Below are 56,598 nucleotides of genomic sequence, written 5' to 3'. Positions count from 1 at the left end.
CACCTCGACGTGATCACGCTGCGCGGTGCCGACGTCGCCTGCGCCACGTGCGGCGCGCGCGGTTCGCTGCGACCCGACCTCTCCGTCGAGTGGACCGACCTCGACGCGTCGGTGCTGTCGATGGCCGAGAAACGCGCCCACGCCAGGGAGATCCAGGAGACCGCGGCCGCGCACGCCGCCCGGCGCGCCGAGATCGAGGTCCGCGTGGCCGCCCTCGGCGGTTTCGACCGGATCGTCCGCCCGTGATCGGTCTGCGGGTCGAGCATCGTGGGCTTGTGCGGGCACTTTTTGCAGTCCTGGCTACAAAAAGTGTCCGCTCAAAGCGGACGCCGCCTCCGGCACCCGTGCGGAGGACAAGATGACGCATCAGAGGGGAAGTCCGTCCACGTCGTGGCACACACGAATCTCCCCGTTCATTGAATCCGACCAAAGCAGGCACGCACACGCACACGTGGTGGTTGTCGTGCCCGTCCCAACGAGTCGATCTTGCAGTTGTGGTGGCCGCAAAAAGGGTCAAATGTCGGCGAACAAGGCACCACAACTGCAAGATCAACGCCGGAGAACAGTCCTCGGCCCTCGATCTTGCAGTTGTGCCCACCCTTTCGCCGGAATTCGCCCGTTTTTCGGCGAGCACAACTGCAAAATCAGCCACGCGGGGTCCGCTGTGGACCCACTACATGAACAGTTACCTCTTCCAGAAAAGTTGATCACTCGCACCAGTGGGGACCCGTCGTGATCGGTCTGCGGGTCGAGCATCTGGACCACCCGTTGGGCATCCACACGCGTGCGCCCCGGTTCTCGTGGCGGCTGCCCGCCGGCGGCGCGCGGCAGGTGGCGTACCGGATCCGCACGAGCAACGGTTGGGACACCGGGCGGGTCGACAGCGACCGCAGCGTCCTGGTGCCGTACGAGGGGCCGCCGCTGGGCTCGGCGCAGCGGGTCACGTGGCGGGTTCGGGTGTGGGCGGACACGGGCGACCTCGGCTGGTCGTCGGAAGACTGGTTCGAGATGGGGCTGCTGCGCGCCGACGACTGGACGGCGCGCTGGATCCAGCCGCGCGAGGACGAGGTGCCGCCGCCGGGTGAACGTCCGGCGCACCTGCTGCGCACACTGTTCACAGTGGACGGTGGCGGGCCGGCACGCCTGTACATCACGGCGCACGGGCTGTACGAGGCGTTCCTCAACGGCGTCCGGGTCGGCGACGCCGAACTCACGCCCGGCTACACCCAGTACGCCAGCCGCCTCCAGGTGCAGACGTACGACGTCACCGACCTGCTGCGGCCCGGCGCCAACGCGCTCGGCGTCGTGCTCGCCGACGGGTGGTTCCGCGGGCAGACCGGCGCGCTGCGCTCGGCCGACCAGTGGGGACACCACGTCGCGCTGCTCGCCCAGCTGACCGTCGACGGCGTACCGGTCTCGATCACCGGTGCGCACTGGCGTACGGCGCCCGCCCCGATCGTCGCCGACCTGATCGCCGGTGAACAGACGGATCTGCGCTCGATGCCGACGCGGTGGGCGTCTCCTGTCTTCGACGACGCGGCCTGGACCGGCGCGATCGGGGCCGACCACCGATTCGATATTCTCACCGATTCCCCGGCACCGCCGGTGCGCCGCGTCGAGGAGCTCGCACCGGTGGCGGTGACGCGGCCCGCGCCCGGGCGGCAGGTGGTCGATCTCGGGCGCGCCATCAACGGATGGGTGCGGTTGCGGGGCCTCGGACCGGCCGGCACCCGCGTCGTGCTGACCCACGGCGAACACCTCGACGCCGACGGAAACGTGACCACCGACCACTTGCGGCCCGCGTTCCCGTTCCTGCCCGCGCCGCTGCCGGCCGGGATGGTCGACGCGGTGGTGTCGACCGGCCGTCCACATGAGACATTCGAACCGCGGCGGACCACGCACGGGTTCCGGTACGTGCAGCTCGACGGCCACGCCGCCGACGTGACCGGCGTGGTGGTGCACACCGACATGCGCCGCACCGGCTGGTTCTCGTGCTCCGACGAACGCCTGAACGCCTTGCACGAGGCGGCATTGTGGAGCTTCCGCGGCAACGCGTGCGACATCCCGACCGACTGTCCACAGCGCGAACGCGCCGGCTGGACCGGTGACTGGCAGGTCTTCGTGCCGACCGCCGCGTTCCTCTACGACGTGGCGGGGTTCGCCACCAAGTGGCTGCGCGACGTCGCCGCGGACCAGTGGGACGACGGCACGGTCGCGAACATGAGCCCGTGCCCGCCCGCCGAGGGTCGCGGCTCGACAGTGGCCGGGCTGAACGGATCGGCGGGGTGGGGCGACGCGGCGGTGATCGTGCCGTGGGAGCTGTACCGGGCGTACGGCGACGAACGGATCCTCGCCGACATGTGGCCGGTGATGACCGCCTGGCTCGCACGGGCCGCACGGATGGCGCGCACCGGAAGGCATCCCGACCGCGCCGCCGCCCGGCCAACGCCCGCCCCGCACGAGAAACACTTGTGGGACACCGGTTTCCACTGGGGCGAGTGGCTGGAGCCCGGCGGCTCGAATCCCTTTTCCGGCGCCGACATGGGTGACGTCGCCACGGCGTATCTGTGCTATTCGGCGGGGCTGACGGCGCGGATCGCCGATATTCTCGGATCTGACGCGTCCGGGTATCGCGAGCTGGCGCGGCAAGCGCGCGATGCGTGGCGGTGTGAATTCATGGGGACGGACGGGAGGCTCGCCCCGGACACCCAGGCGAACCACGTGCGGGCGCTCGCGTTCGACCTTGTGCCAGCCGGCTCGCGGTCCGCGGTGGCGGCGCGGCTTGTCGATCTGGTGCGCGCGACAGGAACGCACGTGGGCACCGGCTTCCTCGCGACGCCGTACCTGTTGCCGGTGCTGGCCGACGCCGGCCACCTCGACGTCGCCTACGACCTGCTCCGCCAGGACACCGAGCCGTCGTGGCTGACGATGATCGACCGCGGCGCCACGACGATGTGGGAGCGCTGGGACGGCGTCGACGCGTCCGGTGTGGCGCACGAGTCGCTGAACCACTACGCGAAGGGTGCGGTGGTCTCGTTCCTGCACCGGTACGTCGCGGGCCTGTCACCGGTGGAACCGGCGTACCGGCGGTTCCGCGTGCGGCCACGGCCCGGCGGCGGGGTGACGTGGGCTTCGGCCGAGCACGAGTCCCCGTACGGGCGGATCTCGGTGCGCTGGACGCTGGCCGACGACGTCCTGGCGGTGGACATCACCGTGCCGCCGGGCACCACCGCCGAGTTCGCCGGGCGTGAACTGGCGCCCGGCGAGCACCGTTGTGCCGTACCTCACAACGGTGGCAAAGGCCGCAGACCGTAACGCTCCACCGGGGCCTGCTGCCGGCGTCTGCGAGGATCGCCGTGATGCGTGATCAGCAAACCGTCGTGGCGCCCCGGCCCCGGACCCGGAAGTGGGTGCGGGCCGTCGTCGTGGTCGTCGCCGTGGTCGGCCTGGCGGTCGTCGGGCTGCGCGGCCGCCTGCCGGCGCCCGCCGACGTGCTCGACGCGACCGCCGGGATCGCGTACCCGTGGGCGTTGTTCGCCGCGTTGCTGCAGGTCGCGTCGATCGCGGCGTTCGCGTTGCAGCAGCGACGGCTGTTCGACGGCCTCGGCGTGCGGATCGGGCTGCCCCGGACGGTGGCCGTGGTCCTGGCCGGCACCGCCCTGGCCAACACCATGCCGGCCGGCGCGGCGGTCGCCACCGCGTACACCGTACGGGAGTACGGACGGGCCGGCGCCACCCACGAGGTCGCGGTCGCGTCGGCCGTGGTGTCGGGTCTCGCCTCCATCGGCGGGCTGGCCGCGCTGTACGCCGGTGGCGGTCTCGCGCTCGCCGGCGTCGCCACCGGCGGCCCCCAGTGGCAGCCGCTGCTCGTGGTTCTCGTGCTGGCACTCGTGACGGCGGCGGTGGTGGCGGCCGGACGCCGGTTCCCCTCCTCGGCTACCGACAGCTCCCCGGCCGACGGTCGACTCGTCCGTTACCTCCGGATGGCGGCCCGGTCGGGCCGGGACGCGTGGCGGGCCGGTGCCGGCCTGCGGACCCGCGACTGGGCGATCGTGCTCGCCTACGCCACCACCAAATGGCTCGCGGACCTGGCGTGCCTGGTCGCCGTCGCCCGCGCCCTCGACCTGCCGGTCTCCGTGACCGCGATGGCCGGGATCTACCTCAGCGTCCAGATCGTCCGGCAGGTCCCGCTCACGCCGGGTGGCATCGGCGTCATCGAGACCGCGTTCGTCACCGGCCTGACCGCCGCGGGAGCGGCCGCCGCACCGGCCGCGGCGGCCGTCCTGATCTACCGGCTGCTGTCCTGCTGGCTGCTGATCCCGGCCGGCGGTGCGGCTGCGGTGCTGCTCCGCCGTCTCGGTAGGTGAACGTCCGCGGGAGATTGGCTTTGCGTGGCCGGTGGGAAACATCGACGTGTGGACGTACAGGATTATCTGATCGCCATCGTGTTCGGCGCGGTCCTCGGGGTGGTGGCCCGCATCCTCATCCCCGGCAAGCAGCGCATCGGTCTCATCCTCACCGTGCTCATCGGCATGGGCGCGGCCGTCGCCGGCAGCTGGATCGCCGACCGCTGGGACCTGCACAGCGGCGCGACGTTCGACATGATCGGCCGCACCCTCGACTGGCTGGTCATCAGCATGCAGGTCGGCATCGCGGTGGTCGGTGTCGCGGTCGCCGCCGTGCTCATGCGCGTCTTCGACACCGACCGGCGCGAGGGCTAGGGATTCAGGCCCTGGGCTGCGCGGCCCGGCGGGCGCGGTAGGCGTTGACCGCGGCCCGGTTGCCGCAGCCGGAGTCGCAGAAGCGGCGGGACCGGTTCTTCGACAGGTCGACCAGGACCGCCCCGCAGTCGGGGAACTCGCAGATCCGTAGCCGCCGCAACTCCCCCTCGCGCACGACGTCGACCATCGCCATCGCCGCCTCGACGGCCATGCGGTCGGCGAGCGGTGCGTCGAGCGGAGTCGCGTGCAGGTGGTAGGGCCAGTCGTCGTGCCGCACGAGTTGCGGGAGCGCGGCGCCCTGGCGCAGCAACGCGTTCACGATCTCGACGACCTCGTCCTCGTCGACCTCCCAGATCCGGCGCAGGCGCGGCCGCAGCGCGCGCACCGCCCGCAGTTCGGCCTCCGTGCGCTCGTGGCGACCGGAGAAGCGGTGCCGGGCGACGAACGCGGCGAGGACGTCGGGATCGGTGAGCCGCTCCTCGCCCTGGTCGTCGGTGTTGATCAGGTCGACGACGGCGGCCAGGGACAACTCTGTGTCATGAGCAAAGACCATGTTGACTCCTGTCACCTAGTCCGGCTACTGTCATGAGTGTAGCTAGCTTTTGCTCATTACTCGCTGTTCACGGAGGTACCGATGCGTCCCGAACGTACCGCCGCCACCGGCCTGGGGCTGGCCCTGCTGTCCGCCGCCACGTTCGGCACCTCCGGCATCTTCGCCCGGTCGCTCATCGACGCCGGCTGGTCGGCCGACGCGGCGGTGGCCGCACGCATCGGCATCGCGGCGCTGGCGCTGGCGGTTCCGGCCCTCGTCGCGGCGAAAGGGCGATGGGACGTGGTGAAGCGCACCGCCGGCACCATCGGCCTGTTCGGGCTGCTGGCCGTGGCGGGTGCGCAGGTGGCGTTCTTCAACGCCGTCCGGTACCTGCCGGTCGGGGTGGCGTTGCTGATCGAGTACTCCGGGATCGTGCTCGTGGTGCTGTGGATGTGGGCGGCGCACGGCCAGCGTCCCCGCCGCCTGACCGTGGCGGGCGCCGTCACGGCGCTGCTCGGGCTCGTGCTGGTGCTCGACCTGACCGGCACCGGGCGCATCGACCCGGTCGGCGTGCTGTGGGGCCTCGGCGCCGCCGTCGGGCTGGCCGCGTACTTCGTGCTCTCCGCGCGGATCGACCCGGAACTGCCGTCGACGACGCTCGCCGCGGGCGGGATGGCCGTGGGCGCCGTGGTGCTGCTCGCGCTCGGCGCCGCCGGCGCGCTGCCGATGCGGGCCACGTTCGGCACCGTCGAGTTCGGCGGCACCCGCATGAGCTGGGTGGTACCGGTCGTCGGGCTCTCCCTCGTCGCGGCCGTGGTGTCGTACGTCGCCGGGATCGGCGCCGCCCGCATTCTCGGCGCGGCCCTGTCCTCGTTCGTCGGGCTCACCGAGGTGATGTTCGCGGTGCTGTTCGCGTGGATCGTGCTGAGCGAGCTTCCGTCGGTGGTGCAGGGCGCCGGCGGCGCGCTGATCGTCGCCGGGATCGTGCTCGTGCGGGTCGACGCGCTGCGCGCCGACAAGCCTCAGCCGAACGCCTCGACCCCGAGAACGTTGAGCAGGGCCAGCTTGTCGTAGCTGGCGGTGCCGGGGGTGGCGGTGAAGACGAGCAGGGACTGCGCCTGGTCGGGGTCGTGGAGGCCCTGGCAGAACAGTTCGAGCTCGCCGACCTCGGGGTGGACGAACCGCTTGGTGCCGCCCCAGCCGAGGCCGACCTCCTGGCGTTCCCACAGCGCGGCGAACTCCGCGCTCGCGCGGAGCAGGCCGGCGACCAGGAACGAGGCGCGCGACCGGGGCCCGTCCCGGCCGGCCGCCGCCCGCAGGAGCGCGACGTTGAGACGGCTGTTGTGCTGGTGCTCCGCGGGGTGGTAGCGATCGCGGGCCGCCGGATCGGTGAACCAGCGGTACGGGGCGCTGCGGGCCGGGCCGGTGTAGCGGGTCTGGTCGCCGAGCAGGGCGACGGCGGGCGGGGTCTGCACCAGCGTCTCGCCGAGCGGGCCCATCACCTGGGCCGGGGTGTCGCGCAGCCGGTCGAGGACCCGCATGATTCCCGGGCTCACGTGCTCGCCCCGTAATCGCTCGTGGGAGCGGTAGCCGCACAGCAGGAACAGGTGGTCGCGTTCGGCGGGCGTCAGGCGCAGCCCGCGGGCGAGGGCGGCGGCCATCGGCTGTGACGGCTGCGGCCCGTGCCCGCGTTCGAGGCGGGCGAGGTAGTCGACGGACATGCCGCACAGGTCGGCGACCTCCTCGCGGCGCAGCCCACGGGTGCGCCGGCGCGGCCCGCGGCCCAGCCCGACGTCCTCGGGTTGCAGCGCCTCGCGCCGGGCACGCAGGAATGCGCCCAACGCCGCGCGGTCGATCGTCTGCATGGTGCGATCGTCGCAGCCGTCGCCGGCCGCAACCAGTGACCGCCGATCAGTGGATAAGCGGTCCCTTCATCCGGTCCGCGCGCGGGCGTCCACCTGGACCGCATGACGAAATGGACAGCGGCCGACCTGCCCGACCTGACCGGCCGCACGGTGCTCATCACCGGTGCGGGCAGCGGCATCGGCCTCATCACCGCCCGCGAACTGGGCCGCGTCGGCGCGCGGGTCGTGCTGGGCGTGCGCGACCCGGAGAAGGGTCACCGGGCCGTCGCCGGCCTCCGCGGCCGGTTCGAGGTGCGCCGCCTCGACGTCGCCGACCTCGGCTCGGTGCGGGGGTTCGCGCGGGACTGGACCGAGCCGCTCGACGTCCTCATCAACAACGCCGGCGTCATGGACGTCCCGGCGGCCCGCACCGCCGACGGCCTCGACGTGCAGACCGCCACGAACTACACCGGTCCGTTCGCGCTCACCAACCTGTTGCTGGAGCACGTCACCGACCGGGTCGTCAGCGTCACCAGCCAACTGCACCGCCAGTCCCGGCTCGACGTCGGCGACCTCGACTGGCGGGCCCGCGAGTACCGCCCGATGCACGCCTACCGCGACTCCAAGCTCGCGCTCGTGCTGTTCTCCCTCGAACTGCAGCGGCGGCTGGCCGCGTCGGGCAGCCCGGTCCGGTCGGTCCTCGCCCACCCCGGCATCGCGACGACGACGCTCGCGGCCCACTCGCGCTCCAACGTCATCAACCGCCTCCCGTTCCTGCTCAACGACTCCGAGCACGGCGCGCTGCCGGTGCTGTACGCGGCGACGCAGGACGTGCCGGGCAACGCCTACGTCGGGCCCGACGGTTTCGGCGCAATCAAGGGCCATCCCGCGCTCGGCAGACCCGCGCGGGCGGGGCTCGACCCGGCCACAGCCGGCCGGCTGTGGCAGGCGACCGCCGCGCTCACCGGGGTCGGCTCGTGAGCGCGCTAGTCGCGCGGGGCGGGCGCGTGGTAGCCCTCGAACAGCGGGCCACCGGCGCCGCCGAGCACCCGTTCGGCCAGCGGCCGGGGGTCGTCCCGGGCGGCGAGCCACTCGGCGGCCAGGTCCGGGGCGAGCTCGCGGAGGTCGCGCAGGAGCCACTTGCCGGTGCCGATCCAGCGGCCGGCGAACGCCAGCGCCGCCCGCGCGGTCTCGGTCCACAGGGCGGCCGCGATCACGGCGCGCTCCCCCGCGTCGACGGCGTGGATGAGGTCGTCGAGCAGGTCCGTCATTACGTACCGGAGGCGGTCGTGCTCGGCGCCGGTCAACGGCGGCGGTCCCGCGGCGAGAACGCGGGCGCACCGGGCCGGCAGGTCACCGGGGTCACCGAGCAGCGGAACGCCCTGTGCCAGCATCCGGTGCGTCGACGCCTTGCGGGCGGCCAGCTCCAGGTCCAGGTAGCGGGCCAGTTGCTCCGGGGTGTGGACGAACAGCTCGACCGGCCAGCCGCGGAAGCGCAGGGACTCCCGGTAGCCCGGCCCGTCCTCCCGCAGCACCACGATGTCCAGGTCGGAGCCCGGGGTGCGGTGCGGGCCGAGCACGCTGCCGGTCAGCATCGCCCAGGTCGCGTGCGGAAACCGGGCGGCGACGAGGTCGGCCGCGTCGGCCATCGGATCCATGCCGTCATGCTTCCGTACCGGTCTGGGAATCCGCTCGCCCAAGGCCCGCCGGTCCTCTAGACATAGGCTGCGATCAGGGGACGCAGACCGGGAGGAGCAGGCGCATGGACGTCGGACAACGGGTGGGTATCGACTCGGCCGAGGAGCTTCGGGCTCTGCTCGGCGAGGTGATGGGACGGGCGGCCACCAAGGAGCGGGTGGTGCTGCATCCGCGCGACCGCGACTGGCTGGCGGCGTCGCCGTTCTGCGTCATCTCGACCTCGGCCGCCGACGGCACCTGCGACGCCTCGCCGAAGGGCGACCCGCCCGGCTTCACGCTGGTACTCGACGACACCACGATCGCGATCCCGGAACGGCCCGGCAACCGCCGCGCCGACGGGTACCTGAACATCCTGAGCAACCCGCACATCGGCCTGCTGTACCTGATCCCCGGCCGCACCGAGACGCTGCGGATCAACGGCCGGGCCCGCCTGGTCCGCGACGCGCCGTACTTCGACCGGATGGTCGTCAAGGGGCACCGGCCGATCCTCGCGGTCGAGGTCGAGATCGAGCAGATCTTCTTCCACTGCGCGAAGGCGTTCCTGCGCTCGGAGATCTGGAAGCCGGAGACCTGGAACCCCGACGTCCTGCCCAGCCACCCGAAGCTGATCAAAGAGGTCCAGTCGACGCCAGAGTCGCTGGAGGAGTTGGAGACGTACTACGGCGAGCAGTATCTCAAGGGGTTGTACCGGCAGAAGTAGGCCGAGGCGGCAGGAGGGCGAGGTGCTCCTCGCGGACCAGGTCGTAGCGCAGCGCCATCGACACCAGCGCCTCGCGTTTCCACTCCATGCGGCGGCTCTCCGGGAGGTTGGCGCGCTCCCGGATGCGCAGCTTCTCCTGGCACAGGTACCCGACGTGGTAGCCGGCGGCCGCCCGCGTCATCACGGTGCCGCCGCGGGTCAGGCGGTCGCTGATCTCGGCCAGGGTCGGCAGGGCGACGGCCGACTCGCCCCGTAGGCGCGGCTCGCACAGCGCGACCAGCACCTCGAAGTACCGCGCGGACTCGTCCAGCGAGAACGGCGACAGGGTGGTGGCGCCGGTGCCGCCCGACCGCGGATCGGCGAACGTGTGCTGCGGGGCGTACACGACGAGGTCGATCGTGCGGCCGGCGGCCGGGATGGCGAGGCGGCTGATCTCGAACGGGATCGGTGCGGCGAGGCGGCGGGGCCGCACCTTGACGTACTCGCCGCCGCCCTCCAGGTTCTCCACGACGTAGCTCGACTCGTCGCCGAAGTTGCTGAGCAGCCAGAAGTCCTCGGCCGCCACGATCTCGCCGGCCAGGCGCGACACCTCGGGCACGGCGAGGGCGACGTCGACCGGGGTGCCGTCGGCGCCGCGGCCGAACGTGAGCCGGTCGCCGGGGGCCAGGCGGCGCACGTCGGCCGGGGTGCCGCCGGGAGTCTGGACCAGGATCGTCTCCACGTTGCCGAGACCCTACGGGACCCGGCACGGGCGCGTTACCGTCGTGCCGACGATCACGACTGTGAGCCCGAACCTGAGGCGGACCGATGGCTGACACCGCGCTGCTCGACGTGCCGATCGGATACCGGGTCGCCGGATTCGAGGTGACCGGCCCGCTCGCCAGCGGAGGCTGGGGAGCCGTGTACGCCGGCCGGGCGTGCGACGACCACCGGCGCGAGGTCGCGCTGAAGTTCATTCCCGGCGCCACGATGTCGTCGGGGCTGCGCGCCGACATCGTCGGCCGGGAGGTGCGGTACGCGCTGACGGCGGACCACCCGAACCTGGTCCGCGGCTTCGGCGCCCACCTCGTCACCGACAGCGGCCACCCCGCCCTCGACGGCAGCGTCGTGTTGATCATGGAGCGGGCGCGGGGCAGCCTCGCCGACGCCCTCGACGCGACACCCGGCGCACCGCTGGCCGACGCGACGGACATCCTCGCCGGCGTCTGCCGGGGGCTGGTCCACCTGCACCGGCGGAACGTGGTCCACGGCGACCTCAAGCCGTCCAACGTGCTGTTCGTCGATGGACGGGTGGCGCTGGGCGACTTCGGGCTGAGCACCGAGATCGAGGGGACGCACGGCTACGGGCCGCATCTCGGGTCCGTCGACTACATGCCGCCGGAGTGGTGGTCGGAGCCGCTCGACGAGCACGGTGCCCGGGTGCGTCCCACGCAGGACATGTGGGCGTTCGGCGTGCTCGCCTACCGGGTGCTGGGCGGCGTCGGCTGGCCCTTTCCCGGTCAGACGCCGCGGGCCCGGGCCCTCAACGCGGCGGCGGCCGCGGCGCCCGCGCTGGACTCCGTGCCGGCCGCCTGGCGCGCCATCGTCCGCGACTGCCTGGCGCCCGACCACGCGGAGCGCGCCCGCCATTCCAGTGCGAGCATCCTCGCGCGCATCGAGGCGCTCCGGGCCACGGAACGGCAGACGGATCAGCTCGAGGTGCCGACGGTGGAACCGGCCGACCGCGTGCCGATCAGGAAACCGAGGCGGCGGCTCGCCGTCATCGGTGCGGCAATGCTGGTCGCGGTGGGTCTGGCGGCCACCGCCGTCTCGACAGGCGCGAACCGGGGCGCGGACAGCGGAGCCGACCGCGCCCCGACGACGGCACGGCCCACCGACGGTGCCACCTTCGTCCCCGCGGCGCGGCCCGACGACGGCCGGCTCAGTTCCGACGGGCTCCTCGTGGACTCCGGTGTGCCCACCGAGTACTGGGGCACCGTGCGGCCGGACGAGCACGTCGCGGTCACCGATGTGACCGGGGACGGCCGTCCCGACGTGCTCCTCGCACGGACCACGGCCGGCGGCACCGAGGTCCGGATGTGGTCCGGCGACGCCCTCACCGGCCCCGGCCGCCAGGTGCTGCGCACCACCGAACGGATGGACGCGCTCGGCGTGGCCGCCGGCGACGTCACCGGGGACGGGCACGGCGATCTCGTCGCGTACCACCGCGGCCCGGCCGGAACCGCCGAACTCGCGGTGTGGACGGGCGGCCCGAACGGCATCGACCCGGAGAAGACGGTCGTGTTCACCAACTCGGTCACGATGGCGAACGCCAAACTGGCCGTCGGCGACGTCACCGGCGACGGCACCGCGGACATCGTGCTCGCCCGGGCCGAAGGAGCCGCGACGACGCTGCACCTCGTCGTCGGTGGACCCCGGCCGAGCGGCGCCGGCAACCGGGTGGCGCGCATCGACCGGCCGCTCGCGGTGAGCGGGATCGCCGTCGCCGACGTCACCGGCGACGGGTACGCCGACGCGCTGGTGCGCAGCCGCGACGCGGCCGGACGCGGCGAGCTGCACGTCGCCGAGGGCAACCGGGCCGGCTTCGCGGAGGAGATCCTGACGCCCATGCGGGTCAGCCCGGAGCACGCCGGCTCGATGATCGTCGCCACCGACGTGACCGGCGACGGCGCGCCCGACGCCGTCCTCGGCCGGCCGCTGCCCGCCGACACCGGCGCCGTCCAGGTGAGCCGGTTGGCCGGCGGCGGCCGCACGCTCGGCCCGGACGAGATGGTGCTCGTCGTGGGGCTCAGCCGGCTCGTGATCTGACCGGCACCCTCGTCGCGACGAGGACCGCGCGGCACCCCCGCCGGTGCATGCTGTAGACCGCCACCGGCCGGCGGGAAATGCGAGGAGACGCTGTGCGTTCGCCGTTGCTCAAGGCCGCCGCCACCGGCTGGGTCCGCCAGGGTGCCTGGGCGGTCCTCGTGCTCGCGGCGTTCGCGGTGGCGTCGCTCGCGGCGGCGTCGGCACCGGTCCACAACGAGGCCTCGGGCAACGCGGTGTTCGCCGAGCGGCTCGCGGCGGTGCCGCCGACCGCCGCGCAGAGCGAGGCCGCCGTCGTGCGGCTGAGCACCTCGTCGTCCCCCCGCAGCGCCGACCAGCAGCAGGCCGTCCGCGACCTGCGGGCGATCCCGAACCTCACCGGGCCGCGGCTGGGCGGCGGCTCGGTCGGTGCCGAGCTCGCCGGCCAGGCACCGTGGAATTCGGTGGTGTCGATTCGGGGACGCGCGGAGCCCGCCCGGCTGTTCGCCGTCGAGGACCCGGCGAGGGCCGTCGTGCCCGTGGCCGCCGCCGGCGGCGACGGGGTGTGGCTCCCGCAGCCGCTGGCCGACGACCTCGGCGCGACGGCGGGCGACCGGGTCACGTTCACGGTGACGTTCGCCGGCGCGCAACGCGGCGCGGAGGTCCGCGTCGCGGGCGTCTACGCGACGACCGGCCGCCTGCCCGCCGACCCCGATGGTGGACGCTCGTGGGCGTCCCAGCGTTCGAGCCTGCCCGCCGACCCGACCGCGAAGACGCTGTCGGCGTTCCTCGTGCTCGCCGACGTGGCGACCGTCGAACGCCTGGCCGCCGACACCGGTGACCGCATCCTGTGGTGGGCCGACGCCGACCTCGCGCCCGGCACCACCCTGGCCGGCGCCCGGCGGACGGCACGGGAGATCGAGCGGCTGCGGATCCGCACCGCCCAGCAGGTCACCGCCGGCGCGCCCTCGGTCGTCACCCCGCACGTGATCAGCGGGATCGGCCGCGTCGCCGACGAGGCCACAAGCGTGGCCGACGGCGTGGAGGCCCGCATGCGGACGGTGGAGTGGGCCGCGATCGCCGTCGGGCTCGTCTCGGTGCTGGCGGTCGGGCTGCTGTCCGTGCGCCGTCGGGCGGTGGAACTGCGGCACGTGGTGGGTACGGGCGTCCCGCCGCTGTCCGTCGGCGGGCTGTGGTTCGTGGAGCACCTCGGTCCCGCCGTCGTCGCCGGTGCGGCGGGGTGGGCCGCGGCGTGGGGGCTGCTCGTCCGGTGGGGTCCGCCCGGCGCGGTCACCGGCGCGTCGCTGGTCCCCGCCGCCGCGGCGGCCGCGCTGATCGGCGTCACCGGATCGTTGGCCGCGGCCGGAGTCGCCGCCGTGACGGCGGCGCGGCGGGTGCGCCCGGCGCCGCCCGCCGCGCCCTCCCGACCGCGGCCGTGGGGGCTGCTCGTGGTGGTCGCGGCCGCGGTCTCCACGGTGGGACTGTGGGGGTCGGCCCAGGCCCGTGGCATCGACCGGGCGGTGCCCCTGCTGGTGCTCGCGGCCACGGGCGTGCTGACCGGCATGCTGCTGGTGCGGCTCGCGGCGCTGCGCCGCCGGCCACGCGGAGGGAGCCCGCCGCGGATCGTGCCCTGGCTGGTCCGGCGGCGGTTGGCCGCCGGCGGGGAGCGGGCGCTCACGGTGATGGTGCTGACCGCGGGCTTCGGCATGCTCGCGTTCGCCCTCTGCGCGATGGACGCCGTGGCGGTCGCCACCGACGACCGCGTCGCCGTGCGGGCGGGGGCCGAGGCGGTGGCGCAGCTTCCCGGCTCGTGGCCGCTCGACCCCGACCCGCCACCGCCGCCGGACGGCCCGCCGGCGGGCGAGGGTCTAGTGCCCGGCCTGCGCACCCCGCCGCTGCCCCCGCACGCCACGTTCGTCTGGCGCATCGACGCCGACACGACGCTCGACCACGGCACGCGCGACGTGGTCGCGATCGATCCGGGCCGGTTCCCCGGCGTGGCGTCCTGGGGGCGCGGCACCGACCTGGCCGCCGCGCGTCGGGCGGTGCGGCGGCTGGCGGCGGTCGATCCGGCGACGGCGGTGCCGGGCCGGCCGGTACCGGCGATTGTCGTCGGTGACCCGGCGCTCGCCGGCGTCGACGACGTGCCGGTCGACCTCGGCCCGTGGCAGGGGCGGCTGGACGTCGTGGCGCACCTGCCCGCGTTTCCGGGCCTCGGCGACCGGCCGATGATCGTCGTTCCCGATCTGGTCCTGTTCACGCATCTCGGCCGGTACGACCCCCGGCTGCGGGAGAGCGTGACCATGACCGGCGGGCTCCTGGTGCGCACGTACCTGTGGTCGTCGGCCGGCACCGCGGGGATCGACGAGGTGCTCGCCGGTCGGGGCGTCCAGCCCGAGCGGGTGACCACCGCCGCGCAGGCGCGGCAGAACCCCGGCATCATCGCCGCCGACCGGACCCGCGGGTACCAGTTGTCGGTCGCCGCGTACCTGGCGTTGCTGGCCGTCGTCGCGCTGTGCGTGTTCAGCGAACGGACGGCGTCGGCGGCCCGGCCGGCCGATCTCATGCTGGCCCGCGTCGGGGTCGGCCGCCGGCGGGTGGTCGCCGCGCGGGCGGCCGAGCTGGCGGTGCTCGTCGCGGCCGCGCTGGCCGGTGCGGTCGCCGGCCTGGCGGTACTGGCGCCGCTGGCCGCCCGGCTGCTCGACGAGGACCGCACGCTGGTGCCGGCGATGCGGTTCACCGTTCCGCCGGAGGCGGTTCTGGGACCGCTGGCGGTCGCCGTCGTGGCCACGGCGGCCGCGACCGGGCTGGCGCTGCTGCGGGCCCGGACCCGCGAGGAGGAGGCGTACCGTGCCGGCGACTGAGGAGGTCCTGCTGATCGGGGCCGAACTGCTGCAGCTGTACCCGGCGCCGACCGGCGCGACCCAGGCGCTGCGCGGCGTCGACGTGTCGATCCGGGCCGGCCGGATGGTGGCGATCACCGGGCCGTCGGGCAGCGGCAAGTCGAGCCTGCTGGCGATCCTCGCGCTGCGGGAGCGGCCGGCCGGCGGCGAGTTGCGCTGGCGCGGCCGGCCGGTGGCGACGCTGCGCCGGCGCGACCTGCACCGGATCCGGCAACGCGAGATCGGCTGGATCGCCCAGCGCCCCACGCACAGCCTCCACCCGCAGCTCGTCGCGAGCGACCAGATCGTCCAGGCGGCCCGGATGCGCGGCGTGCCGGCCGACCCGGCGGGCGTGCTCGGCTCCGTGGACCTCGTCGCGCGGGCCGCGGCCCGGGTGCCGGCGCTCTCCGGCGGTGAGCAGCAGCGACTCGCGGTCGCCGCCGCGAGCGTCGGGCCGCCGCTGCTGATCGTCGCCGACGAACCGACCGCGGAACTCGACGACGAGACCGCCGACCTCGTGCTGTCGCGGCTGCGGCAGTGCGCCGACGCGGGCACCGGCGTCGTGCTGGCCACCCACGACGCCCGGGCGGTCGCCCGCGCCGACACGGTGCTGCACCTGCGTCGCGGCGTGCTCAGCGGGACCCGCGACGCCGGCCGCGCGCAGGAGACGGCCATCGACCCGCTCGGCCGCGTCCAGATCCCCGACGAGGCGCTGCCGATGTTCCCGGACGGCCGCGCCGTGTTCCGGATTCGCGACGGGCACCTGGAACTGCACCCGCCCGGAGACCCGTCATGAGCCTGCTGCGGGTGAGAGCGGTGACGCACACGACGATCCTGCGGGACGTGGACCTGCGGCTCGACGGCTCCCGCGTCGCGGTGCTGGCCGGGCGGTCCGGGTCGGGCAAGTCGACCCTGTGCCACCTCGTGGCCGGCGTCATGCGCCCGAGCACCGGGGAGGTGCTGGTCGCCGGCGAGCCGGCGCACCGCGTCGACGACTGGGCTGTGACGTCGCTGCTGCCGCAGCGGCTGGCCCTGTCGGCCGAGATGACCGTCGCCGAGAACGCCAGCCTCCCGGCCCGGCTCCGCGGCCGCCCCGACGACCCGGACCTGCTCGCCCGTCTCGGACTCGACGGCATCGCCGACCGCCCGGCGGGCGCGACGTCGCTGGGCGAGCAGCAGCGCACCGCGCTGGCCCGGGCACTCGTGCTGCGCCCGGCGGTCGCGGTGCTCGACGAGCCGACCGGCCACCAGGACGACGAGCACGTGGGCCTGATCCTGGACGCGCTGGTCACGGCCGCCCGGGCGGGCACGCTGGTGCTGGTGGCGACCCACGACCAACGCGTCATCGACATCGCCGACGACCGCATCCACCTGAATTCCGGCCGCGTGTCCGATCAAGCAGGCTAGGCCCGACGTTCGACCTGCAGGTGGAACTCGTCGACCTGCCGGACCACCTCGACCAGGCGCTCGAAGTCGACCGGTTTGAGCAGGTAGCAGTGTGCGGGTACGCCGCGCCGGCGCAGGATCGACTCGTCGACCGGAGCGGTCGTCAGCACGGCGACCCGCAGGTCGCGGAGCGCGTCGTCGGCGCGGATGAGATCGAGGAGGGTCAGGCCGTCGATGCCCGGCAGGTTGAGGTCGAGCAACAGCAGGTCGGGCCGGGCCGCCTCCGCGTACGGCGGGTCACGCCGCAGGTAGTGCCACGCGCTGTTGCCGTCGGTGAGGACCGTCATGCGGTTCGCGATCCGGTGGTCGGCCAGCACGTCGCGGGTGAACTCGATGTCACCGATGTCGTCGTCGACCATCAGAATCTCGACGCGATGGGTTTCCACAAGCGCCACCCTAATCCATGCAGTGTGCAACGGTCCGGTTCGGTCTCAGGCGACCTCGTCCGAGACGACCTCTTCGGGCGCGGCCGGCCAGCCGAGCCACCAGTCCTGCTCAGGCACGTCGCCGGCCGCGGCGGCGAACGCCCGCAGCGCCGGCGCGACCGCGGGATGCCACACCTCCGCCGTCGCCGCGACGACGGCCGCCAGCTCCCGCCGCCGGTAGCGCATCACCCGGTCCACCAGGTGCCGCCCGGCGGCGGTCAGCGTCAACCGGACCACCCGGCGGTCGGCCGACGACCGCTCCCGGCCGACGAGACCCTTGCGGATCAACCGGTCGCACATCCGGGTACCCGTCGACGGCGCGACGCCGAGTTCGACGGCGATGTCGGCGACCTTCTGCGGCCCCCGCGAGGCGAGCACGACGAGCGCCCGGTACTGCGGCAGCGTCACGTCGGAATCGACGTCGGCGACCGACCGTGCCGCGATGCCGACCAGCGCCCGGCTCGCCGCCAGCAACGCCTCGACCGCCTCCGACGACACGTCACCGTCACGGCTGAACATCCCGGCAGTCTCCCACAGCCGATATGTACGGTGTCCTCCGTGAACATGTCGCAACCGCTGCGGGTGCTGCTGGTGGAGGACGACGTCGCCGACGTCGCGTTGGTCACCGACGCCTTCGCGAGCCAGGACCTCGCGAGCGACCTTCACCACGTCGCCGACGGGGTCGAGGCGTTGGCGTTCCTGCGCCGGGAGGACCCCTACCCGGACGCGCCGCGCCCGGACCTGATCCTGCTCGACCTCAACATGCCCCGCGTCGACGGCCGGCAGGTCCTCGCCGAGATCAAGGCCGACGACAGCCTCAAGGCCATCCCGGTGGTCGTGTTCACCACCTCGGCCGCCGCCGACGACGTGGTGACCAGCTACGGCGCGCACGCCAACGCCTACGTCACGAAGCCGATCGACCTCGACGACTTCGAACGCGCGCTGGCCGAGATCCGCGGCTTCTGGGGACGCACGGTGACACTTCCCCACGATCCCCCGACGGGCACGTAAGGTAGGGGACGGTGTGCCGGGAAGTCTGGTCGGCGATGTCGTCGCCGTGCCGTCCCGAGGAGCCGTATGCCGCCCCGTCCGTTCCGTCACCTCCTCTCCCGGGGGAGCTGGCCGGAGGTCAGCCGCGTCGGTGACATCCTGCGCACCGAGTCCGTCGGCGGTGTCCTCCTGCTCGTCGCGGCCATGGTGGCTCTGGCCTGGGCGAACTCGCCGTGGCGCGCGGCCTACCACACGCTGAGCGGCACCCGCGTCGGTCCGGCCGCCTGGCACCTCGACCTGACGCTGGCCGAGTGGTCCGCCGACGGTCTCCTCGCGATCTTCTTCTTCGTCGCCGGCCTGGAACTCAAGCGCGAGTTCGTCGCCGGCGACCTGCGCGACCCGCGTCGCGCGGCCCTGCCGGTGGCCGCCGCCGTCGGCGGGATGATCGCACCGGCGCTGATCTACGTCGCCGTCGTCACCGCCCGCGGCGCCGGCGACTCCCTGGCCGGCTGGGCCATCCCGGTCGCCACCGACATCGCGTTCGCGCTGGCCGTCCTCGCCGTGATCAGCACCCACCTGCCGGCCGCCCTGCGGACCTTCCTGCTGACCCTGGCCGTCGTCGACGACCTGCTCGGCATCATCGTGATCGGCGTCGTCTACACCGACGACCTGAACCTGCTGCCGCTGGCGCTCGCCATGGTGCCGCTGGCGCTGTTCTCGCTCGGCCTGCGCACCCGGTTCCGGTGGCGGTGGCTGCTGCTCGTCCCGGCGCTCGCGACCTGGGTGCTCGTGCACGAATCGGGCGTACACGCCACGGTCGCCGGCGTCCTCCTCGGCTTCGTCGTGCCGGTGCGCGGCGACGGCACGACGGCCGCCCGGCTGGAGCACCGGTGGCGCCCGGTGTCGGCCGGCGTCGCGGTGCCGGTCTTCGCGTTCTTCGCCGCCGGCGTCACGGTCCTCGGCACCGGGCCGCTGGTGGAGACGCTGGCCACGCCGGTCACCGTGGCGGTGGTCGTCGCGCTGGTGGTCGGCAAGACCGTCGGCGTGCTCGGCGCGACGTGGGCGACGCAGCGGTTCACCCGGGCCCAGTTGTCGAGCGACCTGGGCTGGTGGGACGTCTTCGGCCTGTCCCTGCTGGCCGGGATGGGCTTCACCGTGTCGCTGCTCATCGGCGAGCTCGCGTTCGGCACCGGCGACGTCCGCAACGACCAGGCCAAACTCGGCATCCTGCTGGGCTCGCTGCTGGCCGCCCTGCTCGCCGGCGTCGTCCTGCGGATCCGCAACCGGCGCTACCGCGACATCCGCACCACCGAGGAACTCGACCTCGACGCCGACGGCATTCCCGATATCTTCCAGACCGAGAAACCCGACCCCTGACCGCCGAACAGAGGGAACACCATGGAACCACCGGTCTTCGCCAGCACCGTCGGACAGATCGTGGAGCGCAGCGCGCGACGGACGCCGGACCGGGTCGCGTTGACGTTCGGCGACCGGTCCTGGACGTACCGCGAGCTGGACAGGGCCACCGGGCGGGTCGCGGCGGGGCTGCTCGCGCTGGGGCTCTCGCACGGTGACCGGGTGGCGGCGTACGGGAAGAACTCCGACGCGTACCTGCTGCTGTTCCTCGGGTGCGCGCGGGCCGGGCTGGTGCACGTCCCCGTGAATTTCAATACGTTCGGCGCGGAACTCGCGTACCTGTTGACGCAGTCCGAGCCGGCGGCGGTCTTCAGCGACCAGGCCCTGCGGACGCACGTCGACGCGCTGAACCTCGGCGGGTCGCGAACGTTCGACGAGGTGCTCGCCTGGGCGACCGGCGACGGCGTGGTGCACCGCGAGACCGGCGTGGCCGACGACGATCTCGTGCAGTTGCTCTACACCAGCGGCACGACGTCGCAGCCGAAGGGCGCGATGCTCACCCACCGGGCCCTCGTCCACGAGTACGCCTCCTGCATCGCCGCGCTCGACCTGCGCCCCGACGACGTGCCGCTGCACGCGCTGCCGCTGTACCACTCCGCGCAGATGCACGTGTTCCTCATGCCCGGGCTGGCTGTCGGGACGACCAACCACCTGCTGGAGGCGCCGGTCGCCGACGAGATCCTGCGCCGGGTGCCGCGCGACGGCATCACCTCGTTGTTCTTCCCGCCCACGGTCTGGGTCGGGCTGGGCAACCATCCCGGTGTCGCCGACGCCGACCTCAGCAGCCTGCGCCGCGCCTACTACGGCGCGTCGATCATGCCGGTGCCGGTGCTGGAGAAGTGGCAGAAGCTGCTGCCGCAGGTGGGTTTCTACAACTGCTTCGGCCAGTCCGAGATCGGGCCGCTGGCCACCGTGCTGCGGCCGGAGGAGCACGCCGCCCGGCCCGACTCGATCGGCCGGCCGGTGCTGTTCGTCGAGGCCCGGGTCGTCGACTCCGACATGAACGACGTGTCCCTCGGCGAGGTCGTCTACCGGTCGCCGCAGCTGTGCCGCGGCTACTGGGGCAAGCCCGAGGAGACCGCGGAGGCGTTCGCCGGCGGCTGGTTCCACTCCGGTGACCTGGTGCGCGTCGACTCCGACGGGTACCTGTTCGTCGTCGACCGGATCAAGGACGTCGTCAACACGGGCGGGGTGCTGGTGGCCTCGCGCGAGGTCGAGGACGCCCTGTACGCGCATCCGGCGGTCGCGGAGGTCGCCGTGGTCGGGCTGCCCGACCCGCGCTGGATCGAGGCGATCGCGGCCGTCGTGGTTCCGCGCGGCGAGGTGACGCCGGACGAGCTCATCGCGTTCGCCAGGGAACGCCTCGCGGCGCACAAGGTGCCGAAGACCGTCCACCTGATCGAGGCGCTGCCGAAGAACCCGTCGGGCAAGCTGCTCAAGCGCGAACTCCGCCAGCGGTTCGGCGGTTCCGGCTCCGCCCTCGGATAGGTCGTCTACGGGACGACGATCACCGGCCAGTGCCCGGACCGGACCAGCCGCACGGCGACCGACCCGGTGAGCCGGTGCAGCGCGCTCACCGACCGGCCGACGACCACCGCGTCGGCCCGCAGCTCGACCGCCGCCCGGGACAGCTCGGTGAACGGGTCGCCGTAGCGGACGAGGAGTTCCAGGTCGAGGTCGTTGAGCGCGCGTTCGCGCTGGATCGCGGCCCGGAACTCCGTCTCGACGTCGTTCTGCGCCGCCATCGCCGCCGCGACCGTGACCCCGAACGGGTCGGCGATCGACAGCATGCCGCTCGCCGACGGCCGCACGTAGACCGCCACCACGCGCGAGTCCTGACGCCGGGCCAGACCCACGGCGTACGCGGCCGCCCGCAGTGAGGTGGCCGAGCCGTCGATCCCGACGACGATCACCCCGTGCGCCATAGACGCTCAGCGTAGTGACCGGCCCCGTAATCTGGGCACCGTGGAATTGAAACCTGTCGCACCCACCGCCAAGATGCCGGCGGAGAGATTCACCGGCGACGTCTACATGACCCCGATCTTCGCCGGCACCGGCCCGTCGCGGTTGACCGTCGCGCTGGTGCGGTTCACCCCGGGCGCCCGCACCAACTGGCACTCCCACGCCGTCGGGCAGACGCTGCACGTCACCGAGGGCGTCGGGCTGGTCGGCACCCGCGACGGCACCGTGTTCCGCATCCACGCCGGCGAAACCGTCGTCTGCCCGCCCGACGAGGACCACTGGCACGGCGCGGCCGCCGGCACGTTCATGAGCCACCTCGCCATGCTGGAGGCCAGGCCCGACGGCGGCGACCCGACCACCTGGCTCGAACCCGTGCCCGAGGAGTACTACCGGAACGCCGACGGTCACCCGAACGGGTGACGGCATGCCACCGTCCTCAATGGACAGTCCAATTCGGACGGTCGCGCCCGCGCAACTGTCGGCACGTGCGCGGGGTGTTCGATCCGCCGACGGCGGGTATCCGGAGTGCGTGGCGCACCGACGGGTTCGGCCGACCCCCACGTTCGACGTGCGGGTGGAGCCCGACGGCGATCGGGCCGTCCGGGCGGTCGTCGTCGGTGACCTGGTCGCCGTCACCGCCGACGCGGTGTTCCACGCACTCACGGAGGCGTTGACGGCCGGCAAGCCGGAACGGATCGACGTCCATCTCGGCGAGGTACGGTTGCTCGACACCGTCGGCATCGGGGTCCTGCTCGCCGCCCGTAACCGCGCGACATCGCACGGCATCACTTTCCGGGCGTACGGCGCGGTCGGCACGGCCCGCCAGGCACTGGAGACCGCCGGGGTGTTCGGGCTGCTCGGAGGCTAGGAAATGAAATGTACCTTCGACGCCACCTCACCCGTCGCCGTCATCACCGTCGGGGGTGAACTCGACCTGGCCGGCACCGCGATCCTGCGGGCGGCGGTGCTGAAGTGCCTGGCCGCGCAGCCGCGGGCCGTCCTGATCGACGCCGAGCGGCTCACCGTCGCCGCTGAAATCCACCTGACCGCGCTGGCCGCCGCCGCCCGGCACGCGGCCGGCTGGCCGTCGATCCCGGTGCTGCTCTGCGCGCCGTCCGCGGCGATCGCGGCGGCGGCGCACCGGTCCGGCATCGACCGACTGGTGATCATCTGCGCCAGCCTGGCGGACGGCCACCGGCGCGTCGCGCAGCGGACCCTGCCGTCGCGGGTGTCGAAGACCTACCCACCGGTGCCGGGGTCCGTCGTCCTGGCCCGGGTCCTCGTCACCGACGCCTGCCGCACCTGGCGGCTGCCGGACACCTCGACGCCCGCCGAGATCATCGTCGCGGAGCTGATGGCGAACGTCGTCCGGCACGCCCGCACGCCGGGCCACCTGGTGGTCTCCCACTTCGCGCGCGTTCTGCGTCTCGCCGTCAGCGACCGGTCCCCCGAGCCGGCGCGCCTCGTCGGCCGGGTCGGCCCGGAGATCCTCTCCGGACGCGGCCTCCTGCTGGTCGACACGCTCGCCACCCGCTGGGGCTGCACACCCACCGCCGACGGCAAGGTCACCTGGGCCACGCTGCCGGCCCGCTGACGGCACTCACGCGCGGCCGGCGAGCGCGGCCAGGTCGAGGCCGGGGTCCAGGGTGCCGTACTCGAACGTGCGGTCCGCGCCCAGCCGGCCGGCGACGAACGCGTCCGCCACGGGCGCCGGGGCCTCGCGGATCAGCACGGCGGCCTGCAGCGCGAGGGCAAGCGCCTCGACGACGCGGCGCGCCGTCCCGGCAGCCGCCGACGGGTCCGCCGCGACCCGGCCGAGGAGCGCGCGGGTCATCGTGACGTGGGCATCGAAGGCGCGGTGCACGCCCAGCGCCGAGGCGATCTCCCGCTCGACGGCCTGTACCGATTCGGGTTCGCGGGCCATGGCGCGCAGGACGTCCAGCGCGATCACGTTGCCGGACCCCTCCCAGATCGCCATCAGCGGCTGCTCGCGGTACCGGCGGGCGAGCGGGAAGCCCTCGGTGTAGCCGTTGCCGCCCAGGCATTCGAGCGCCTCGTAGGCGTGGTTCGGCCCGCGCTTGCAGATCCAGTACTTGGCGACCGCGGTGGCCAACCGGCGGAACGCGACCGACTCGCGGTCGTCGTTCTCGTAGGCGGCCGCGAGCCGCATCGCCGTCCACGTGGCGGCCTCGGCCTCGAGCTGGAGATCGGCGATCACCGCGGTCATCGCGGGCTGGTCGATCAGGAGCCGGCCGAACGCGTGACGGTGCCGGACGTGCCAGGCCGCCTCGGCGACCGCCTGCCGCATGCCCGCGGTGCTGCCGAGGATGCAGTCGAGCCGGGTCTGGGTGACCATCTCGATGATGGTGCGCACCCCGCGGCCCTCCTCGCCGAGCAGCCGGCCGGTGGTTCCGTCGAGCTCGATCTCCGACGAGGCGTTGGACCGGTTGCCCAGCTTGTCCTTCAGGCGCTGGATCCGGAAGACGTTGCGCCCGCCGCCGGGCAGCACCCGCGGGACGAGGAAGCACGACAGGCCGGCCGGTGTCTGGGCGAGCACCAGGAACGCGTCGGACTGCGGGGCGGAACAGAACCATTTGTGACCGGTGAGCAGCCACGTGCCGTCACCCGCGTCGACCGCGCGCGTGGTATTGGCGCGCACGTCGGAGCCGCCCTGCTTCTCGGTCATCGCCATGCCGAAGATGGCCGACTCCTTGGTCTGCGGATCGCGCAACTGCGGATCGTAGTTCCGCGAGTAGACCCGCGGCAGCCAGAAGTCGGCCAGGCCGGCGTCGTACCGCAGCGACGGCACCACCGCGTGGGTCATGCTGACCGGGCAGCCGTGGCCCGGCTCCACCTGGCCGAACAGCATGAACGTCGCGGCCCGGGCGACGTGGCCGCCGGCGCGCGGCTCGGCCCAGCAACTGGTGTGCGCGCCGTGCTCGATCGCCGCGGCGATCACCCGGTGGTAGGCCGGGTGGAAGTCGACCGCGTCGACCCGGTTCCCCCACCGGTCGTGGCTGGCGAAGACCGGCGGATGCGTGTTGGCCAGCTCCGCGTCCCGTTGGAAGTCCTCCCGGCCGACGAGCGCGCCGACCTCGCCGAGATGGCCGGTGGCCCACTGCGCGTCGTACCGCTTGACGGCCTCGACCAGCGCGGTGTTGGTCAGGTACTCGTTCAGCCCGGTTCGCGCCGGTGCCTGGTTGCCGACCTCGTGCGTCATGCTCACGGCGTCTCCTCACGGTCGTGGACCGGAACGCCCAGCGCCCGGAAGCAGAACCGCTCGATCTCGTCGAGCGTGCCGGGCGCCGGTTCGGGGCTGTCGGGGCGGAGCCATCCGATGAGCGCCTCGGAGACGGCACCCATCACGGCCGACGCGGCGAGCCGCGCGTCCTGCGGCACGAAATCGCCGTCAGCCAGGCCGGCGCGGATGATCTCCTCGCCCAGGTCGGTGTAGAAGCGGCGGTACGTGAGCCGTTCGACCTCCACGGCCGGGTTCACCGGTTCGAACAGCAGCGCCCAGGCCATCCGCCGGCCCTGCAGCGCCCGGCCGCCGAACGTCCGGATCAGGGCGGCGAGGCGGTCGGTGGCCGGCCGGTCGGTGCCGGTCACGGCCGCCCGCACGACGTCGATCTCGTGACCCGCCGCGCTGCGGAACACCTCGGCCAGCAGCCCGTCGCGGCTGTCGAAGTACGAGTAGACGGAGCCGACGCTGACCTGCCCCCGCGTGGCGACCGCGGCGACGGTGGCCGCCGCGAACCCGCCGGAGGCGACCAGCGAACGGGCGGCGCGGAGCAGGCCGTCGCGCTTGTTCTCGGCGTTCTTCCTGGTGGACGCGGTCTGCCGGTACGGCACTAAAGAAGTGAATCACGCTTCATTTCATGGCGCAATCAGTTCGCCTGGGCGACGACCCGCAGGGTGATCGTCGTGCCGTTCGACGAGCTGTTGATCGTGAGGTCGTCGCACATCCGGGTGGCGAGCCACAGCCCGCGGCCGTGGGTCCGGTCCGGCGGCGGCAGATCGTGCGGAATGTCCCTGTTCCAGCCGGGGCCCCGGTCGACGACGGTGACCGTCACCGAGCCGGCGGCCGCGGAGATCGCCACCTCGGCGGTGCCGCCGCCGTGCTGGATGGCGTTGATGACGATCTCGTTGACGGCGAACGTGTACCGGTCGGCCCGGTCGGCGTCGAGGCCGGCCCGGCGGGCGGCGTCGTTGACGTGGTGCCGCAGTTCCGCGAGCTCCGGAGCGGTCACCCGCCAGGACCCCTCGGGTTGCCCGGGAACGGTGAGACCACCCTCGTCACCGGGGATCTCGTTCACTGCGGCGTTCACCGTGCGCAGCTTAACTCGATCCCCTGGCCGGCGCGCGCGCACAGGGCCCGGCCGGGACTAGAGTCTGTGCCATCGCGATGCGGCGGGGAGAGGGGGGCGGTGTGGAGTTGACGTTGTCCAGCCACCGGGTGCTGGAGACCGTGACCACTGCGGTGAGCGGCGACATCGACCTGTCCAACGCCGACGAGCTGGAGCGTCACCTGGCCGAGCAGCTCGCCGGCGACGCGGGCACCGTCGACCTCGACCTCACCGACGTGCTGTTCATCGACTCCGCCGGAATCAACATCCTCGTCACGGCCCGCCGGCGGGCCGACGAGATGGGGAAGACACTTCGGGTGACCGGTGCGAGCGGCCTGGTGCGGGAGCTGCTCGAAATGACCGGTGTCTGGCAGTACCTGTCCGATACCGCGCGGTGAACACAGACCTGTCGATGAGCGAGGAGAAGCTGCGCCGGTTGCAGACGGTCACCGACGCGGCGCTTTCCCAGCTCGGCCTCGAGGACCTGCTCGACGAGCTGCTCGAACGCACCCGTGACCTGTTGTCGGCCGACACCGCGGCCGTCCTCCTGCTCGACTCCTCCGGCACCGAACTTGTCGCCACCGCCGCCAGCGGCCTGGAGCGGGAGGTCCGGCAGGGTGCGCGGTTCCCGATCGGTCAGGGTTTCGTCGGCACCGTCGCGGCCCGCGGCGAGCCGGTGATCGTCGAGCACGCCGACCGTGTCGACGTCTCGTCGATCCTCGGTGTGCCGATGTTCAGCGCCGGCCGGGTCATCGGCGTGCTGCACGTCGGCACCCAGCACCGGCGACACTTCACCCCCGACGACGTCGAGCTGCTGCAACTGGTCGCCGACCGGGCCAGCCTGGCCACCCAGGCCCGCCTGTCCCGCCTCGACCGGGCCACCACGCTGGCGCTGCAGCGCAGCCTGCTGCCGTCGCGGCCGCCCGCGGTCGCCGGGCTCGACGTGGCGGCCCGGTACGTGCCCGGTGCCGAGGTCGGCGTCGGCGGTGACTGGTACGACCTCTTCGCGCTGCCGTCGGGTCACGTCGGCATCGTCATCGGCGACGTCGCCGGCAACGGCCTGCACGCGGCCATCGTGATGGGCCGCATCCGCAGCGCGCTGCGCGCCTACGCGCTGGAGACGCCCGACCCGGCCGAGGTGCTCACCCGCCTCGACCGCAAGGTGCAGCTGTTCGAACCCGGCGCCATGGCCACGGTCTGCTACGCCGTGCTCGACCCGCGCGACGACTCGCTGGTCATCTCCAGCGCCGGGCACCTCCCGCCGCTGACCACCGCACCGGACGGGTCCATCGGACGGCTCGACGTGAAGCCCGACCCGCCGCTGGGCGCGTATCCGGGAGTGGCCCGACGGACCACGACCGCGACCCTTCCGCCCGACGCCTGCCTGTTCCTCTACACCGACGGGCTCGTCGAGCGGCGCCGCGAGTCGATCACCGTGGGGATCAACCGGTTGGCCGACGTGCTGCCCCGCACGTCGGCCGACGAGATGTGCGCCACCGCCATGGCGGTCCTGCTCGGTGACCGGCCGGCCAGCGACGACGTCGCGGTTCTGGCGGTGCGGCGGACGGCTACCGCTGATCGTCCCATTGGCGTAGCTGGGCGTTGATCTCCCGCTCGTAGGCGGCGTCGTCGCGGGCGTCGGCCGCCTTGTCGCGGTCGTCGGCGGCCTTCTCCCGCCCGTTGGCCAGCTGTTCCCGCTCGTCGGCGCGCTGCTCGCGTTCGTCGGCGCGGCGCTCGCGGTCGTCGGCGGCCGCCTCGCGCCGGTCGGCCCGCCGGTCGCGCAGCTCGGCCTCCCGCCACCACCGGCGAAGGTCGCGCTCGCGCTCGTTGGCCTCGGTCGACCGTTGTTCGAAGTCGATGTCGCGCTGATCGGCCTCGACGTCGCGCACGTCGGCGCGACGCTCCCGGTCGGAAAGTTCGGATTGGCGATCGTCGTCGCGACCCACAGCGTGATGATACGGACGATCGCGTCCCGGTCGCACTCGCCCACGGTAACTTGACGTCCATGGTGAGGGTATGGCCGGGTTCCGCGTATCCGTTGGGTGCGACATACGACGGGGGTGGCACGAACTTCGCACTCTTCTCGGAGGTCGCCGATCGGGTGGAACTGTGCCTGTTCGACGACTCGGGCCGGGAGACCCGCATCGACCTGCCCGAGCGCGAGGCCCTGGTGTGGCACGGCTACCTGCCCCGCGTCGGGCCGGGGCAGCGGTACGGCTACCGGGTGCACGGGCCGTACGATCCGGCCGCGGGGCTACGGTGCAACCCCAACAAGCTTCTCCTGGACCCGTACGCGAAGGCGATCGACGGGGCCGTCGAGTGGAACGAGGCGCTGTTCTCGTACCGGTTCGGCGACCCCGACTCGGTCAACGACGACGACTCCGCGCCGTACACGCCGCGCTCGGTCGTCATCAGCCCGTTCTTCGACTGGGAGAATGACACGCCGCTGCGGATCCCGTTCCACCAGACCGTCATCTACGAGGCGCACGTCAAGGGTCTCACCATCAACCACCCGCGGATACCGGAGGACGTGCGGGGCACGTACTCGGGCCTGGCGCATCCGGTGATGATCGACCATCTCAAGCGGCTCGGGGTGACCGCCGTCGAGCTGATGCCCGTGCACCAGTTCGTCCACGATGGAGGGTTGCTCGACCGGGGCCTGTCGAACTACTGGGGCTACAACACGATCGGGTTCTTCGCACCGCACAACGGGTACTCGTCATTCGGCGGCGACGACGGCCACGGCGGGCAGGTGCAGGAGTTCAAGGCGATGGTGAAGGCCCTGCACCGGGCCGGCATCGAGGTCATCCTCGACGTCGTCTACAACCACACCGCCGAGGGCAACCACCTCGGGCCCACGCTGTCGTTCCGCGGCATCGACAACCCGGCGTACTACCGGCTCGTCGACGACGACAAGCGCTTCTACTACGACACCACCGGCACCGGCAACAGCCTCAACGTGCGCCACCACGAATCGTTGCGGCTGCTCATGGACTCGCTGCGGTACTGGGTCAACGAGATGCACGTCGACGGGTTCCGCTTCGACCTCGCCGCCACGCTTGCGCGCGAGTTCCACGAGGTCGACCGCCTCGCGGCGTTCTTCGACCTGGTGAACCAGGACCCGGTGGTGTCGCAGGTGAAACTGATCGCCGAGCCGTGGGACGTCGGCGACGGCGGCTACCAGGTGGGCGGCTTCCCTCCACTGTGGACGGAGTGGAACGGCAAGTACCGCGACACCGTCAGGGACCTGTGGCGCGGCGAACCCGGTGTGCTCGGCGAGTTCGCGTCGCGCTTCACGGGGTCACCCGATCTGTACGAGATCGACGGCCGGCGCCCCATCGCGTCCATCAATTTCATCACCGCGCACGACGGCTTCACCCTGCACGATCTGGTGTCGTACAACGAGAAGCACAACGACGCCAACGGCGAGGGCGACCGCGACGGCGAGAGCCACAACCGGTCCTGGAACACCGGTGCGGAAGGGCCGACCGACGACGCCGACATCGTCGCGCTGCGCGGCCGGCGGGTCCGTAGCTTCCTCGCGACGCTCCTGCTGTCGCAGGGCGTCCCCATGATCTGCCACGGCGACGAGCTCGGCCGCACCCAGCGCGGCAACAACAACGTCTACTGCCAGGACAACGACCTCAGCTGGATCGACTGGACGGCGGCCCGCGACGAGGAACCGTTGACCCGCTTCACCGCCGGCCTGATCCGGCTCCGCGCCGAGCACCCGCTGTTCCGCCGGCGCCGCTTCTTCGACGGGCGCCCGGTCGGCGACTCCGGCGCCACCGACATCGCCTGGTTCCGCGGCGACGGCGAGCCCATGACCGACGGGGACTGGACCGCCGACGACGCCCGGACGCTGACCGTGTTCCTCAACGGCGAGGGAATCCCCGAGCCCGACGCGCTCGGCGACCAGATCGTCGACGACTCGTTCCTGCTGCTGTTCAACCCCCTGCTGGACGCGGCGGCGGTCACCCTGCCCGACGAGCGGTACGGCCGCTCGTGGCAGGTCGTGGTCGACACCGCCGACCCGCTGCTGGCCGGCCCCGAGCGCACCGCCAGCATCAAGGCCGGCGCCGCTGTCGAGGCCCCCGGCCAGACGGTGATCGTCCTGCGTCGCGTCTACTGAGATGCATGACCGAGGAGACCGGCCGGGCCGGGACGCACGGCCCGCCTGAGGAGCCGTCCGATCTCGGCGCGCGCTCGTGGTGGCGGGTGCTGGTGCGGACGATCCTGGAGTTCGACCGCGACCACCTGTTCGACTGGGCGGCCGCGTTGACGTACTACACGCTCCTGTCGATCTTCCCCGGGCTGCTGGTGCTGATCGCCGTGCTCGGGCTGCTGGGCCAGCAGGCCATCGATCCGTTGCTCGACAACGTGCGGGCGCTGACCCCCGCCCCCGCGCGGGAGATCCTGGACGCCGGCGCGCGGAGCCTCACCGAGGCGCAGGGCATGGCCGGGATCTTCGCCGTGGTCGGCGCCCTCGGCGCGTTCTGGTCGGCGTCGGGCTACGTGGCGGCGTTCATGAGCGCGTCCAACATCATCTACGACGTGCCGGAGGGCCGGCCGCTCTGGAAGACGGTGCCGATCCGCCTCGGCGTCACCGCGGTCATCGGCGTGATGCTCGTGCTGAGCATCGTCATCGTCGTCTTCACCGGCCGGCTCGCCGAGGTCGTCGGGCGCGCGCTCGGCGCGGGCGACGCGCTGTTGACGGCGTGGAGCATCGCCAAGTGGCCGGTGCTGCTGGTGCTGGTCGGCCTGATGCTCGCGCTGCTGTACTGGGCCTCCCCCAATGCCCGGCAGGGCGGTTTCCGTTGGATCAGCCCGGGCGGGATCCTCGCGGTGGTGGTGTGGATGGCGGCGTCGTTCGGGTTCGCGCAGTACGCCAGCAACTTCGGCTCCTACAACAAGGCGTACGGCACGCTCGGCGGGATCATCCTGTTCTTCGTCTGGCTCTGGTTGTCGAACGTCGCGGTGCTGCTCGGTGCCGAGTTCGACGCCGAACTGCACCGCGGCCGGGCGATCGCCGCCGGGCACCCGGAGGACGAGGAGCCCTACCTGGAACTGCGCGAGGAGCCCGACGACGGGTAGAGCCGGGCCATGGCGTGGACGGTCTCGGTCATGTGGACGACGAGCCGCTCCGGTGCGACCGCCCGGACGCCCGGTCCGAGCCGCAGCAGGATGTCGGCGAGGTGGGGCACCGTCTCCATCGGGATCGTGGCGCGTTGCCAGCCGTCGGGGCCGTCCGGCGTGAGCGTGCGCAGCGCGGCGCGGGCGGCCTTCGGGCCGAGCATGTGCGGCAGCGCGGCGATCGCGTCGGGGCTCAGGCGAACCACGGCGTTGGCGTCGGTGTCGGTGTGGTCGAAGTGCTCGTACCGGTCGACGTGTGCCTGCCAGGCGGCGGCCAGCTCGAAGCCGTCGGGCCGGGTGAAGTGGTCGGGCAGTATCCGCAGATCTTCGATCGAGGAGACGCGGTAGGTGCGCGGCTGGTCCTTTTCCGTCGCCACCAGGTACCAGACACCCGCCTTGAGGACCAGCCCCAGCGGGTGCAGCCGGCGGGTGACCGTGCCCGGCCGGGGCGACCACCGCCGGTACCGGATCTCGACGGCCCGGTCCTGCCAGAGCGCCTCGGCGACGGCGAGCAGGTGCGGAACGGCCTCCGGCTCCCGGTACCAGCCGTGCGCGTCGAGATGGAACCGCTGCCGGATGCGCACCGACGCGTCGCGGTAGGAGGTGGGCAGCGCCGCCATCAGCTTGAGTTCGGCGGCGGCGACCTGGGCGCCGAGGCCGAGTTCGGCGGCCGGCTGCGGCAGGCCGGTGAGGAACAGCGACTCCGCCTCGTCGGCGGTCAACCCGGTGAGCCGGGTGCGGTAGCCGTCGACGAGCTGGTAGCCGCCGGTGGGCCCGGGCTCGGCGTAGATCGGCACGCCGGCCGCCGCGAGCGCCTCGACGTCGCGGTAGACCGTGCGGGCGGTGACGTTCAGCTCCGCGGCCAGTTGGGACGCGCTGAGCCGCCCCCGGTTCTGTAGCAGCAACAGCAGGGACAGCAGCCGACTCGCACGCACGTCGGCAGTGTGCCAGCTACCCCTGACAGAAGATGTCAGGGGTAGCCCGCGACGATCACCGGTATGAACGACTTCGACTTCTTCATCGGCTCGTGGACCGTGACCAACCGCCTGCTCACGACCCGGCTCGCCGGCAGCGACGACTGGGTGACGTTTCCCGGTCACTCCACGTGCCGGCCGATCTTCGGTGGCGGCGGCAACACCGAGGAGATCGTCTTCCCGACGCTCGACAGCAGCGGCTTCACGCTGCGCCTGTTCGACGTCGAACGGAAGGAGTGGTCGCTGCACTGGGCCAGCAGCCGCACGGGCCTGCTCTCCCCGCCGGTCGTCGGCACGTTCACCGACGACGGCGGCGAACTCCGTGGCGACTTCTACGGCGACGACGTCCACGACGGGAAGCCGGTCAGGGCCCACTTCATCTGGTCGGACATCACGCCGACGTCGGCACGGTGGGAGCAGGAGTTCTCCGCCGACGGCGGGCAGACGTGGGAGTCCAACTGGGTCATGGAGTTCACCCGCGCATGAGTGCCGTCGACCTCTCGGCGGTCGGCAACGTCGTCGACCCGGACTACCGGCACGTGACGAAGACGGTGACCCCCGCTCCCCCGTTGACACTGCCCGACGCCTACCTGAAGTGGTACCTCCTGCACCGACCCGACCAGGTCGTCGACCCGGCCGTGGCCGACGAGGCCCGCGCGCTCGTCGCCGACGAGGTCGCCGCGGACCGGTTGCCGATCTCCGGCGACCTCGGGTTCGTCATCCACCACCTCAGCGGCGAGCGCGTCCACCTGCTGCTGGTGTTCACCTGGCGGGACAACAACGAGATGTGGGAGACCACCTACGTCAAGGACGACGGCCCGTTCCGCCCGCTGCCGCAGACGTCCCACCGTGGGGTGATCTGCGTCTGGGAGTTCGGCCCGGTCGCGCACGAGCATCATGCCTGGACCCGCTACCTGCGCTCCGATCGCACCACCGCGGCCAAACGCGCCTACGCCGAATCCCTGTACAGCGGCCCGATCTAGGCGTTCGCCCGGCGCAGGCGCTCGGCGGCCTGCGCGCGGACGGCGGCACCCGACACCGGCGGGTCGCCGTGCACGGCCTCCCAGCGGGCGTTGTGCGCCGCCGGCCACAGGCTCGCCGCCCACGCGATCTCGTGCTCCTCGTCGGTGAACCGGCGTCCGCGCAGGTCCTGGTAGGCGGCGAGGAACGCGACGGAGCTCTCGACCGGGGCGAGCGTGGGCGGCGAGGCGCTGGCGAACGCCCCGCTCGCCGCTCCCGCCAGCGCCGCCTCCGGCATCCACGCGAGGCTGTCCCAGTCGTGCACGGTCGAGACCTCGCCGTCGCGCCAGCGCAGGTTCTGCGCCTCGAAGTCGGCGTGGCCCAGCACGCACGGCAGGTCGGCGGCCAGCAGCCGCCGGCGGGCGCGGGCGGCCGTGTCGACGACGTACGCGGGCACGGCGCTCTGGTCGCGACCGTCCACCTCGTCGAACGCCGGCCACAGGCCGGGATCCGGGTGGTCCCACCGGACCCAGCGCGGGTTGGGCAGCGGCGGCGCGACCGTCAGGTCGGCCAGCTCCGCCATCAGGCGGGCGAAGACGGTCGCGTAGCGGACGGCGACGTCGGGCGTGTCGCCGGGGAGCGGGTCACCGCCCGGCCGGTACTCCTCGGCGTGGACGGCGAGCGGACCCACGCGCACGGCGGGCGTGAGCGGTCGGGCGCACGGGAACCCCCGGTCCGCCAGCCGCGTCTGGGCGTCGACGCACGCGGCCACGCGTCCCCCGTCATCCCGCATTTTCACCACGACGGCGCGCCCACCGGCCAGCCGCAGCCCGACCACCGACGACATCTGCCGCAGCGTGAACAGCACGCCGGCTGGCCGGTCACCCAAATGGTCGACGCACCAACCCGGCAACCATTCAGGCATGTCAACCACACCGGTGAACTTTAGGAAACAAAAAAGCGACCCCCGATCGGGGTCGCTCTTGAGCAGGTGGATGGGCACCGCCCCAGGGTGACTGGGGCGGTGTCCGGTTCACTCAGAGGGCGCGGATGTTCGCCGCCTGCGGGCCCTTGGGACCCTGGGTGATGTCGAACTCGACCCGCTGGTTCTCGTCGAGGCTGCGGTAGCCGCTCGACGCGATCGCGGAGTAGTGGGCGAAGACGTCAGCGCCGCCGCCGTCCGGGGTGATGAAGCCGAAACCCTTTTCCGCGTTGAACCACTTGACCGTACCGACAGACAATGTATTGCTCCTTGCAAGGCAATGGAAACCACACTGCGTGGCCTCCGTGTCACCGCATCGATCACCTTGCTCCGGCAATGCCGGCCATACCAATACGCGCCCGGTGTTTGATACCCACCAGGCGCGGCAAAGTATTCGGAAAACCAACTGCAGCGGAGTCAATGTAGCACGAAGAGCACCAACCGCGTCGCGTAAGGTCGGAGAAAGGCCGCATAAAGTTCCGGGGCCGGCGGACATCCAGCGAACCGAGGAGAATTCATGCCGATTCCGGCTGTCACCATCCAGGACACCGTCCATGATGTGGTCGTTGCTCCAGGGGTGGTCGGTAGCGACGGGATCCGCCTCGTGCCGGTGGTTCTGGTGCCGGAAGTCCGGCTGCACCTCGCCGACGACACGATCCTGCTGTGGGCCCGGCTGGAGGCGCAGGTCGGCAACCGGATGCCGTCCCCGTTCTGGGCCGACGCGTGGCTCGGCGGCCAGGCCGTCACCCGCTATGTCCTCGATCATCGCAACCTGGTCGCCGGCCGGCGGGTTCTCGACGTGGCGTCCGGTTCCGGCCTGGCCGCGATCGGCGCCGCCCTGGCCGGCGCGGCCGAGGTGACGGCCAACGACATCGATCCGTACGCGCTGGCCGCCGTCGAGATCAACGCCCGCGCCAACGGCGTCGACGTCGCCGTGCGTGGCGACGACATGCTCAGCGGCGACGGCGGCGACGCCGACGTGATCCTCGCCGGTGACGTGTTCTACAGCCCCGCCATGGCGTCCCGGATGATGGGCTTCATCGAACGGGCCACCGCCCGCGGCGCCACCGTGCTCGTCGGGGATCCCGGCCGCGACCACCTGCCCCCGCACCGGTTCCGGGAGCTCGCCGGCTACCCCGTCGCGGCGGCCGGTGCGGCGCCGGACGCCGAACGGACCTGGGTCACCGTCCTCAAGCCGACGTAGCCTCGGTGACGTGAGTACCACGACCATCGCCCTCGGCGACCGCTTCGCCCGGGACCTGCCCGAACTGGCGGTGCCGTGGAAGGCCGAGGCCGTGCCGGACCCGCGCCTGCTCGTCCTCGACGAGGCGCTCGCCGCCGACCTCGGCCTCGACCCGGCCTGGCTGCGCACCGACGCCGGTGTGCGGTTGCTGGTCGGCACCGGGGTTCCCGAGGGTGCCGCACCGGTGGCGCAGGCCTACGCCGGGCACCAGTTCGGCGGGTTCTCGCCGCGGCTCGGCGACGGCCGCGCGCTGCTGCTCGGCGAGTTGACCGACAGCCGTGGCGAGGTCCGTGACCTGCATCTCAAGGGCTCCGGGCGCACGCCGTTCGCCCGCGGTGGAGACGGGCTCGCCGCCGTCGGGCCGATGCTGCGCGAGTACGTCGTCAGCCGCGCGATGCACGGTCTCGGCATTCCCACCACGCGGTCGCTCGCGGTGGTGGCGACCGGGCGCACCGTCCACCGCGAGACGCCGCTGCCGGGCGCCGTGCTCGCCCGGGTCGCGAGCAGCCACCTGCGGGTCGGCACGTTCCAGTACGCCCGGGGCACCGGCAACGCCGACCTGCTGCGCCGGCTCGCCGACCACGCCATCGCCCGGCATCATCCCGCGGCCGCCGACTACCGTGCCCTGTTCGACGCCGTCGTCGCCGCCCAGGCGTCGCTGGTGGCCCGGTGGATGCTGGTCGGGTTCGTCCACGGGGTGATGAACACCGACAACATGACGATCTCCGGCGAGACCATCGACTACGGCCCGTGCGCTTTCATGGACGCGTACGACCCGGCCACCGTCTACAGCTCGATCGACCACGGGGGCCGGTACGCCTACGGCAACCAGCCGATCGTCGCGATGTGGAACCTCGCCCGGCTCGCCGAGGCGCTCCTCCCCCTGTTCGACGAGGTCGAGGAGAAGGCGATCGAGCGGGCGATGGAGTCCCTCGAACGGTTCAAACCCCTGTATGACGCCGCCTGGGCGGCCGGAATGCGCGCCAAGCTCGGCCTCCCCGCGGGCCTCGACGAAACCGTCGCCGTCGCGCTGGCCGAGGAGCTTCTCACGCTGCTGCGCGACGGCCGGGCCGACTACACGTCGTTCTTCCGCGACCTCGCCACAGCCGCCCGGGGTGCCGCCGACCCGGCCCGCAGCCACCTCCTCGACCTCGCCGCGTTCGAGCAGTGGCGGGAACGCTGGTACGCCACCGGTCCGGACGCCGACGCGATGGACCGGGTCAACCCGGTGTACGTCCCGCGCAACCACCTCGTCGAGGAGGCGCTCGCCGCCGCCGTCGTCGACGACGACCTGACGCCGGTGGAGCGGCTGGTCGACGCCGTGAGCACCCCGTACGACGAACGCCCGGGCCTCGACCGGTACGCCGCACCCGCCCCGCCCGACTTCGGCGCCTACCGGACGTTCTGCGGTACCTGAACCCACGCACTCAGCTGGCTACCGAGCTGGCGGAAGCCCAGCGCCCGGGCCACCCGCCGCGACGGTTCCGGGCGGGCCCGCCACTGCGGCAGCAACCCGTTCCGCAGCCCGTCGGCGACCGCCGCCGACGCGACTATCCGGGCGAGCCCGCGCCCGCGCAGGTCGGGCGCGGTGAGGACGCAGATGTGGGCCATCCCGCCGGGCCACCACTCGTAGCCCGCCGCGGCCACCGTCCGCGTGCCGTCGCGGACCACGAACGCCGGTGACGTGATGCCGCGCAGCCCGCACTCCTGCGCGTCGGCGTCCGACACCGATGCGAGCAACGCGACGAGATCGGGATGGTCGCGGGGGATCCTTTCGACCGCCGCCGACCCGGCCGGACGAAACTCCCGCTCGTCGAGGTAGGCCAGCGTGGCCGGACCCAGCAGGTCGACGACCGGCACCGCGGCACGGAACCGGTCGGGGTCGGTCAGTGCCGGGACCGGCACCCCGCCGAGTGCCCGCCGGACCGGCGCGGCCACGCCGTCGGCCGGCACGGTGGCGATGGCGGCGTCGCCGATCGCGACGATTCCGACCCAGCCCGGCGGGCACAGCAGCGACCCGCCCGCCACCACCACTTCGGCACCACCGGCGCCGGGAAAGGCCACCGGCACGCCGGCGAGTTCCACCCAGACCCGACGGGCCCGGTCGATCAGCGGATCGTCACCCATCGACCCATGGTCGGTGCGGACGCGTGTGCGCGCGACCGGGTTTCCGCACCACCGGATTCCGCACTGCTAGGGCCCGAGGTACTCGGGCAGGATCGACGGCGGGATGGGGCCTTTGTTCCGCCGGCCGCTGCCGGTCTCCTCCCAGGCGTGGGCGAGGATGCCGATCGTGCGGCTCAGCACGAACAGGCCGCGGGCCAGCGGCGCGGCGAAGCCGAGTTCGGCGTAGATGACCGCGGTGGCGCCGTCGATGTTCATCGGGACCGGCCGGCGATCGGGCCGGTCCGGATCGGGCCGGTTGAGGAGCGCCTCGACGGACCGGGCCGCCGCCGCGAACCGCCCCTCGACGACGCCGTCGGCGACCGCCTCGTCGACGAGCGCGAGCAGCGGGTCGCGGCGCGGGTCGACGGGGTGGAAGCGGTGGCCGAAGCCGGGCAGGTAGCGCGACCGCTCCCGCCAGGCGGCCACCACCGTCGCGGTCGCCGCGTCGAGGTCCGCCCCGTCCGCCTGCGCCGCGCAGATGTCCTGCAGCAGTTCCACGCACTGCTGGCCGGCACCGCCGTGCGAGTCGCCGAGCAGGTTGACCCCGGTGGCGATCGCGTTGTTCAGGCCCACCCCGCAGGTGGCGGCCATCCGGGCGGCGGCGATCGACGGCGCCTGCGGCCCGTGGTCGACGCCGGCGACCAGGGCGGCCTCGAGCAGGACCGCCTGCCCCGGAGCCGGCGGTTCGCCGCGCAGCATGAGCCAGATCATCTCGGTGAGGCCGACGGTCCCGATGAGGTCCTGAATCGGCCTGCCGCGCAGTTCGATGACTCCCGGGGCCATCCGGATGATGGCGGTCGACCACCACCGCGCGGACTCCTCGCTGCTTGCCTGCACCGCTCCGCCTTTCCGGATCACCCCTCGCCGCTTGACGTGGGACATGATCGGGCGAGATAACTAACGTACTAGTTCGTACAACAAGGAGGGCCTATGGAATCCGCGACTCCGGCGGCCCGCCAGCGCTTCACGATCGCGGGCAGTTCCTCGTTGTGTTCGCCGAGCAGCGGCGCCGCCCCGTCCGGGTGCTGCGGCTCGCCGTCGACGAGGACGCCGGTGCCGCTGAGCCGCACCGCGCGGCCGTCGGGCGCCCCATCTGCCGCCCGGCCGGGGAACGGGACCTCGGTGAAGAACCGCCGGTGGGCCAGCTGGTCGAGCTCCACCGCCTGGGGAACGGTGAGGATGCGGGCGGCCGGCACGCCCACGCGGTTGAGGTCCTGCTCCCACTCCAGCGCCGTCCGCTGCCGGAGCGCGGCGTTCAGCTCCCGGTTGAGCTCGTCGCGGTGCGCCTTGCGGGCGTCACGTTCGGCGAACCGGGGATCGGTGACGAGGTCGGGCCGGCCGACGCACCCGCACAGCCGCTCGAACTGCTCCTGCCGGTTGGCCGCGATGTTCAACGGACCGTCGGCGGCCTCGAACGTGCCCGACGGAGCGGCGGTGGGATTTTGATCCCCCATCGGCTCCGGCGCCACGCCGCCGACGAGATAGTTCGACACGGCCCACCCCATCGCGGACAGGGACGCCTCGAGCATCGACACGTCGAGCCACCGGCCGAGCCCGTCGCGGTGCCGCCCGGCGATCGCCGCGGTGACGGCCAGCGCCGCCATCAGCCCGCCCACCGAGTCGCTGACCGGGAAGCCGACGCGCAACGGTGCGACGTCGGGCGTCCCGGTGATGCTCATCATTCCGGACAGGCCCTGCACGATCTGGTCGTACGCGGGGGCCTGGCTCATCGGTCCGTCCTGGCCGAAACCGCTGATGGCGCAGTAGATGAGGGACGCGTTGAGCGCGTGCAACCGCGGCCAGTCGTAGCCCATGCGGGCCAGCACGCCGGCCCGGTAGTTCTCCACGAGCACGTCGGCGACGCCGATCAGCTCCTCGAAGGCGGCCCGGCCGGCGGCGTCCTTGAGGTCGAGCTCGACCGACTTCTTCCCGGCGTTCTGGGCCAGGAACGACGTACCGAGGCCGACGCCGTTCAGCGCGGGATCGGGCCCGAGGTGACGGGCCAGGTCACCGGCGCCGGGGATCTCGACCTTGACGACCTCCGCACCGAGGATCGCGAGCTGGTACGTGCAGTACGGCCCGGCGAGGACGTTGGTCAGGTCCAGTACGCGGATCCCGGCGAGCGGTCGGTGCGCCATCGATGGCCTCCTTTACAGCGGCATTCCGAGCGGGTGGTCGAAGCCGCGTTCGGACAGTTCGCGGGTGATGCGCCGGAGTTCGGCGGCGAACTCGTCGACCCGGGACTCGGTGAACCGCAGCGTCGGGCCGCTGAGGCTGAGCGCGGCGACCACCGCACCCGACCGGCCGAGGATCGGCGCCGCGACCGCCGACAGGCCCTCCTCGCGCTCGCCGTGGCTGACGGCGAACCCGCGCACCGCGGCCTCGTCGATCCACTCCCGCAGCCGCCGCACGTGGTTCGGCCCGTAGGGCGAGCCGCGGGCGATCCGGTCGAGCAGCGCCGGGTTGGCGTCGCGCAGCAGCACCTTCGCGGTGGCGCCGGCCCACAGCGGCAGTTCGTCACCGACGTGCACCACGTGGCGCAACGGTTGCGGGCTCTCCTGCTGGGCGATGCAGACGCGGTACACGTCGCGCACGACGTAGACGTTCACCGTCTCGCGTTGGCGGGCGGCCAGGTCGCGCATGCCCCGTTGGGTCTCCGGCGGGAGTTCCCAGCTGCGCTGCGCGAGATGCGCCCACCGCCACAGGCCGGGACCGGCCATGTAGCCGCCGGTCGTCGCCCACAGCAGGCCCGCCTGCTCCAATGTGGACACCAGCCGGATCACCGTGGTCTTGGCCAGCCCGGTCGCCTCGACGAACTCCCGGATGGTCACGATCGGCCGCTCGGCCGTCAACAGGGTCAGGATGTCGAGGGCCCGCTGGACGCTGCGGACCCCCTGCTGGTCGGTTCCTTCGGCGTCGGCCACCTTCACGGTTCCTCACTTTCCACACGTCCGTGTCGGCGACGATTCTCCCGCTTGCCGTGTGCCGGCTCCCATCCGTCTGTCCCTCTTGCCAGAACCGGCGGACGCCCGTACGTTACAGCCAGTCCGTACAGCGGTCTAGTGGTACCACCCAGCGGACCAATAGTGGACCTCTAGGAGCGGCCCGTGCTCACCACCATCCTCGAACCGACCGCCACCGATCCGGCCGGCATCGCGACGGCCCCGGCGCTGATCGCCGGCGCCTGGATCCGCACTGACGACCGGGGCGGTCCGGCGCTCGACCGCACCGGGCCGTACGTCCGGCGGACGGTGAGCCGCGCGGCCACCACCGACCCCGCGGACGTGGCACCGGTCGGCGCCTACGCCCGCGCCGCCGCCCGCCGGATCCGCCGCCTCGCCCCCGCCGCCCGCGCCGACATTCTGGACCGGGCGGCCCGCCTGGCGGTCGAGCGGCGCGACGACGTGGCCCGGCTCATCGCCCTGGAACTGGGCAAGCCGCTCAAGGACGGCCGGGGCGAACTCGACCGGGTCGCGGACACCCTGACGGTCTGCGCCGCCGAGGCCCGCCGCATCGGCGGCGAGGTGCTGCCGGTCGCCGGCTGGGCACGCGGAATCGGGAACACCGCCCTCACCTACCGCGCGCCGGCGGGGGTGGCGCTCGCGATCACCCCGTTCAACGCGCCGGCCAACCTGTTGGCGCACAAGCTCGGCGCGTCGTTCGCGGCCGGCAACACCACCATCGTCAAGGCACCGCCGCAGGCGCCGGCCACCTCGGCGGCCGTGGTCGCGATGCTGCTGGAGGCCGGCGCGCCGGTCGAGGCGGTGCAACTGCTGCACGGCGGCGGCGACGTCGGCGCCGCGCTGTGCGGTCTCACCGACGTCAGCGTCGTCAGCTTCACCGGCAGCGCGGCGACCGGCGCGGCGGTGGCCCGGGCCGCCGGCGCCAAGCGGCTGGTGCTCGAACTCGGCGGCAACGCCGCGACCATCGTGTGCGAGGACGCCGACATCGCCGCGGCGGCGACGGTGTGCGCCCGCACCGGATACTCCAACTCCGGCCAGAGTTGCATCTCGGTGCAGCGCGTCTACGTCCACCGCTCGCGCTACGACGACTTCGTCGACGCGTTGACGGCGGAGGTGGGCCGCCTCGTCGTCGGCGATCCCACCGACCCCGGCACCGATGTCGGGTCCATGGTGGACGATGCCGCGGCCGAGCGGGTCGTCTCCTGGGCCGCCGACGCGGTCCGCGGCGGCGCCCGGATCACCATCGGCGGTGACCGCGACGGCGCGACCGTGTTCCCCACCGTCGTCGCCGGCCCCGCGCCGGACGCGTCGGTCGTCGTCCACGAGGTGTTCGGTGCGCTGGTCGCCGTGCTGCCCTACGACGACTTCGACGCGGTCGTCGAGGCGTGCAACGCCAGCCGCTACGGCCTGCAGGCCGGCCTGTTCACCCGCGACATCGGCCGCGTCCTCACGGCGTGGCGGGAGTTGGAGGTCGGTGGGCTCGTCGTCAACGGTTCGTCGAACTTCCGCCTCGACCACGTGCCGTTCGGCGGCGTCAAGGACTCCGGGTTCGGACGGGAGTCGCCGGGACCGATGGTCGAGGACTTCACGGTCGTCAAGACGATGCTGCTGCGCGGCATGTCGATCTGGGGAGAAGAACTATGAGCGACCTGACGGGCGCGCTGGCCGTTGCCCAGCAACTGAAGGCGTACGGCGTGAAGTACGTCTTCGGCACCTGCGGGCACACCAACATCGCACTGCTGAGCGCGTTCGAGGAGGTCGGGGTCGACTTCGTCATCGCCCGCCACGAACAGGCCGCCGCGCACGCCGCCGACGGCTACGCCCGGATGTCCGGCGAGGTCGGCGTGCTGCTGGTACACGTCGGCCCGGGGATGATGAACGCCGTCACCGGCGTGGCGACCGCGGCGATGGACTCGGTGCCGCTGGTGACGATCGCCGGCGACGTGCCGTCGTACATGTACGGGCGGCACCCGCACCAGGAAGTGAACCTGCACACCGACGCCGACCAGACCGCCATCTTCCGGCCGTTCGTCAAGCGGGCCTGGCAGGCACACCGGGTGGAGGACGTGCCGCGGTTCCTGGAACGGGCCTTCTGGACGGCGACGTCCGGGCGGCCCGGTGCCGTGCTGCTCGACGTCCCCATGGATCTGTTCTCCCGCCCGCTTCCCGACGGACAGTTCCCCCTCCCGCGGACCGCGACCGCGCCCGCGCTGCCGGCCGACGACGCGCACCGCATCGCCGCGCTGCTGGCCGGTGCCGAGCGGCCGCTCGTCTATCTCGGCGGCGGCCTGAAGTCCACAGTGGACCTGACCCGGCTCGCCGAGCATCTCGACATCCCGATCGCGCATTCGTTGATGGCCAAGGGAGCCGTGCCCGACGCGCACCCGCTGGTGCTGGGAATGCCGGGGTTCTGGGGCATCGAGACCACCAACCGGTACACGCTCGAGGCCGACGTGGTACTCGCCATCGGTACGCGGTTCGCCGAGACCGACGCCAGTTCCTGGGATCCGGCCTACACGTGGCGGTTCCCGCCGTCGCGGCTCATCCAGATCGACATCGACCCGGCCGAGATCGGCCGCAACTTCCCGGTCGAGATCGGTGTCGTCGCCGACGCTTCCCTTGCCGTGAAAGCGATTCTCGAATCCGTCGTCGGGCATCCGGCGCGGAGCCGGCCGGAACTGCGTGCCACCATCGCCGCGGCACGCGAGGAACTCTTCGCCGGCAGCGCCGAACGCGGGCGCAGCGACCAGTTCCCGCTCCGCCCCGAACGCATCCTCGCCGACGTGCGCGCCGCGCTGCCCGCCGACGCCGTGCTCGTCACCGATGTCGGCTGGAACAAGAACGGGGTGGCGCAGTGCTACCCGCTGCCCGCCTCCGGCCGGTTCATCACCCCCGGCGGCGCGTCGACGATGGGGTTCGGCCCGGCCGCCGCGCTCGGCGTGCAAATGGCCGAGCCCGACCGGGTCGTCGTCGCGCTGATCGGCGATGGCGGGATGAGCGCACAACTCCCGGCCATACCGATGGCCGTCGAACGCGGGCTACCCGTCATCTTCCTGGTGATGAACAACCGCGCCCACGGCACGATCGCCGATCTGCAGGCGGCCAACTTCGGCCGCAGCTACGGGTGCGAGTTCCGCGATCCGGACGGCAACCCGTACAGCCCCGACTTCGCCGCCCTCGGCCGCGCCTGCGGCGCCGACGGCTACGACATCACGCGGCCCGAGGACCTCGTCGCCGCGCTCCGCACCGCCGTCGAACGCCGCCGACCGGCGGTGCTCGACGTGCCGATGGTCAACGAACCGGTACCCACCCCCGGCCACTGGAACATCAAGGACATCTACCGGGGCTCGTTCGCCCAGCCCTGAAACCCCACCACCACACCACCACCGTCCACACAGGAGTGACTATGTTCAAGCCCCTCCTCGCCCTGATCCTCGCCACCCCGATCTTCCTCGCCGCCTGCTCCGCACCCGGAAGCGACAACGACGACAAGGGCTCCGGCGAAGGCCCGATCAAGATAGCCGTCGTCAACGCGCAGAGCGGACAGCTCAGTTCGCTCGGTGCCTGGGAACACAAGGGCGTGAAGCTCGCCGCCGACGAGTGGAACAAGGCCGGCGGCATCAACGGCCGGAAGATCGAACTCGGCGTCTTCGACGACCAGGGCGACCCGACGGTCGGCACCAACCTGGCCCGCAAGATCGCCAGCGAGGGCTACATCGCGATGCTGGGCACCGCGGAGAGCGCGGTCACCATCGCGATGGCGCCGATCCTGCGCGACTCGAAGATCCCGAACATCACGTCCGGACAGTCGCCGGGCCTGGTCGCCGTCAAGAGCCCGTTCCTGTTCCTCAACGGCCCGACCAGCACGACGTACGACGAGACGCTCGCGAAGTACATCGTCGACAGCAAGGGCATCAAGAGCATCGCGATGATCACCAACAACGGCGGCTACGGCAAGGGCGAGCACGACGCGTTCCTGAAGGCGTTGCAGAGCCGCGGCGTCACGCCCCTGGACGACCAGATCGTCACCGGCGACCAGAAGGACTTCAGCGCCGCGCTCACGACGATCCGCCAGAAGAGCCCGCAGATCATCTTCATCGGCGCCGAGGAGGTGCAGTCGGGGCTCATCGTCAAGCAGGCCCGCGACCTCGGCATCACGGTGCCGTTCGCCGGTGCCGCGCCGCAGGGCACGCCGGTGTTCGCCGACACCGCCGGCGCGGCCAACGTCGAGAACACGGTGGTGTCCTCGCCGTACCTGAGCAACGACATCAGCGACGCGTCGAAGAAGTTCGCCGCGGCCTACAAGGCGGCCTACAACGAGGAGGCCGAACTGCACGGGGCCAAGGCGTACGACGGCGCGCAGATCCTGTTCACCGCGCTCAAGAACAGCGACATCGCGACCGGTGAGGAACTCGCCAACGCGATCCGGGCCACCAAGCACGACGGGCTGCTCGGCGACTTCGCCTACGACGACACGGGCGTGGGCATCTTCGCCACCACGATCGGCCTCATCAAGGGCGGCAAACTGGCGGCGGCCGGCTGATGCAGGTTTTCCTTCAGACGTTCATCGGCGGGGTGAGCCTCGGCGCGATCTATGCACTGGTCGCGCTGGGGTTCTCCCTCGTCTTCCGGACGATGGGTCTGGTGAACTTCTCCCACGGCAACGTGGTGATGATCGGCGCCTACATCGCGTCGACGTTCTACCTGACGGTGAAGCTGCCGTTCGCGCTCGCGATGGTGGTGGCGCTCGCCATCACCGGTCTCATCGGGGTGTTCATCGAACGGGTGCTGCGACCGTTGGAGAACAAGGACTTCGACCTGATGCTCATCGGCACCATCGGGTTCGGGATCGTGCTGGAGGCGCTGGCCATCATCATCTGGGGCGCCACCGGGCGGGCCGTGCCGAACCCGGTGGCCGTCGCGCCGATCGAGATCGCCGGGTTGCGCATCCGCACGTACGACCTCGTCGTGCTCGCGATCGCCGCCGCGGCGACGGCACTGCTCGTCTACTTCCTCCAGGTCACCAAGCGGGGCGCGGCGATGCAGGCGGTCGCCATGGACCACGAGGCGGCCACCGCCGTCGGCATCCACGTCGGGCGCAGCAACGCCATCGCGTTCATGCTCGGCGCCGCGCTCGCCGCGCTCGCCGGCGGCCTGGTCGGCCCGCTGCTGTACGTGAGCCCGGCGATGGGCGGAACGCTGGGCATCAAGGGCTTCGCCGCGGCGATCCTGGGCGGCTTCGGCTCCATCCCCGGCGCGATCGTCGGCGGCCTCGCGATCGGCGTCCTGGACTCCTTCGCCGCCGGGCACTTCCAGGGCTACAGCGAACTGGTCACGTTCCTCGTGTTCACCGTGCTCATCATGGTGCGCCCGATGGGCATCTTCGGGGAGAAGACGGTGAACCGGGCATGAGCCAGAGCACAAAACTCCGACTCGGCTCCGTCGCCGTCATCGGGATCCTGGCGTGGTTGCTGCCGTACCGGCTCGACTCGTACATGATCCACGTCGCCAACGTCACGATCCTGTTCGCGATCCTCGCGATCGGGCTCGGGCTCGTAATGGGCATCGCCGGGCAGATCAACCTCGCCCAGATCGCGTTCTTCGGCGTCGCCGCGTACGCCACCGCGATCCTCACCACGCGGGAGGGCCTCGGCTTCTGGACGGCCGCCGCGTTGGCGATGCTCATCTCCGCCGCCATCGGCGTGCTGATCGGCACTCCCGCGCTGCGCATGCAGTCGCACTATCTCGGCATCGTCACGCTCGGCCTGGCGCTGGCGCTCATCAACTGGGTCACCAACGCCCACGTCGCCGGCGGAGCCGAGGGGATCACCGGCATCCCCGCACCGGAACTGCCCGGCATCGACCTGCGCGACGACTACTTCTTCTACTACCTCGAACTCATCGTGTTCGCGCTGGCGCTGGCGTTCGGCCTGTTCGTGGTGCACACCCCGCTGGGACGCAAGATGCGCGCGATGCGCGACGACTCGCTCGCCGCGGGCGCGGTCGGCGTGCAGGTGCCGCAACTGCGAATGACGGCGTTCTTTCTGTCCAGTGTGTACGGTGGCGTCGCCGGGGTCCTCTACGCCGGACTGATCCGTTACGTGGCACCGGAAACGTTCAGCATCGCCAACATGTTCCTGCTGCTGGCGATGGTCATCATCGGCGGCCGGCAGAGCCTCGTGGGCTGCGTCGTCGGCGCGGTCGCGCTGTCGTTGCTGCGCGAGGTGCTCGTCGACTACCCGACCTACGCCCAGGTGATCTACGGCTCGGTCGTGGTGCTCACGGTCGTGTTCGCGCCGACCGGTCTCGCCGGTCTCCCCCGCCGCATCGCGGGCCGGTTCCTCCGGCGGACGGGCGAGATCCCGAAGCTCGGCCCGTTCCGTCCCTTCCCCGAGGCCGAGGCGCCGGCCGAGGGGGAAGTGCTTCAAGTGGACGCGGTGAGCATGCACTTCCGCGGCCTCAAGGCGCTGCAGGACGTGTCGTTGACCGTCGGCGCCGGTGAGATCCGGGGCATCGTCGGCCCCAACGGGTCGGGCAAGACCACGCTGTTCAACGTCGTCAGCGGGCTGTACCGGCCCACGTCCGGTCGGGTGCTGCTGGCCGGGCGCGACGTCACCAACGCCCGTCCGCACGTGCTCGCCCGGCTCGGGGTCGCGCGGACGTTCCAGAACCTGCGGCTGTTCCGGATGCTGACCGTGCGGGACAACCTCCTCGTCGCGCTCGACCAGACCACCATCCTCAGCAACTGGCGCTACGCGCTGTGGCCGGTCGGGGTGTGGCGGCACGACCGCGCCCTGCGCGCCCGGGCGGGCGAACTGCTCGACCGGTTCGGGCTGGCCGCGTTCGCCGGCTCCGCGCCCGGCGAGCTGCCGTACGGCACCCAGCGCCGGGTCGAGATCGCGCGGGCGATGGCCCGCCAGCCGCGGCTGCTGCTGCTCGACGAGCCGGCCGCCGGCCTGAACGGCGAGGAGGTGCGCCAGCTCGGCGAGATCGTGCGGTCGATCCGGGCCAGCGGCGTCACCGTGGTCATCATCGAGCACAACATGGGCCTGGTGATGTCGTTGTGCGAACGGGTCACGGTGCTCGCCAGCGGGCGCGTCATCGCCGACGGCAGCCCGGCCGAGGTGGCCCGGGCACCGCAGGTGGTGGAGGCGTACCTGGGTGACTCGGCGATGTCGGAGGACGTGCCCGAGGCCGTCGAGGAAGAGGTGACGCAATGACCGATGTGACCGCGCCGAAGACGTCCACTTTGGACTTCAGCGTCGACGGGCTCACCGTCCACTATGGAGGGGTGTGCGCGGTCGACGGGATCGGGTTCACCGTGCCGGCCGGCGAGTCGGTCGGCGTGATCGGTGCCAACGGCGCCGGCAAGACCTCGACGCTCAAGGCCGTGATGGGTCTGGTGCCGCGGCGGGTGACGTCGATGCGGTTCGGCGACAAGGACCTGAGCCGGGTCAAGGCGCGCGACATGGTGCGGCACGGCATCGGGTACGTGCCCGAGGGCCGGCACGTGTTCCCCGGGTTGCCGGTCGAGAAGAACCTGTTGCTCGGTGCGTACGCCCGCCGCTGGGACGCCGCGACCCGGGCCCAGCTCACCGAGATCTACGAGCTGTTCCCGGTGCTGGGTGAGATGAAGGACCGGCTCGCCGGCGCGCTGTCCGGCGGCCAGCAGCAGATGCTGGCGATCGGGCGGGCGCTCATGTGCAAGCCCCGGTTGCTGCTGCTCGACGAGCCGTCGATGGGCCTGTCGCCGATCCTCGTGGAGACCATCCTGGGTGTGCTGCAACGGCTGAACGGACAGGGGTTGAGCATGCTGCTGGTGGAGCAGAACGCCAAGCTGACGTTCGAGGCGACCACGACGTGCCTGGTGATGGAGCACGGCGAGGTGGCGATGCGGGGCCGGTCCGCGGATCTGACGCACGATCCGCGGGTCCGGCGGGTCTATCTGGGTCTGTGACGTCAGTACACCTCGACCTTGCCGGTCGAGCGCGGGCTGCCCGGGTCGTTGAAGAAGTACTCACCGGCCCGGGTGAACGTGTACTGGAACGACTGTCCAGGGTGGAGGGTCACGTTGAACAGGCCCTCGAAGAACTGGGTGACGCCGCGCGGTCCGGCGTTGGTGGCGGGGTTGGTGAACGTCACCGTCGTGCCGACGGGCACCCGCAGGTGGGTCGGCGCCATCGCGTTGACCCCGAACGATTCCGTGCCGCCGACCTGGCCGCCGCTGTACGTGCGTCCGATGACGACCGTGTTGCCGACCACCGCGCCCTCCACCGGGGCGCCCTGCACGGGCCGGCGGATGACCGGTGGCGCCGGCGCGGGAACCGGGTCGAGCCGGCCGCCGATCCGGAACGCCCACAGGTAGTCCCCGCGCGGGCCCGAGTTCCCGTACGGGATGCCGGTGCCGCCGGCGTAGACGGCGAGGTACTCGTCGTTGCCGACGCGGTACATGATCGGGCTGGAGCTGATCGCGGCGCCGGTCTGGAAGCGCCACAGTTCGCGGCCGGTCCGCGCGTCGAGCGCGAGCAGGTTGCCGTCGGGCTGGCCGATGAACAGCAGATCCGACGCGGTGGTGAGGATGCCGTTGCCGTGCGCCAGCGAGTACGGCATGCGCTTCTTCCACGTCACCCGGTTCGTGCTGACGTCGACCGCGACGACGCCGCCGGTCTGGTACTCCCCCGGCGGCCGCAGCCCGTTGCTGGCCTCGGTGAGCGAGTGGGCCGCAGCGACGTAGCCGTACCCGGTGTAGACCAGCCCGGTGCGGTGGCTGAACGACAGGTGCGACCAGTCGCCGCCCCCGCCGTGGCCCGGGATCGACAGGATCGGCACGTCCCAGTGCGGCGTGTACAGCGCGCCGGTGACGTAGTTCGGCACGGCCCGGTTGGGGTCGCCGGGAACCTCGGTTCCCAACGGTTGGTCGACGGGGCGCTGCTCGGTCCAGCCACCCTGCACCGGGAACGGCTGGGTCGGCCAGGTCTTCTGTCGTGGCTCCTGCGGCACCGGGCGCTCGACGATGCCGAGCGGCGCCGACCCGTCGACGCGGTCGAGGACGAAGAACATCCCGGACTTGCTGCCGTAGACCACCACCTTGCGGTTGCGGCCGCGGATGCGCACGTCGGCGAGGACGGGCGCCATCACGTTGTCCATGTCCCAGATGTCGTGGTGGATGGACTGGAAGTGCCATTTGTAGGCGCCGGTGCGCAGGTCGAGGGCCACCAGCGAGTTGGCGAACAGGTTCTGCCCGCCTCGTTGCGAGCCGTCCTGCGAGGAGTTGAAGCCGCGCGCGTTGCCGAACGTCCAGTAGGTGAGCCCGAGTTCGGGGTCGACGGCCGGGTGGATCCACGGCGTGGCGCCGCCCTCCGTCCACGACTCGCCCTCCCAGGTGTCGTGGCCGAGTTCGCCGGGGCCGGGGGTGCCCCAGAAGTGCCACTTCACGTCGCCGGTGCCCGCGTCGAACGCGACCGCCGCGCCGCGCGGGCCGTCGTTGGTGCCGCAGAACAACATGCCGTCGCAGTAGACGACGGCGACCTTCTCGATGTTGCCGAAGCCCTCGACCTGACGCTCCCACACGACCTGACCGGTGGCGCGGTCGAGCGCGATCACGTAGTTCTCGTTGGACTTGGTGAACACCTTGCCGTCGCCGACCGCCACGCCGCGACGCACCAGCGTCCCGCGCGTCTGTTGGTAGCGCCACTTCGTCTGCCCGGTGACGCCGTCGACGGCGATCACGTTGCCGAAGGCGGACTCGATGTAGATGACGCCGTCGACCACGACCGCGGTGCTCTCGTTGTTGCCTTCGGTGATGCCGCCCTCGATGCGGTTCAGCCAGGCGCCACGGAGGTGCCGGACGTTGCCGCGGTCGATGCGGCGCAGCGAGCTGTAGTTCTGGTTGCCGAGGTTGCCGCCGACCTTCGGGAAGTCACGGTCGCCGGGGGTGTCGAAGCGGGCCAGGTCGGCCGCTGTCGGAGGTTTGTGGCCGGCGTCGGCCGGGCCCGATACGGACTGACCGACGGCCGTCGCGGCCGCTGCCGCGGCGACGCCTTTGAGGACGTGTCGGCGGTCGATCTGCACCATCTGCATCACCTGGAGTCCCACTAGACGGATCAATAGGTTCACTAGACGGTCACACTAGGCCGAGCTTGTGTTCTATTGCTAGTGGCAGGAACCTATCGCTATATTCAGCCGCACTGATTCGACACAGAAGGTCCGCTAGATGGACCTGGAGGTGGTCACATGCCCACCACGCCGTCACCGGGCTACCGCCTCACGATCGCGACCGGCTGCCTGTCGGGCGCCCTCGACGACAAGCTGGCCGCGGCCGCCGCCGCCCGGTTCCACGGGATCGAGCTCTTCGACCGCGACCTCGTCTCCTCCGCGTGGTCACCCGCTCGGATCCGCCAGGAGTGCGCGCGGCGCGGCCTGTCCATCGACCTCTATCAGCCGTTCCGTGACTTCGAGGCGGTACCGCCCGACCTGTTCGCGGCGAACCTCCGCCGGGCCGAGCGGACCTTCGACGTCCTCGAACAGCTCGGCGCCACGACGCTGCTGGTCTCCTCGACGGTCGCGGCCGAGGCGGTGGACGACGACGACCTGGCCGCCGAACACCTGCACACGCTCGCCTCGCGGGCCGAACGGCGGGGCATCCGGATCGCGTACGAGGCACTGGCGTGGGGGCGGCACGTCAACAGCTACCGGCACGCCTGGCGGATCGTGCGCCGGGCCGACCATCCGGCGCTCGGGCTGTGCCTGGACAGCTTCCACGTCCTGTCGCTGACCGACGACCTCGCCGGCATCCGCGTCATCCCGGGGTCGAAGGTGTTCCACCTGCAGCTGGCCGACGCCCCGCGGCTGACCATGGACCCCGCCGAGTGGAGCCTGCACCACCGGCAGTTCCCCGGTCTCGGCTCCTTCGACCTCACCGCGTTCACCGCCGCGGTGCTCGGCACCGGCTACGACGGTCCGCTGTCGCTGGAGGTCTTCAACGACGTCTACCGGCAGGCGGATCCGCGCCACGCCGCGATCGACGGCATGCGCTCATTGCTCACCCTCCAGGAGTCCGTGGCGGCGGCGGACGATCGTCTGCGGTCCGGCGACCTGCCGCCCGCGGCCGGGCTCACCGGGCACGCGTTCACCGAACTCGCCGTCGACGACGTCTCCGGTCCCCGCGTCGCGCGCACCCTCACCGCGCTCGGCTTCGCCCACACCGGCCAGCACCGGTCGAAGCCGGTCCAGCTGTGGGAGCAGGGATCGGCCCGGATCCTGCTGAACTTCGCCGCGCAGCGCACCGTCGCGCCCGGCACGGCGACGATCTGCGCGCTCGCGGTGGAGAGCACCGACCCGCTCGGGTCCACCCGCCGGGCGGAGCGGCTGCTCGCACCGGTGCTGCCCCGGCTGCACCAACCCGAGGAGGCCGAGCTGATGTCGGTCGCGGCGCCCGACGGGCGCGCGGTCTTCCTCGTCGGAACCGACGCCTGGCTGACGGACTTCGTGCCGACCGGCACGCCGGCCGCGGGTGGCGGCCGGATCACCGGCACCGACCACGTCCTGCTGACCGACCCGCTCGACGACTTCGACGAGACCACGCTGTTCTACCGCGCCGTCCTCGGCCTGCACGCCGCCGGAACCACCGAGATCGCCGCGCCGTTCGGGCTCATCCGCAGCCGGGCCGCCACCGACCCGACCCGCCGGGTCAGGATCGCGCTCAACACCGCGCCGCTGCGGCGCGGCGACTGGGCCCCGACGATCCCCGACCCGCAGTACGTCGCGTTCGGCTCCGACGACGCGATCGCCGGTGCCGAGGCGATGCACGCGCTGGGCGCGCCCGTGCTGAAGATCCCCGACAACTACTACGACGACCTCGACGCCCGCTACGAACTGCCGCCGGACCTGCTGTCGGCGCTGCGCAAGCACTCGATCCTCTACGACCGCGACGAACACGGCGAGTACCTGCACTTCTACACCGAGATGCTCGGGTCACGCGTGTTCTTCGCGGTGGTGCAGCGCATCGGCGGCTACGCCGGCTACGGCGATCCGGCGAGCGTCCCGGTCCGCATGGCCGCGCACCGGGAACGCCGGCTGCTCTCCCTGCGCTCCGGCCGCGACGCGACCACGCCCCAGAAACACGACTACTCCCTGGCCCACCTGACGGCGCTGAGCCTCTCGCCGCCGGAACTGATCGACGCGGCCGCCGACGCCGGCTACCGGTACGTGGGCCTGCGACTGACCCGGGTGACCCCGCAGGAGCCGCACTATCCACTGGCGACGGACCCGCAGCTGCTGCGCACCACGAAGGTGCGGCTCGCCGCGACCGGCATCGAGGTCCTCGACATCGAACTGGCGCGGATGAGCCCGCAGGACGACCCCCGCGACTTCCAACGGATCCTCGACACCGGCGCCGAACTCGGCGCGCGCCACGTCATCACCCAGCTTCCCGACCCGGACCGGTCGCGCAAGACCGACCGGTTCGCCCAGCTGTGCGAGATGGCCCGCCCGCTCGGGCTGACCATCGACCTCGAGTTCCCGTCCTGGACCGAGACACCCGACCTCGGCGCCGCGGTCCGCGTGCTGCGCGGCGCCGGCCAGCCACCCAACGCCGGAATCCTCGTCGACCTGCTGCACTTCGCCCGGTCCGGGTCGAGCCTCGCCGACCTGCGGCAGCTGCCGGCGGAGTGGTTCCACTTCGTCCACGTCTGCGACGCGCCGCCCGGCGTGCCGGTCACCACCGACGGTCTCATCCACACCGCGCGGTTCGAGCGCCTGTTCCCCGGCGAGGGCGGCATCGACGTGCCCGGCATCCTCGACGCGCTGCCGCCCGGGCTGCCCTACGCGCTGGAGATCCCGCGCGCCACCCTCGTCGCCCAGGTCGGCGGCAAGGAGCACGCCCGCCTGTCCATCACCGCCACCCGCGACTACCTCAGTCAGGAGTTCCGTTGAAACGCAACCTCTTCCTGCACGCGGCGCTCGGTGCCGCGCTCATCGTGCTCGCGACATCGGTACCCAGCTCCGCCGACCGGCCGAAGGACAGCGGGGCACAGAACCTCGGCACGCCCGACTACGGCGTCTGCCGCGGCACCGACCCGGAGTGCTACCACGACTGGGGCAACTTCGATCCCGCCACCAACGGCTACCGCGTGCTCGTCTACAGCCGCACCGCCGGCCCGCGCCACGCCCACCTCGGACCGGCGCTGCCACCCGGCCTCAACCCGCCGCTGGCACCCGAGAACGCGGCGCAGAACGCGCTCGTGAAACTGGGGCAGCAGAACGGTTTCGCCGTCGACTGGACCGAGGACGTCACCCAGCTGAACTCGCCGGCGCGGCTGTTCCGCTACAACGCCGTCATCTTCATGAGCACCACCCGCGACACCCTCGACGACCCGGCGCAGACCGCGTTGCGCCAGTACATCCGCGGCGGTGGCGGCTTCGTCGGCATCCACAACGCGTTCGGCACCGAGTACAACTGGGAGTGGTACGAGGGCCTGCTGGGCGGCGCCAACTACTACGACCACGGGCGCAACCAGCCGGGCACCGTCGTCACCCAGAGCCGCCGCGACGCGTCCACCGCCGGCCTGCCGGCCCGCTGGGACTTCGCCGACGAGTGGTACAACCTCGTTCCGTTCCCCAGCCGCGTCCGCGTTCTCGCCACCGTCGACGAGTCGACGCTTCCCGGCGGCGTGCGGGGCGGCAGCGGCCACCCGGGCCACGGGCGCAACCACCCCGTGTCGTGGTGCCAGTACTACGACGGCGGACGCGCGTGGGTCACCACGCTCGGCCACGCGGTCGAAGCCTGGACCGACGCCCCGATGCCCGGCGACGACCACTTCACGCGGCACGTGCTCGGCGGCATCGAGTCCGCCATGGGTCGCAAGCCGTTCTGCCGATGAAACTCCTCATCCTCGCGTTGCTGGCCGGTGAGCTGTCGGCGCCACCGGCCCGGGCCGCCGAAACGGTTCCCGTCCCCGCGGTCTCCGCGGCGGTTCCGGGCGCGGGCTTCTTCGCCAGCGACCTCGACCTCGCCGGCCGCGGCTACGTGGAACAGGAGTTCTTCTACGGCGGACGCGCGAACGTCTACGACGCCACCGTCGCGCCCGGCATCGGCGCCCGGCCGACGCCGTCGCCGACCGCGAACATCGTGTCGGCCGACCATCCGTACCGCACCCGCATGGTCGTCCGGCGACCCGCGCGGGCACAGGACTTCAACGGCACCGTCGTCGTGGAGTGGCTCAACGCCACCAGCCAGTACGACGTCGAGGCGCTGTGGTTCCGCACGCACGAGTTCCTGATGCGCGACGGCTACGCCTGGGTCGGCATCACCGCGCAGAGCGCCCCGATCACCAACCCCACCCTGGGACTGAAGGCGTTCGACCCGCAGCGGTACGGGTCGCTCGACCTCACCGACGGCGGCACGCTCACATCCGGCGATCCGCTGTCCTACGACGTCTACGCGCAGGGCATCCAGGCCGTCCGGCACGCGGCGGTCCTCGGCGGCCTGCGGACCCGGGTCAGGACCGTGGTCGCGGCCGGCGTCTCCCAGTCCGCCGGCCGGGTATCCGTGTTCACCAACGCGATCCAGCCGCGCGGCCGGGCCGTCGCCGACGCGGTGCTGCTCTACGTCGGCGGCGAACGGATGCGCGACGACCTGCGCCTGCCGGTGTTCAAGGTGCTGTCCGAGACGGAGTTCGCCAGCCCGCCGACGTCGGGTGCCAACGAGATCAGCTCGCTGCAGCCCGACACCGGCCGCATGCGTACGTGGTCGGTGGCGGGCACGTCCCACTCGGACTGGGCGTCGTTCGCCGTCCGCTACGCCCTGCTGAAGCGCGACCAGCCGACCGCGCCGCTGCGCGACACCTGCGCGCGGCCCAGCCGCAGCCGCATCCCGGACCGCTACACGCTGTCGGCCGCCACCGACCACCTGGTGCGGTGGGCCCGGCACGGCGTCCCGCCACCGACCGCGCCGCCGATCGCGCTGGCCGCCGACGGGACAACGGTGCGGCGGGACGCGCACGGCAACGCCCTGGGCGGGCTGCGCCTGGCGCCGTTCGCCGTGCCGGTGGCGCTCGACACGGGCGTGAACGAGAACCCGCCGGGCGGTACCGGGTTGTGCTTCCTCAACGGCACGCACGTCCCGTTCGACCGGGCGACCCTCAACGCCCTCTACCCGACCGCGTTCACCTACCGCTGGCGGTTCGCGGTCGCGGTGGCCGGCAACGTGCGGGCCGGCTACGTCCTCCCGGCCGACGCGGCCGAAATGCTGCGGGACGCGCAGGCGTCACTCGCGGGCCGCGACCTGGAATGCGGGCCGCTGTGCGCCAACGTCGCCCAGTTCCCGATCCAGCCGTCGACCCAGCTCCTGCGCGACCACACCGCGTTCCTGTACCTGCGCGGCGGCGAACCGCTCCTGCGCACCCTCGACCGGGCGACGCTCGCGGTGGCCCGGGGCCGCAACGCGGAGGCCGTCCGGTTGCTGGAAACCTACCGCGTCCAGCTCCGCACCACCCCCGCGACCGCGGGTCAGCTCCAGCTCCTCGACGGCTACGCGGCCGAACTGATCGCCCGGCTCGCCTAGCGGTCGATCATCCGTTGCATGTGTTCGGGGTAGCGCTCGCCCTGGACGTCGACGCGGTCGGCGGCGTCGGTGATCTCCTTCAGGTCGTCGGAGGTCAGCTCGACGTCGACCGCGTCGGCGTTCTCGTGGAGCCGGGCGATCTTCGTGGTGCCGGGAATCGGGACGATCGTGGGGTGCTGGGCCAGCAGCCACGCCAGCGCGATCTGGGCGTTCGTGGCGCCCTTGCGGGCGGCGATCGCCGACAGCAGGTCAACCAGCGCCTGGTTGGCGATCCGGGCCTGTTCGGTGAACCGGGGCAGCGTGTTGCGCACGTCGGAGTCGCTGAACGCCGTGCTGCTGCTGATGGCACCGGTCAAAAAGCCTTTGCCCAGCGGGCTGAACGGGACGAACCCGATGCCGAGTTCGAGCAGCGTGGGCAGGATCTTCTCCTCGGGCTCGCGCCACCACAGCGAGTACTCGCTCTGCAGCGCGGCGACCGGCTGCACCGCGTGCGCGCGCCGGATGGTGTCGACGCCGGCTTCGGACAGGCCGAAGTGCTTCACCGTGCCGGCGGCGACGAGGTCCCGCACCGTGCCGGCGACGTCCTCGATCGGCACGTCCGGGTCGACGCGGTGCTGGTACAGCAGGTCGATGCTGTCGACGCCGAGCCGGCGCAGGGAGTCCTCGACGGTGGCCCGGATGTTCTCGGGGCGGCTGCTGAGGCCGGTGTTGCGGTCGCCGTCGAAGGAGAAGCCGAACTTGGTGGCGATGACGACCTCGTCGCGGACGGCTGCCAGGGCCCGCCCGACGAGCGTCTCGTTCGTGAACGGACCGTACATCTGGGCGGTGTCGAAGAACGTGATGCCACGGTCGACAGCGGCCCGGATCAG

General features: G+C 72.3%; 54 protein-coding genes (2 of these 54 running past the window's edge). 34 read left to right on the top strand and 20 right to left on the bottom strand.

What is annotated here, in order from left to right:
• The 4 genes from Vau01_RS33715 to Vau01_RS33700 all read left to right on the top strand — a co-directional run.
• Positions 1-246 carry the end of an NAD(P)H-dependent oxidoreductase gene (locus Vau01_RS33715; RefSeq protein ID WP_204001101.1) on the top strand. The gene continues 624 nt to the left of window position 1, outside the view, so 246 of the gene's 870 nt are visible here — the last part of the coding sequence; its start codon lies beyond the left edge, outside the window; it ends in the stop codon at positions 244-246.
• Between the two features lie 486 nt (positions 247-732).
• Positions 733-3,315 (top strand): family 78 glycoside hydrolase catalytic domain, encoded by a 2,583-nt coding sequence (locus tag Vau01_RS33710; protein WP_204001099.1) that lies wholly within the window; start codon positions 733-735, stop codon positions 3,313-3,315.
• Positions 3,316-3,359: 44 nt separating this feature from the next.
• Positions 3,360-4,367 (top strand): lysylphosphatidylglycerol synthase transmembrane domain-containing protein, encoded by a 1,008-nt coding sequence (locus tag Vau01_RS33705; RefSeq protein WP_204001096.1) that lies wholly within the window; start codon positions 3,360-3,362, stop codon positions 4,365-4,367.
• 48 nt (positions 4,368-4,415) lie between these two features.
• Positions 4,416-4,721 (top strand): GlsB/YeaQ/YmgE family stress response membrane protein, encoded by a 306-nt coding sequence (locus tag Vau01_RS33700; protein WP_239152057.1) that lies wholly within the window; start codon positions 4,416-4,418, stop codon positions 4,719-4,721.
• A 4-nt stretch (positions 4,722-4,725) separates the two neighbouring features.
• Here Vau01_RS33700 and Vau01_RS33695 read toward each other — a convergent pair whose 3' ends face one another.
• Positions 4,726-5,274, bottom strand: a complete 549-nt coding sequence (locus Vau01_RS33695; protein ID WP_204001094.1) for a CGNR zinc finger domain-containing protein — start codon at positions 5,272-5,274, stop codon at positions 4,726-4,728.
• A gap of 81 nt (positions 5,275-5,355) precedes the next feature.
• Here Vau01_RS33695 and Vau01_RS33690 point away from each other — a divergent pair, with 81 nt between their 5' ends.
• Positions 5,356-6,327: an EamA family transporter gene (locus Vau01_RS33690; RefSeq protein ID WP_204001091.1), complete on the top strand. Its 972-nt coding sequence runs from the start codon at positions 5,356-5,358 to the stop codon at positions 6,325-6,327.
• On the opposite strand, the gene Vau01_RS33685 is transcribed toward Vau01_RS33690, so the two are convergent.
• Positions 6,276-7,109, bottom strand: coding sequence for a helix-turn-helix transcriptional regulator (locus Vau01_RS33685; protein WP_204001528.1), 834 nt, complete (start codon positions 7,107-7,109; stop codon positions 6,276-6,278). The genes Vau01_RS33690 and Vau01_RS33685 overlap by 52 nt on opposite strands.
• A gap of 111 nt (positions 7,110-7,220) precedes the next feature.
• Here Vau01_RS33685 and Vau01_RS33680 point away from each other — a divergent pair, with 111 nt between their 5' ends.
• The gene (locus Vau01_RS33680) at positions 7,221-8,078 is read left to right on the top strand and encodes an SDR family NAD(P)-dependent oxidoreductase (protein ID WP_204001088.1); all 858 of its coding nucleotides are present in this window, start codon (positions 7,221-7,223) and stop codon (positions 8,076-8,078) included.
• A 5-nt stretch (positions 8,079-8,083) separates the two neighbouring features.
• Here the strand turns inward: Vau01_RS33680 and Vau01_RS33675 are convergent, their stop codons facing one another.
• A complete protein-coding gene (locus tag Vau01_RS33675; protein ID WP_204001085.1) occupies positions 8,084-8,755 on the bottom strand; it encodes a nucleotidyltransferase domain-containing protein in 672 nt (223 codons plus the stop codon).
• 104 nt (positions 8,756-8,859) lie between these two features.
• Between Vau01_RS33675 and Vau01_RS33670 the strand changes: the two genes are divergently transcribed.
• Positions 8,860-9,495, top strand: a complete 636-nt coding sequence (locus Vau01_RS33670; protein ID WP_204001081.1) for a pyridoxamine 5'-phosphate oxidase family protein — start codon at positions 8,860-8,862, stop codon at positions 9,493-9,495.
• Here Vau01_RS33670 and Vau01_RS33665 read toward each other — a convergent pair.
• Positions 9,470-10,216 (bottom strand): serine/threonine protein kinase, encoded by a 747-nt coding sequence (locus Vau01_RS33665; protein ID WP_239152055.1) that lies wholly within the window; start codon positions 10,214-10,216, stop codon positions 9,470-9,472. The two genes, Vau01_RS33670 and Vau01_RS33665, sit on opposite strands and share 26 nt — an antisense overlap.
• Positions 10,217-10,302: 86 nt before the next feature.
• On the opposite strand from Vau01_RS33665, the gene Vau01_RS33660 reads away from it, so the two are divergent.
• The 4 genes from Vau01_RS33660 to Vau01_RS33645 all read left to right on the top strand — a co-directional run bounded on the left by Vau01_RS33660 (position 10,303) and on the right by Vau01_RS33645 (position 16,568).
• Positions 10,303-12,303, top strand: a complete 2,001-nt coding sequence (locus Vau01_RS33660) for a protein kinase domain-containing protein (protein WP_204001080.1) — start codon at positions 10,303-10,305, stop codon at positions 12,301-12,303.
• 92 nt (positions 12,304-12,395) lie between these two features.
• The gene (locus Vau01_RS33655; RefSeq protein WP_204001078.1) at positions 12,396-15,143 is read left to right on the top strand and encodes a hypothetical protein; all 2,748 of its coding nucleotides are present in this window, start codon (positions 12,396-12,398) and stop codon (positions 15,141-15,143) included.
• Complete coding sequence (locus Vau01_RS33650; RefSeq protein ID WP_204001076.1) at positions 15,130-15,957, top strand: ABC transporter ATP-binding protein; 828 nt, start codon at positions 15,130-15,132, stop codon at positions 15,955-15,957. The genes Vau01_RS33655 and Vau01_RS33650 overlap by 14 nt, the downstream gene beginning before the upstream one ends.
• Positions 15,954-16,568 (top strand): ATP-binding cassette domain-containing protein, encoded by a 615-nt coding sequence (locus tag Vau01_RS33645; RefSeq protein WP_204001074.1) that lies wholly within the window; start codon positions 15,954-15,956, stop codon positions 16,566-16,568. Before Vau01_RS33650 ends, Vau01_RS33645 begins: the two co-directional genes overlap by 4 nt.
• Here the strand turns inward: Vau01_RS33645 and Vau01_RS33640 are convergent.
• Positions 16,565-16,993 carry a response regulator gene (locus tag Vau01_RS33640; protein WP_204001072.1) on the bottom strand — a complete coding sequence of 143 codons (429 nt, stop codon included), beginning with the start codon at positions 16,991-16,993 and terminating at the stop codon, positions 16,565-16,567. The genes Vau01_RS33645 and Vau01_RS33640 overlap by 4 nt on opposite strands.
• A gap of 45 nt (positions 16,994-17,038) precedes the next feature.
• Positions 17,039-17,551, bottom strand: coding sequence for a MarR family winged helix-turn-helix transcriptional regulator (locus Vau01_RS33635; protein ID WP_204001070.1), 513 nt, complete (start codon positions 17,549-17,551; stop codon positions 17,039-17,041).
• A 45-nt stretch (positions 17,552-17,596) separates the two neighbouring features.
• Here Vau01_RS33635 and Vau01_RS33630 point away from each other — a divergent pair, with 45 nt between their 5' ends.
• From Vau01_RS33630 to Vau01_RS33620, 3 genes are all read left to right on the top strand, one after another.
• The gene (locus Vau01_RS33630; protein WP_204001524.1) at positions 17,597-18,043 is read left to right on the top strand and encodes a response regulator; all 447 of its coding nucleotides are present in this window, start codon (positions 17,597-17,599) and stop codon (positions 18,041-18,043) included.
• A gap of 66 nt (positions 18,044-18,109) precedes the next feature.
• The gene (gene nhaA / locus Vau01_RS33625) at positions 18,110-19,399 is read left to right on the top strand and encodes a Na+/H+ antiporter NhaA (protein ID WP_204001068.1); all 1,290 of its coding nucleotides are present in this window, start codon (positions 18,110-18,112) and stop codon (positions 19,397-19,399) included.
• Positions 19,400-19,420: 21 nt separating this feature from the next.
• The gene (locus Vau01_RS33620) at positions 19,421-20,926 is read left to right on the top strand and encodes a fatty acyl-CoA synthetase (protein ID WP_204001066.1); all 1,506 of its coding nucleotides are present in this window, start codon (positions 19,421-19,423) and stop codon (positions 20,924-20,926) included.
• Positions 20,927-20,931: 5 nt separating this feature from the next.
• Here the strand turns inward: Vau01_RS33620 and Vau01_RS33615 are convergent, their stop codons facing one another.
• The gene (locus Vau01_RS33615; protein ID WP_204001064.1) at positions 20,932-21,363 is read right to left on the bottom strand and encodes a universal stress protein; all 432 of its coding nucleotides are present in this window, start codon (positions 21,361-21,363) and stop codon (positions 20,932-20,934) included.
• Positions 21,364-21,403: 40 nt separating this feature from the next.
• On the opposite strand from Vau01_RS33615, the gene Vau01_RS33610 reads away from it, so the two are divergent.
• From Vau01_RS33610 to Vau01_RS33600, 3 genes are all read left to right on the top strand, one after another.
• On the top strand, positions 21,404-21,820 hold the full coding sequence (locus Vau01_RS33610; RefSeq protein ID WP_204001063.1) for a (R)-mandelonitrile lyase: 417 nt from the start codon (positions 21,404-21,406) through the stop codon (positions 21,818-21,820).
• A gap of 109 nt (positions 21,821-21,929) precedes the next feature.
• Positions 21,930-22,268, top strand: coding sequence for an STAS domain-containing protein (locus Vau01_RS33605; RefSeq protein ID WP_204001061.1), 339 nt, complete (start codon positions 21,930-21,932; stop codon positions 22,266-22,268).
• Positions 22,269-22,271: 3 nt separating this feature from the next.
• Positions 22,272-22,994: an ATP-binding protein gene (locus tag Vau01_RS33600; protein ID WP_204001059.1), complete on the top strand. Its 723-nt coding sequence runs from the start codon at positions 22,272-22,274 to the stop codon at positions 22,992-22,994.
• Positions 22,995-23,000: 6 nt separating this feature from the next.
• Here the strand turns inward: Vau01_RS33600 and Vau01_RS33595 are convergent, their stop codons facing one another.
• From Vau01_RS33595 to Vau01_RS33585, 3 genes are read right to left on the bottom strand one after another with little or no spacing between them, the layout of a single operon-like run.
• Entirely contained in the window at positions 23,001-24,620 is a 1,620-nt protein-coding gene (locus Vau01_RS33595) for an acyl-CoA dehydrogenase family protein (RefSeq protein ID WP_204001521.1), read from the bottom strand.
• Positions 24,621-24,622: 2 nt separating this feature from the next.
• On the bottom strand, positions 24,623-25,252 hold the full coding sequence (locus Vau01_RS33590) for a TetR/AcrR family transcriptional regulator (protein ID WP_204001057.1): 630 nt from the start codon (positions 25,250-25,252) through the stop codon (positions 24,623-24,625).
• A gap of 35 nt (positions 25,253-25,287) precedes the next feature.
• Entirely contained in the window at positions 25,288-25,728 is a 441-nt protein-coding gene (locus Vau01_RS33585; protein WP_204001055.1) for an ATP-binding protein, read from the bottom strand.
• Between the two features lie 101 nt (positions 25,729-25,829).
• Here Vau01_RS33585 and Vau01_RS33580 point away from each other — a divergent pair, with 101 nt between their 5' ends.
• Both Vau01_RS33580 and Vau01_RS33575 read left to right on the top strand, forming a co-directional pair.
• Positions 25,830-26,144 carry an STAS domain-containing protein gene (locus Vau01_RS33580; protein ID WP_204001053.1) on the top strand — a complete coding sequence of 105 codons (315 nt, stop codon included), beginning with the start codon at positions 25,830-25,832 and terminating at the stop codon, positions 26,142-26,144.
• A complete protein-coding gene (locus Vau01_RS33575; protein WP_239152054.1) occupies positions 26,141-27,352 on the top strand; it encodes a PP2C family protein-serine/threonine phosphatase in 1,212 nt (403 codons plus the stop codon). Before Vau01_RS33580 ends, Vau01_RS33575 begins: the two co-directional genes overlap by 4 nt.
• On the opposite strand, the gene Vau01_RS33570 is transcribed toward Vau01_RS33575, so the two are convergent.
• Positions 27,315-27,692, bottom strand: a complete 378-nt coding sequence (locus Vau01_RS33570; protein WP_204001051.1) for a hypothetical protein — start codon at positions 27,690-27,692, stop codon at positions 27,315-27,317. The two genes, Vau01_RS33575 and Vau01_RS33570, sit on opposite strands and share 38 nt — an antisense overlap.
• A gap of 62 nt (positions 27,693-27,754) precedes the next feature.
• Between Vau01_RS33570 and glgX the strand changes: the two genes are divergently transcribed.
• Positions 27,755-29,878, top strand: coding sequence for a glycogen debranching protein GlgX (gene glgX / locus Vau01_RS33565; RefSeq protein ID WP_204001507.1), 2,124 nt, complete (start codon positions 27,755-27,757; stop codon positions 29,876-29,878).
• A 5-nt stretch (positions 29,879-29,883) separates the two neighbouring features.
• Positions 29,884-30,840, top strand: coding sequence for a YihY/virulence factor BrkB family protein (locus tag Vau01_RS33560; RefSeq protein ID WP_204001048.1), 957 nt, complete (start codon positions 29,884-29,886; stop codon positions 30,838-30,840).
• On the opposite strand, the gene Vau01_RS33555 is transcribed toward Vau01_RS33560, so the two are convergent.
• Complete coding sequence (locus Vau01_RS33555) at positions 30,804-31,814, bottom strand: helix-turn-helix transcriptional regulator (RefSeq protein ID WP_204001045.1); 1,011 nt, start codon at positions 31,812-31,814, stop codon at positions 30,804-30,806. The genes Vau01_RS33560 and Vau01_RS33555 overlap by 37 nt on opposite strands.
• A gap of 63 nt (positions 31,815-31,877) precedes the next feature.
• Between Vau01_RS33555 and Vau01_RS33550 the strand changes: the two genes are divergently transcribed.
• Both Vau01_RS33550 and Vau01_RS33545 read left to right on the top strand, forming a co-directional pair.
• Entirely contained in the window at positions 31,878-32,339 is a 462-nt protein-coding gene (locus Vau01_RS33550) for a hypothetical protein (RefSeq protein ID WP_204001044.1), read from the top strand.
• Positions 32,336-32,836, top strand: a complete 501-nt coding sequence (locus tag Vau01_RS33545; protein WP_204001043.1) for a hypothetical protein — start codon at positions 32,336-32,338, stop codon at positions 32,834-32,836. Before Vau01_RS33550 ends, Vau01_RS33545 begins: the two co-directional genes overlap by 4 nt.
• Here the strand turns inward: Vau01_RS33545 and Vau01_RS33540 are convergent.
• Positions 32,833-33,738: a protein kinase family protein gene (locus Vau01_RS33540; RefSeq protein ID WP_204001041.1), complete on the bottom strand. Its 906-nt coding sequence runs from the start codon at positions 33,736-33,738 to the stop codon at positions 32,833-32,835. The genes Vau01_RS33545 and Vau01_RS33540 overlap by 4 nt on opposite strands.
• Positions 33,739-33,850: 112 nt before the next feature.
• Complete coding sequence (locus Vau01_RS33535; RefSeq protein WP_204001040.1) at positions 33,851-34,054, bottom strand: cold-shock protein; 204 nt, start codon at positions 34,052-34,054, stop codon at positions 33,851-33,853.
• Between the two features lie 258 nt (positions 34,055-34,312).
• Here Vau01_RS33535 and Vau01_RS33530 point away from each other — a divergent pair, with 258 nt between their 5' ends.
• A complete protein-coding gene (locus tag Vau01_RS33530) occupies positions 34,313-34,999 on the top strand; it encodes a class I SAM-dependent methyltransferase (protein ID WP_204001038.1) in 687 nt (228 codons plus the stop codon).
• A 10-nt stretch (positions 35,000-35,009) separates the two neighbouring features.
• On the top strand, positions 35,010-36,455 hold the full coding sequence (locus tag Vau01_RS33525) for a protein adenylyltransferase SelO (RefSeq protein ID WP_204001037.1): 1,446 nt from the start codon (positions 35,010-35,012) through the stop codon (positions 36,453-36,455).
• Here Vau01_RS33525 and Vau01_RS33520 read toward each other — a convergent pair.
• From Vau01_RS33520 to Vau01_RS33505, 4 genes are all read right to left on the bottom strand, one after another.
• On the bottom strand, positions 36,431-37,165 hold the full coding sequence (locus tag Vau01_RS33520; RefSeq protein WP_204001036.1) for a GNAT family N-acetyltransferase: 735 nt from the start codon (positions 37,163-37,165) through the stop codon (positions 36,431-36,433). The genes Vau01_RS33525 and Vau01_RS33520 overlap by 25 nt on opposite strands.
• A 66-nt stretch (positions 37,166-37,231) precedes the next feature.
• Positions 37,232-38,041: a citryl-CoA lyase gene (locus Vau01_RS33515; RefSeq protein ID WP_239152053.1), complete on the bottom strand. Its 810-nt coding sequence runs from the start codon at positions 38,039-38,041 to the stop codon at positions 37,232-37,234.
• A gap of 68 nt (positions 38,042-38,109) precedes the next feature.
• The gene (locus tag Vau01_RS33510) at positions 38,110-39,342 is read right to left on the bottom strand and encodes a CaiB/BaiF CoA transferase family protein (protein WP_204001032.1); all 1,233 of its coding nucleotides are present in this window, start codon (positions 39,340-39,342) and stop codon (positions 38,110-38,112) included.
• Between the two features lie 12 nt (positions 39,343-39,354).
• Positions 39,355-40,134 (bottom strand): IclR family transcriptional regulator, encoded by a 780-nt coding sequence (locus Vau01_RS33505; protein WP_239152052.1) that lies wholly within the window; start codon positions 40,132-40,134, stop codon positions 39,355-39,357.
• Positions 40,135-40,311: 177 nt separating this feature from the next.
• Here Vau01_RS33505 and Vau01_RS33500 point away from each other — a divergent pair, with 177 nt between their 5' ends.
• Genes Vau01_RS33500 through Vau01_RS33475 form a run of 6 tightly spaced genes read left to right on the top strand, consistent with a single transcriptional unit; the run spans position 40,312 to position 48,124 of the window.
• Positions 40,312-41,811: an aldehyde dehydrogenase family protein gene (locus Vau01_RS33500; protein WP_204001029.1), complete on the top strand. Its 1,500-nt coding sequence runs from the start codon at positions 40,312-40,314 to the stop codon at positions 41,809-41,811.
• Positions 41,808-43,532 (top strand): thiamine pyrophosphate-binding protein, encoded by a 1,725-nt coding sequence (locus Vau01_RS33495; RefSeq protein WP_204001026.1) that lies wholly within the window; start codon positions 41,808-41,810, stop codon positions 43,530-43,532. Before Vau01_RS33500 ends, Vau01_RS33495 begins: the two co-directional genes overlap by 4 nt.
• 41 nt (positions 43,533-43,573) lie before the next feature.
• The gene (locus Vau01_RS33490) at positions 43,574-44,710 is read left to right on the top strand and encodes an ABC transporter substrate-binding protein (RefSeq protein ID WP_204001023.1); all 1,137 of its coding nucleotides are present in this window, start codon (positions 43,574-43,576) and stop codon (positions 44,708-44,710) included.
• On the top strand, positions 44,710-45,579 hold the full coding sequence (locus Vau01_RS33485; RefSeq protein ID WP_204001020.1) for a branched-chain amino acid ABC transporter permease: 870 nt from the start codon (positions 44,710-44,712) through the stop codon (positions 45,577-45,579). The genes Vau01_RS33490 and Vau01_RS33485 overlap by 1 nt, the downstream gene beginning before the upstream one ends.
• Entirely contained in the window at positions 45,576-47,387 is a 1,812-nt protein-coding gene (locus Vau01_RS33480) for a branched-chain amino acid ABC transporter ATP-binding protein/permease (protein ID WP_204001018.1), read from the top strand. Before Vau01_RS33485 ends, Vau01_RS33480 begins: the two co-directional genes overlap by 4 nt.
• Positions 47,384-48,124, top strand: coding sequence for an ABC transporter ATP-binding protein (locus Vau01_RS33475; protein ID WP_204001016.1), 741 nt, complete (start codon positions 47,384-47,386; stop codon positions 48,122-48,124). Before Vau01_RS33480 ends, Vau01_RS33475 begins: the two co-directional genes overlap by 4 nt.
• Before the next feature lie 2 nt (positions 48,125-48,126).
• On the opposite strand, the gene Vau01_RS33470 is transcribed toward Vau01_RS33475, so the two are convergent.
• Positions 48,127-50,241 carry an outer membrane protein assembly factor BamB family protein gene (locus tag Vau01_RS33470; protein WP_204001015.1) on the bottom strand — a complete coding sequence of 705 codons (2,115 nt, stop codon included), beginning with the start codon at positions 50,239-50,241 and terminating at the stop codon, positions 48,127-48,129.
• Between the two features lie 159 nt (positions 50,242-50,400).
• Between Vau01_RS33470 and Vau01_RS33465 the strand changes: the two genes are divergently transcribed.
• Genes Vau01_RS33465 through Vau01_RS33455 form a run of 3 tightly spaced genes read left to right on the top strand, consistent with a single transcriptional unit; the run spans position 50,401 to position 55,729 of the window.
• Entirely contained in the window at positions 50,401-53,100 is a 2,700-nt protein-coding gene (locus Vau01_RS33465; protein ID WP_204001014.1) for a TIM barrel protein, read from the top strand.
• Positions 53,097-54,047, top strand: a complete 951-nt coding sequence (locus tag Vau01_RS33460; RefSeq protein ID WP_204001012.1) for a ThuA domain-containing protein — start codon at positions 53,097-53,099, stop codon at positions 54,045-54,047. The genes Vau01_RS33465 and Vau01_RS33460 overlap by 4 nt, the downstream gene beginning before the upstream one ends.
• On the top strand, positions 54,044-55,729 hold the full coding sequence (locus Vau01_RS33455) for an alpha/beta hydrolase domain-containing protein (protein ID WP_204001010.1): 1,686 nt from the start codon (positions 54,044-54,046) through the stop codon (positions 55,727-55,729). Before Vau01_RS33460 ends, Vau01_RS33455 begins: the two co-directional genes overlap by 4 nt.
• Here Vau01_RS33455 and Vau01_RS33450 read toward each other — a convergent pair.
• Positions 55,726-56,598, bottom strand: partial view of an aldo/keto reductase gene (locus Vau01_RS33450; protein WP_239152051.1) — the 3' portion only. Its footprint extends 114 nt past the window's final position; only the last 873 of its 987 coding nucleotides appear in the window; the start codon falls outside the window, past its right edge — the gene reads right to left on this strand; the stop codon is at positions 55,726-55,728. The two genes, Vau01_RS33455 and Vau01_RS33450, sit on opposite strands and share 4 nt — an antisense overlap.

It is taken from the genome of Virgisporangium aurantiacum, assembly GCF_016863635.1.
Taxonomy (GTDB): domain Bacteria; phylum Actinomycetota; class Actinomycetes; order Mycobacteriales; family Micromonosporaceae; genus Virgisporangium; species Virgisporangium aurantiacum.
The sequence above is the reverse complement of the archived record's forward strand: the minus strand, read 5'-3'. Positions and strand labels throughout refer to the sequence as shown.

Bases quoted from the DNA above. Each gene is read 5' to 3' on its own strand.
- Vau01_RS33705 (WP_204001096.1), top strand. From the start codon at position 3,360: ATGCGTGATCAGCAAACCGTCGTGGCGCCCCGGCCCCGGACCCGGAAG.
- Vau01_RS33695 (WP_204001094.1), bottom strand. From the start codon at position 5,274: ATGGTCTTTGCTCATGACACAGAGTTGTCCCTGGCCGCCGTCGTCGAC.
- Vau01_RS33690 (WP_204001091.1), top strand. From the start codon at position 5,356: ATGCGTCCCGAACGTACCGCCGCCACCGGCCTGGGGCTGGCCCTGCTG.
- Vau01_RS33680 (WP_204001088.1), top strand. From the start codon at position 7,221: ATGACGAAATGGACAGCGGCCGACCTGCCCGACCTGACCGGCCGCACG.
- Vau01_RS33675 (WP_204001085.1), bottom strand. From the start codon at position 8,755: ATGGATCCGATGGCCGACGCGGCCGACCTCGTCGCCGCCCGGTTTCCG.
- Vau01_RS33670 (WP_204001081.1), top strand. From the start codon at position 8,860: ATGGACGTCGGACAACGGGTGGGTATCGACTCGGCCGAGGAGCTTCGG.
- Vau01_RS33660 (WP_204001080.1), top strand. From the start codon at position 10,303: ATGGCTGACACCGCGCTGCTCGACGTGCCGATCGGATACCGGGTCGCC.
- Vau01_RS33645 (WP_204001074.1), top strand. From the start codon at position 15,954: ATGAGCCTGCTGCGGGTGAGAGCGGTGACGCACACGACGATCCTGCGG.
- Vau01_RS33635 (WP_204001070.1), bottom strand. From the start codon at position 17,551: ATGTTCAGCCGTGACGGTGACGTGTCGTCGGAGGCGGTCGAGGCGTTG.
- Vau01_RS33630 (WP_204001524.1), top strand. From the start codon at position 17,597: ATGTCGCAACCGCTGCGGGTGCTGCTGGTGGAGGACGACGTCGCCGAC.
- nhaA (WP_204001068.1), top strand. From the start codon at position 18,110: ATGCCGCCCCGTCCGTTCCGTCACCTCCTCTCCCGGGGGAGCTGGCCG.
- Vau01_RS33620 (WP_204001066.1), top strand. From the start codon at position 19,421: ATGGAACCACCGGTCTTCGCCAGCACCGTCGGACAGATCGTGGAGCGC.
- Vau01_RS33615 (WP_204001064.1), bottom strand. From the start codon at position 21,363: ATGGCGCACGGGGTGATCGTCGTCGGGATCGACGGCTCGGCCACCTCA.
- Vau01_RS33600 (WP_204001059.1), top strand. From the start codon at position 22,272: ATGAAATGTACCTTCGACGCCACCTCACCCGTCGCCGTCATCACCGTC.
- Vau01_RS33595 (WP_204001521.1), bottom strand. From the start codon at position 24,620: ATGACGCACGAGGTCGGCAACCAGGCACCGGCGCGAACCGGGCTGAAC.
- Vau01_RS33560 (WP_204001048.1), top strand. From the start codon at position 29,884: ATGACCGAGGAGACCGGCCGGGCCGGGACGCACGGCCCGCCTGAGGAG.
- Vau01_RS33550 (WP_204001044.1), top strand. From the start codon at position 31,878: ATGAACGACTTCGACTTCTTCATCGGCTCGTGGACCGTGACCAACCGC.
- Vau01_RS33545 (WP_204001043.1), top strand. From the start codon at position 32,336: ATGAGTGCCGTCGACCTCTCGGCGGTCGGCAACGTCGTCGACCCGGAC.
- Vau01_RS33540 (WP_204001041.1), bottom strand. From the start codon at position 33,738: ATGCCTGAATGGTTGCCGGGTTGGTGCGTCGACCATTTGGGTGACCGG.
- Vau01_RS33530 (WP_204001038.1), top strand. From the start codon at position 34,313: ATGCCGATTCCGGCTGTCACCATCCAGGACACCGTCCATGATGTGGTC.
- Vau01_RS33520 (WP_204001036.1), bottom strand. From the start codon at position 37,165: ATGGGTGACGATCCGCTGATCGACCGGGCCCGTCGGGTCTGGGTGGAA.
- Vau01_RS33510 (WP_204001032.1), bottom strand. From the start codon at position 39,342: ATGGCGCACCGACCGCTCGCCGGGATCCGCGTACTGGACCTGACCAAC.
- Vau01_RS33495 (WP_204001026.1), top strand. From the start codon at position 41,808: ATGAGCGACCTGACGGGCGCGCTGGCCGTTGCCCAGCAACTGAAGGCG.
- Vau01_RS33490 (WP_204001023.1), top strand. From the start codon at position 43,574: ATGTTCAAGCCCCTCCTCGCCCTGATCCTCGCCACCCCGATCTTCCTC.
- Vau01_RS33485 (WP_204001020.1), top strand. From the start codon at position 44,710: ATGCAGGTTTTCCTTCAGACGTTCATCGGCGGGGTGAGCCTCGGCGCG.
- Vau01_RS33480 (WP_204001018.1), top strand. From the start codon at position 45,576: ATGAGCCAGAGCACAAAACTCCGACTCGGCTCCGTCGCCGTCATCGGG.
- Vau01_RS33475 (WP_204001016.1), top strand. From the start codon at position 47,384: ATGACCGATGTGACCGCGCCGAAGACGTCCACTTTGGACTTCAGCGTC.
- Vau01_RS33470 (WP_204001015.1), bottom strand. From the start codon at position 50,241: ATGGTGCAGATCGACCGCCGACACGTCCTCAAAGGCGTCGCCGCGGCA.
- Vau01_RS33465 (WP_204001014.1), top strand. From the start codon at position 50,401: ATGCCCACCACGCCGTCACCGGGCTACCGCCTCACGATCGCGACCGGC.
- Vau01_RS33455 (WP_204001010.1), top strand. From the start codon at position 54,044: ATGAAACTCCTCATCCTCGCGTTGCTGGCCGGTGAGCTGTCGGCGCCA.